Origin of the sequence: Curtobacterium sp. YR515, from assembly GCF_900113095.1 — a bacterium.
GTDB lineage: Bacteria > Actinomycetota > Actinomycetes > Actinomycetales > Microbacteriaceae > Curtobacterium.
On sequence record NZ_FOOD01000004.1, the window covers coordinates 115,344 to 170,462 of the forward strand.

Annotated in this window: 56 protein-coding genes (1 of these 56 cut by a window edge); 27 read left to right on the forward strand and 29 right to left on the reverse strand. The window is 72.2% G+C overall.

Annotated features, from left to right (window positions below; translation table 11 throughout):
• The 5 genes from BM028_RS11895 to aroA all read right to left on the reverse strand — a co-directional run.
• A protein-coding gene (locus BM028_RS11895; RefSeq protein ID WP_071296174.1) for a helix-turn-helix transcriptional regulator crosses the window boundary here: on the reverse strand, positions 1-2,595 show its 5' portion. It extends 102 nt beyond the left edge of the window; the window shows 2,595 of its 2,697 coding nt (coding positions 1-2,595); its start codon is at positions 2,593-2,595; its stop codon lies off the left edge, out of view.
• Positions 2,596-3,259: 664 nt separating this feature from the next.
• Entirely contained in the window at positions 3,260-4,042 is a 783-nt protein-coding gene (locus BM028_RS11900; protein WP_092386787.1) for an inositol monophosphatase family protein, read from the reverse strand.
• 20 nt (positions 4,043-4,062) lie between these two features.
• Positions 4,063-5,175: an ABC-2 transporter permease gene (locus BM028_RS11905; protein WP_092386789.1), complete on the reverse strand. Its 1,113-nt coding sequence runs from the start codon at positions 5,173-5,175 to the stop codon at positions 4,063-4,065.
• A 293-nt stretch (positions 5,176-5,468) separates the two neighbouring features.
• Positions 5,469-6,515, reverse strand: a complete 1,047-nt coding sequence (rsgA, locus tag BM028_RS11910) for a ribosome small subunit-dependent GTPase A (RefSeq protein WP_092386791.1) — start codon at positions 6,513-6,515, stop codon at positions 5,469-5,471.
• Positions 6,516-6,519: 4 nt separating this feature from the next.
• Positions 6,520-7,881: a 3-phosphoshikimate 1-carboxyvinyltransferase gene (gene aroA / locus BM028_RS11915; protein ID WP_092386793.1), complete on the reverse strand. Its 1,362-nt coding sequence runs from the start codon at positions 7,879-7,881 to the stop codon at positions 6,520-6,522.
• Between the two features lie 126 nt (positions 7,882-8,007).
• Between aroA and BM028_RS11920 the strand changes: the two genes are divergently transcribed.
• The 3 genes from BM028_RS11920 (at position 8,008) to BM028_RS11930 (ending at position 9,575) form a co-directional block, all read left to right on the forward strand.
• Positions 8,008-8,829: a sigma-70 family RNA polymerase sigma factor gene (locus BM028_RS11920; protein ID WP_092387280.1), complete on the forward strand. Its 822-nt coding sequence runs from the start codon at positions 8,008-8,010 to the stop codon at positions 8,827-8,829.
• Positions 8,826-9,068 (forward strand): zf-HC2 domain-containing protein, encoded by a 243-nt coding sequence (locus tag BM028_RS11925; RefSeq protein ID WP_070416370.1) that lies wholly within the window; start codon positions 8,826-8,828, stop codon positions 9,066-9,068. The genes BM028_RS11920 and BM028_RS11925 overlap by 4 nt, the downstream gene beginning before the upstream one ends.
• A 66-nt stretch (positions 9,069-9,134) precedes the next feature.
• Positions 9,135-9,575, forward strand: a complete 441-nt coding sequence (locus BM028_RS11930; RefSeq protein WP_070416369.1) for a GNAT family N-acetyltransferase — start codon at positions 9,135-9,137, stop codon at positions 9,573-9,575.
• A 33-nt stretch (positions 9,576-9,608) separates the two neighbouring features.
• Here BM028_RS11930 and BM028_RS11935 read toward each other — a convergent pair whose 3' ends face one another.
• The gene (locus BM028_RS11935) at positions 9,609-13,358 is read right to left on the reverse strand and encodes a multifunctional oxoglutarate decarboxylase/oxoglutarate dehydrogenase thiamine pyrophosphate-binding subunit/dihydrolipoyllysine-residue succinyltransferase subunit (protein WP_175496065.1); all 3,750 of its coding nucleotides are present in this window, start codon (positions 13,356-13,358) and stop codon (positions 9,609-9,611) included.
• A gap of 212 nt (positions 13,359-13,570) precedes the next feature.
• Here BM028_RS11935 and BM028_RS11940 point away from each other — a divergent pair, with 212 nt between their 5' ends.
• The gene (locus BM028_RS11940) at positions 13,571-15,010 is read left to right on the forward strand and encodes a GMP reductase (protein WP_070416368.1); all 1,440 of its coding nucleotides are present in this window, start codon (positions 13,571-13,573) and stop codon (positions 15,008-15,010) included.
• 81 nt (positions 15,011-15,091) lie between these two features.
• On the opposite strand, the gene BM028_RS11945 is transcribed toward BM028_RS11940, so the two are convergent.
• From BM028_RS11945 to BM028_RS11960, 4 genes are all read right to left on the reverse strand, one after another.
• On the reverse strand, positions 15,092-16,129 hold the full coding sequence (locus BM028_RS11945; protein ID WP_070416367.1) for a hemolysin family protein: 1,038 nt from the start codon (positions 16,127-16,129) through the stop codon (positions 15,092-15,094).
• Entirely contained in the window at positions 16,126-17,490 is a 1,365-nt protein-coding gene (locus tag BM028_RS11950; RefSeq protein WP_092386795.1) for a hemolysin family protein, read from the reverse strand. Before BM028_RS11950 ends, BM028_RS11945 begins: the two co-directional genes overlap by 4 nt.
• Before the next feature lie 146 nt (positions 17,491-17,636).
• Positions 17,637-18,719, reverse strand: coding sequence for an NADH:flavin oxidoreductase/NADH oxidase (locus BM028_RS11955; protein ID WP_092386797.1), 1,083 nt, complete (start codon positions 18,717-18,719; stop codon positions 17,637-17,639).
• Entirely contained in the window at positions 18,716-19,357 is a 642-nt protein-coding gene (locus BM028_RS11960; RefSeq protein ID WP_139219816.1) for an HAD family hydrolase, read from the reverse strand. The genes BM028_RS11955 and BM028_RS11960 overlap by 4 nt, the downstream gene beginning before the upstream one ends.
• On the opposite strand from BM028_RS11960, the gene BM028_RS11965 reads away from it, so the two are divergent.
• Positions 19,356-20,243 carry an ADP-dependent NAD(P)H-hydrate dehydratase gene (locus tag BM028_RS11965; protein WP_092386800.1) on the forward strand — a complete coding sequence of 296 codons (888 nt, stop codon included), beginning with the start codon at positions 19,356-19,358 and terminating at the stop codon, positions 20,241-20,243. The two genes, BM028_RS11960 and BM028_RS11965, sit on opposite strands and share 2 nt — an antisense overlap.
• Before the next feature lie 97 nt (positions 20,244-20,340).
• On the opposite strand, the gene BM028_RS11970 is transcribed toward BM028_RS11965, so the two are convergent.
• Complete coding sequence (locus BM028_RS11970) at positions 20,341-21,051, reverse strand: YceI family protein (RefSeq protein ID WP_092386801.1); 711 nt, start codon at positions 21,049-21,051, stop codon at positions 20,341-20,343.
• A gap of 64 nt (positions 21,052-21,115) precedes the next feature.
• Here BM028_RS11970 and BM028_RS11975 point away from each other — a divergent pair, with 64 nt between their 5' ends.
• From BM028_RS11975 to BM028_RS11990, 4 genes are all read left to right on the forward strand, one after another.
• On the forward strand, positions 21,116-22,393 hold the full coding sequence (locus BM028_RS11975; protein WP_139219817.1) for a glycosyltransferase 87 family protein: 1,278 nt from the start codon (positions 21,116-21,118) through the stop codon (positions 22,391-22,393).
• Positions 22,390-22,698 (forward strand): thiamine-binding protein, encoded by a 309-nt coding sequence (locus tag BM028_RS11980; protein WP_070416362.1) that lies wholly within the window; start codon positions 22,390-22,392, stop codon positions 22,696-22,698. The genes BM028_RS11975 and BM028_RS11980 overlap by 4 nt, the downstream gene beginning before the upstream one ends.
• A 94-nt stretch (positions 22,699-22,792) precedes the next feature.
• Complete coding sequence (locus tag BM028_RS11985; RefSeq protein ID WP_139219818.1) at positions 22,793-22,972, forward strand: hypothetical protein; 180 nt, start codon at positions 22,793-22,795, stop codon at positions 22,970-22,972.
• Positions 22,973-23,235: 263 nt separating this feature from the next.
• On the forward strand, positions 23,236-24,501 hold the full coding sequence (locus BM028_RS11990) for an MFS transporter (protein WP_070416360.1): 1,266 nt from the start codon (positions 23,236-23,238) through the stop codon (positions 24,499-24,501).
• 183 nt (positions 24,502-24,684) lie between these two features.
• Here BM028_RS11990 and BM028_RS11995 read toward each other — a convergent pair whose 3' ends face one another.
• From BM028_RS11995 to BM028_RS12020, 6 genes are all read right to left on the reverse strand, one after another.
• Positions 24,685-25,356, reverse strand: a complete 672-nt coding sequence (locus BM028_RS11995; RefSeq protein WP_070416359.1) for a response regulator — start codon at positions 25,354-25,356, stop codon at positions 24,685-24,687.
• A 114-nt stretch (positions 25,357-25,470) separates the two neighbouring features.
• A complete protein-coding gene (locus tag BM028_RS12000) occupies positions 25,471-26,793 on the reverse strand; it encodes a hypothetical protein (protein ID WP_083294960.1) in 1,323 nt (440 codons plus the stop codon).
• Positions 26,790-27,947: a sensor histidine kinase gene (locus BM028_RS12005; RefSeq protein WP_071296181.1), complete on the reverse strand. Its 1,158-nt coding sequence runs from the start codon at positions 27,945-27,947 to the stop codon at positions 26,790-26,792. Before BM028_RS12005 ends, BM028_RS12000 begins: the two co-directional genes overlap by 4 nt.
• Positions 27,948-28,095: 148 nt before the next feature.
• Entirely contained in the window at positions 28,096-29,298 is a 1,203-nt protein-coding gene (gene metX, locus BM028_RS12010; RefSeq protein WP_092386807.1) for a homoserine O-acetyltransferase MetX, read from the reverse strand.
• A 345-nt stretch (positions 29,299-29,643) separates the two neighbouring features.
• Positions 29,644-30,975, reverse strand: coding sequence for a bifunctional o-acetylhomoserine/o-acetylserine sulfhydrylase (locus tag BM028_RS12015; RefSeq protein ID WP_071302567.1), 1,332 nt, complete (start codon positions 30,973-30,975; stop codon positions 29,644-29,646).
• A gap of 268 nt (positions 30,976-31,243) precedes the next feature.
• Complete coding sequence (locus BM028_RS12020; RefSeq protein WP_092386809.1) at positions 31,244-32,332, reverse strand: acyltransferase family protein; 1,089 nt, start codon at positions 32,330-32,332, stop codon at positions 31,244-31,246.
• A 99-nt stretch (positions 32,333-32,431) separates the two neighbouring features.
• On the opposite strand from BM028_RS12020, the gene BM028_RS12025 reads away from it, so the two are divergent.
• The 5 genes from BM028_RS12025 to BM028_RS12045 all read left to right on the forward strand — a co-directional run bounded on the left by BM028_RS12025 (position 32,432) and on the right by BM028_RS12045 (position 35,881).
• Complete coding sequence (locus BM028_RS12025) at positions 32,432-33,208, forward strand: SDR family oxidoreductase (RefSeq protein ID WP_092386811.1); 777 nt, start codon at positions 32,432-32,434, stop codon at positions 33,206-33,208.
• Between the two features lie 122 nt (positions 33,209-33,330).
• Positions 33,331-33,864 (forward strand): phosphoribosyltransferase, encoded by a 534-nt coding sequence (locus tag BM028_RS12030; RefSeq protein WP_175473674.1) that lies wholly within the window; start codon positions 33,331-33,333, stop codon positions 33,862-33,864.
• Positions 33,861-34,580: a Type 1 glutamine amidotransferase-like domain-containing protein gene (locus tag BM028_RS12035; protein WP_092386816.1), complete on the forward strand. Its 720-nt coding sequence runs from the start codon at positions 33,861-33,863 to the stop codon at positions 34,578-34,580. Before BM028_RS12030 ends, BM028_RS12035 begins: the two co-directional genes overlap by 4 nt.
• A 4-nt stretch (positions 34,581-34,584) precedes the next feature.
• Positions 34,585-35,268, forward strand: a complete 684-nt coding sequence (locus BM028_RS12040; protein ID WP_092386818.1) for a uracil-DNA glycosylase — start codon at positions 34,585-34,587, stop codon at positions 35,266-35,268.
• 10 nt (positions 35,269-35,278) lie between these two features.
• A complete protein-coding gene (locus BM028_RS12045; RefSeq protein ID WP_070416352.1) occupies positions 35,279-35,881 on the forward strand; it encodes a GNAT family N-acetyltransferase in 603 nt (200 codons plus the stop codon).
• A 301-nt stretch (positions 35,882-36,182) separates the two neighbouring features.
• On the opposite strand, the gene BM028_RS12050 is transcribed toward BM028_RS12045, so the two are convergent.
• Positions 36,183-36,881, reverse strand: coding sequence for a FadR/GntR family transcriptional regulator (locus BM028_RS12050; RefSeq protein WP_092386820.1), 699 nt, complete (start codon positions 36,879-36,881; stop codon positions 36,183-36,185).
• 206 nt (positions 36,882-37,087) lie between these two features.
• Here BM028_RS12050 and BM028_RS12055 point away from each other — a divergent pair, with 206 nt between their 5' ends.
• Together BM028_RS12055 and BM028_RS12060 are read left to right on the forward strand one after the other, a co-directional pair.
• The gene (locus tag BM028_RS12055; RefSeq protein ID WP_254789556.1) at positions 37,088-38,650 is read left to right on the forward strand and encodes a GntP family permease; all 1,563 of its coding nucleotides are present in this window, start codon (positions 37,088-37,090) and stop codon (positions 38,648-38,650) included.
• 38 nt (positions 38,651-38,688) lie between these two features.
• Positions 38,689-39,168, forward strand: a complete 480-nt coding sequence (locus BM028_RS12060) for a gluconokinase (protein ID WP_083413889.1) — start codon at positions 38,689-38,691, stop codon at positions 39,166-39,168.
• Here BM028_RS12060 and BM028_RS12065 read toward each other — a convergent pair.
• The 3 genes from BM028_RS12065 to BM028_RS12075 all read right to left on the reverse strand — a co-directional run bounded on the left by BM028_RS12065 (position 39,140) and on the right by BM028_RS12075 (position 41,944).
• Positions 39,140-39,871 carry a 3-keto-5-aminohexanoate cleavage protein gene (locus BM028_RS12065; RefSeq protein WP_092386822.1) on the reverse strand — a complete coding sequence of 244 codons (732 nt, stop codon included), beginning with the start codon at positions 39,869-39,871 and terminating at the stop codon, positions 39,140-39,142. The two genes, BM028_RS12060 and BM028_RS12065, sit on opposite strands and share 29 nt — an antisense overlap.
• 37 nt (positions 39,872-39,908) lie before the next feature.
• Entirely contained in the window at positions 39,909-41,573 is a 1,665-nt protein-coding gene (locus tag BM028_RS12070; RefSeq protein ID WP_092386824.1) for an ABC-F family ATP-binding cassette domain-containing protein, read from the reverse strand.
• A 65-nt stretch (positions 41,574-41,638) separates the two neighbouring features.
• Positions 41,639-41,944, reverse strand: a complete 306-nt coding sequence (locus tag BM028_RS12075) for a putative quinol monooxygenase (protein WP_092386825.1) — start codon at positions 41,942-41,944, stop codon at positions 41,639-41,641.
• 119 nt (positions 41,945-42,063) lie between these two features.
• Here BM028_RS12075 and BM028_RS12080 point away from each other — a divergent pair, with 119 nt between their 5' ends.
• Positions 42,064-42,624 (forward strand): RNA polymerase sigma factor, encoded by a 561-nt coding sequence (locus BM028_RS12080; protein ID WP_071296193.1) that lies wholly within the window; start codon positions 42,064-42,066, stop codon positions 42,622-42,624.
• Positions 42,621-43,481: a hypothetical protein gene (locus BM028_RS12085; RefSeq protein WP_092386826.1), complete on the forward strand. Its 861-nt coding sequence runs from the start codon at positions 42,621-42,623 to the stop codon at positions 43,479-43,481. Before BM028_RS12080 ends, BM028_RS12085 begins: the two co-directional genes overlap by 4 nt.
• Position 43,482: 1 nt before the next feature.
• On the opposite strand, the gene BM028_RS12090 is transcribed toward BM028_RS12085, so the two are convergent.
• Genes BM028_RS12090 through BM028_RS12110 form a run of 5 tightly spaced genes read right to left on the reverse strand, consistent with a single transcriptional unit; the run spans position 43,483 to position 47,269 of the window.
• Entirely contained in the window at positions 43,483-44,367 is an 885-nt protein-coding gene (locus BM028_RS12090) for a 5-oxoprolinase subunit C family protein (RefSeq protein WP_092386827.1), read from the reverse strand.
• Positions 44,364-45,017, reverse strand: a complete 654-nt coding sequence (locus BM028_RS12095) for a 5-oxoprolinase subunit B family protein (RefSeq protein ID WP_092386828.1) — start codon at positions 45,015-45,017, stop codon at positions 44,364-44,366. Before BM028_RS12095 ends, BM028_RS12090 begins: the two co-directional genes overlap by 4 nt.
• Positions 45,014-45,781, reverse strand: coding sequence for a LamB/YcsF family protein (locus BM028_RS12100; protein ID WP_092386829.1), 768 nt, complete (start codon positions 45,779-45,781; stop codon positions 45,014-45,016). Before BM028_RS12100 ends, BM028_RS12095 begins: the two co-directional genes overlap by 4 nt.
• A 25-nt stretch (positions 45,782-45,806) precedes the next feature.
• Entirely contained in the window at positions 45,807-46,697 is an 891-nt protein-coding gene (locus BM028_RS12105) for a universal stress protein (protein WP_092386830.1), read from the reverse strand.
• The gene (locus tag BM028_RS12110; protein ID WP_139219819.1) at positions 46,694-47,269 is read right to left on the reverse strand and encodes a DUF308 domain-containing protein; all 576 of its coding nucleotides are present in this window, start codon (positions 47,267-47,269) and stop codon (positions 46,694-46,696) included. The genes BM028_RS12105 and BM028_RS12110 overlap by 4 nt, the downstream gene beginning before the upstream one ends.
• Positions 47,270-47,383: 114 nt before the next feature.
• On the opposite strand from BM028_RS12110, the gene BM028_RS12115 reads away from it, so the two are divergent.
• The 4 genes from BM028_RS12115 to BM028_RS12130 all read left to right on the forward strand — a co-directional run bounded on the left by BM028_RS12115 (position 47,384) and on the right by BM028_RS12130 (position 49,879).
• The gene (locus tag BM028_RS12115) at positions 47,384-47,740 is read left to right on the forward strand and encodes an HIT family protein (protein ID WP_139219820.1); all 357 of its coding nucleotides are present in this window, start codon (positions 47,384-47,386) and stop codon (positions 47,738-47,740) included.
• Positions 47,741-47,771: 31 nt separating this feature from the next.
• A complete protein-coding gene (locus BM028_RS12120; protein WP_229085629.1) occupies positions 47,772-48,071 on the forward strand; it encodes a hypothetical protein in 300 nt (99 codons plus the stop codon).
• Between the two features lie 2 nt (positions 48,072-48,073).
• A complete protein-coding gene (locus BM028_RS12125) occupies positions 48,074-49,096 on the forward strand; it encodes a S66 family peptidase (RefSeq protein ID WP_092386842.1) in 1,023 nt (340 codons plus the stop codon).
• A gap of 252 nt (positions 49,097-49,348) precedes the next feature.
• Positions 49,349-49,879, forward strand: a complete 531-nt coding sequence (locus BM028_RS12130) for a glyoxalase superfamily protein (protein WP_092386844.1) — start codon at positions 49,349-49,351, stop codon at positions 49,877-49,879.
• Positions 49,880-50,002: 123 nt separating this feature from the next.
• Here BM028_RS12130 and BM028_RS12135 read toward each other — a convergent pair whose 3' ends face one another.
• A complete protein-coding gene (locus BM028_RS12135; protein ID WP_092386846.1) occupies positions 50,003-50,590 on the reverse strand; it encodes a hypothetical protein in 588 nt (195 codons plus the stop codon).
• A gap of 100 nt (positions 50,591-50,690) precedes the next feature.
• Here BM028_RS12135 and BM028_RS12140 point away from each other — a divergent pair, with 100 nt between their 5' ends.
• Together BM028_RS12140 and BM028_RS12145 are read left to right on the forward strand one after the other, a co-directional pair.
• A complete protein-coding gene (locus tag BM028_RS12140; RefSeq protein ID WP_092386848.1) occupies positions 50,691-51,095 on the forward strand; it encodes a GNAT family N-acetyltransferase in 405 nt (134 codons plus the stop codon).
• An 86-nt stretch (positions 51,096-51,181) separates the two neighbouring features.
• A complete protein-coding gene (locus BM028_RS12145; protein WP_092386857.1) occupies positions 51,182-51,400 on the forward strand; it encodes a hypothetical protein in 219 nt (72 codons plus the stop codon).
• 53 nt (positions 51,401-51,453) lie between these two features.
• Here the strand turns inward: BM028_RS12145 and BM028_RS12150 are convergent, their stop codons facing one another.
• Positions 51,454-51,675, reverse strand: a complete 222-nt coding sequence (locus tag BM028_RS12150; RefSeq protein WP_092386858.1) for a hypothetical protein — start codon at positions 51,673-51,675, stop codon at positions 51,454-51,456.
• A 465-nt stretch (positions 51,676-52,140) separates the two neighbouring features.
• On the opposite strand from BM028_RS12150, the gene BM028_RS12155 reads away from it, so the two are divergent.
• Complete coding sequence (locus BM028_RS12155) at positions 52,141-52,365, forward strand: cold-shock protein (RefSeq protein WP_092387288.1); 225 nt, start codon at positions 52,141-52,143, stop codon at positions 52,363-52,365.
• 119 nt (positions 52,366-52,484) lie between these two features.
• Positions 52,485-53,567, forward strand: coding sequence for a hypothetical protein (locus tag BM028_RS12160; RefSeq protein ID WP_139219821.1), 1,083 nt, complete (start codon positions 52,485-52,487; stop codon positions 53,565-53,567).
• 59 nt (positions 53,568-53,626) lie between these two features.
• On the opposite strand, the gene BM028_RS12165 is transcribed toward BM028_RS12160, so the two are convergent.
• Entirely contained in the window at positions 53,627-54,055 is a 429-nt protein-coding gene (locus BM028_RS12165; protein WP_175473673.1) for a hypothetical protein, read from the reverse strand.
• A gap of 145 nt (positions 54,056-54,200) precedes the next feature.
• Here BM028_RS12165 and BM028_RS12170 point away from each other — a divergent pair, with 145 nt between their 5' ends.
• Entirely contained in the window at positions 54,201-55,112 is a 912-nt protein-coding gene (locus tag BM028_RS12170; RefSeq protein ID WP_175496066.1) for a phosphotransferase, read from the forward strand.
• The last annotated feature ends 7 nt before the right edge of the window (positions 55,113-55,119 follow it).

Consider the following 55,119-nt stretch of genomic DNA (forward strand, 5'->3'; position numbering starts at 1 on the left):
CGAGGCGATCTCGCGGTTGCGGTACCCCTCCGTCACCTTCTGCACGACGGCGCGCTCCTCCGCGGTGAGCGAGGTGAGCACCGCCGAGGCGTCCGGCGCGCTGCGCGGCGTCCCGGGCATCTGCGCGGACAGCACCGGCGCGGACCGGAGCGACGTCGGCGCGCCGAAGACCGGCATCGCGACCGTCGCGGCCGGGGTGGCCAGCGGACGCCGGAGTCCCGCCGCCTCGTACGCCGCCGCAGCGGCCGCACCGAGGCGCGGACGCTCCGTCGGGGTCCCCACGGCAGCGAGCGCCGCGAAGGTCCGAGCACGTTCGAACTGCGAGTCGTGCGGCTGGAACAGCTCCAGTGCACGGCGACGCGCGGTGTCACGGGTGGTGTCGTCCGCGACCAGCGCGAGGCTCCGCGCCAGGACGAGGGCGCCCCAGCGTGACGGGCGGGCGTGGTGGTCCGCCGCGAGTCGCGCGGCGATCGCTCGGGCGTCGTCGATCCGGTCGAGGCGCGAGTACGCCTCCACCAGGTCGCCGAGGTGCCGGAGCACCGCCGGGTTCCGCAGCGAGCGACCGATGGCGTCCGCCGCCTCGAGCGAGGCCGCGGCCTCGTCGAGCCGACCGTCGAGCAGCAGGACCCGACCGCGCAGGGCGTGCAGCTTGGCGGTCGCACCCCACAGACGGTTCGTGGACCGCTGCGCGAGGCACCGGTCGAGGACCTCGAGTGCCTCGGGGGAGCGCCCCTCGGCGAAGTGCCGCCAGGCGAGCGCGATGGCACGGGACGGCTCACGGAGCCGCTCGACCACCGACGACCCGGCTTCCCACACGTCGATCGCGCGGAGCGCCTGCCGGAAGTTCCCGGAGCGCACCTCGTTCTCGGCGGACAGGTAGCGGGCGGCCTCGGTCCAGACCGGCATGGCCTCCTGTCCTCGGGCGAGGACGAGGGCGAACACGCGGCGGGCGCTGCGGTACCGCTCGGCGATGCTCAACGCGTGGGCGAGGAGCAGCAGCGCCGGGTCGGACATGCCCACCAGCGTCGTGGTGGAGAGCCCGTCGTGCAGCGCCGTGTCGGCCGGGAGGGTCCCGTCGACCGCGGCGATGAGCTCGTGCGCGGTCTCCGTGATCTCCAGGGTGTGCTGCGACGCGGACCGCTTGAGCGGCTCCGCCCGGGCGAGGAGGTCCCTGGCGTGGTCGAGCTCCCAGGCCTCGGCCCGGAAGCACGCGACCATCGCGAGGAGCCCACCGAGCGCGTCCGCCTCGGCGGCGTTCTCGGGGTCGACCGGCACGAGGAGCTCGTCCGCGTGCACGGCGTCGCCGCTGAGGTACTGCACCGAGTACGACAGACGGAGCCGACGGGTCTCGTCCGCCGTGGAGCGGAACGGCCGGATCGCGGCGAGGTACCGCGCGGCGAAGCCGAGCAGCCGGTTCGCCAGCAGGGCCTCGGCGACACCGAGGAGCGCAGCGTGCTCGTCCTCGTGCCCCGAACCGATGTGCAGGGCGCGCTCGGTGAGCACGACCGCGGCCTGGGCGTTGCCGTCCACCACGTACGAGCGGGCTGCACGGAGCAGCGCGACCACGTCCGGGACGTCGTCGACGAAGCTGCGGTGCCACGCGGCCGCACGCGGGTCGGACTCGGCGCTCGCCGCGGCGAGTTCCGTGTGCGCGGCCCGACGGTCCCGTGCCGGCATCCGCCAGTACAGCGCGGAACGGACCAGGGGATCGCGGACCGAGACGGTCTGCCCCTTGACGGTCGTGAGTCCGGCGTGTGCCAGGTCGTCGAGCTCGTCGCGGTCCCAACCGGTGGTCTTCGCCACGGGGACGAGGGCCAACCGCGCCAGGACGTCCAGATCGCGTCCTGCTGCGGAACCGAGCACCAGGGCCGCGATGGCCTCGGTGGTCGGGGTCGGTCGGAGCGGCAGCACGAGCGGCTCGGAGCCGTTCAGCTGCTCGCGACTGAGCACGGCGAGCTGCTCGCGCAGTGCGCCGGGGTTGCCACCGGTCTCCTCGGCGAGGACGGCGAGGACACCCTCGTTCGCCTCTTCCGGAGCCATGTCACGGGCGAGCACGAGTGCTTCGTCCGAGGGCAGCGGTTCGATCCGGAGCGTCGGCAGGGCCGCGAGCGGTCCGGCCGGCGGCACGGTACGGACCGTGGCGACGACGCGCAGTGCGGTGCCGGCGAGCCGCGACGCGAGGAACGCGATGAGCTCCTGGCTCTCCACGTCCATGCGGTCGAGGTCGTCGATCAGCACGAGCGTCGGCGGCAGGGTGAGGGCGTGCACGGCGTCGAGGAAGTCGTGCGCCGCCGCCAGCCCCGGCGTCTGCCGGTCGACGGGTGCGCTCCCCTGGAGGAGGTGCGCGATGTGGGCCGTCGCACGGGGATCGTCGAGTGCGGTGAAGAGCGAGGTCACGCCGGCCAGGGGCCAGTGGGACTCACTCCCGTTCACTCCGACGCGTACGACGGGGAGGGAGACGCGGTTGGACACCGCGTCGAGGACGCTGCTGCGTCCGGAACCAGGGTCGCCGACGACGACCATCGCGGACTCACGAGGGAGTACAGCGAGGGTCGCGATCCGGTCGACCTCGAGACGGCGACCGGTGAGTGCCATGACTCACCGGCCTCCGGGCCCGGAAGCGGATGCAACGGAGGAGAGGGACCGGTCGGAGGCACGGCGGGTGACCGCGCGCAGAGCCGGACGTGGGGCACGCAGGGAAGAACGCGTGCCGGAGCAGTCGGAAACGGAATGCGGATGACGAGTGAGGGTGCACTCGGTTCCGCTCGGGAACGATGAAGTCATCGTCTGTATCACCCCTCGGGTTAGGGTCTTCGGACGAAGCACGACCGGTCTGGCATCCCGTTCGGAGCTAGGGACTCCGAAGCGGCACCTGACCTGTCGCCTGAAAGCAAGATAACTCAGGTTCTGGCTCGGATGGCCGGTCTCCGCAATCCGATGTCCACCCGCGGTGTCCCCAGTCCGGGGGGCCACGTGCCCCCCTCGGGGGGCGTTCCGGGATCGGCTGCCGCGATCCGCGGTACAGAATCGGGGTACAGCCGGTGTCCGCCGCAGGGCCGACCCGCGGGGTGGGTTGTCGGTCGAGTGTTCGTGCCGACTCGGAACGACAACGCCGATGTCGGACGACGTCGATGGTGTCGCTTCCGCGCGGCCGCAACGGTTGCGCGCGCGGGACTGCGACGAGGCCGCTGTCGTACGACGTCGACGATGTCGCACCGCGGCGCGTGCAACAGTTGCACGCGCCGGGCGTTCGGGGCCGTCAGCGGCGGATGACCTCGACCACGGCGTCGTGCACGAGTCCGTTCGTCGCGAGCGCGCTGCCGTGCCAGGGGCCGGGATCGCCGTCGAGCGAGGTGAACCGGCCGCCGGCCTCCTCGACGATCGGCACGAGCGCCGCCATGTCCCACGGCTTGAGGTCGGGCTCGCCGGCGACGTCGAGGACGCCCTCGGCCACGAGCATGTACGACCACATGTCGCCGTAGGCCCGGGTACGCCAGACCCGACGGGAGAGCGTCACGAGGGAGTCCAGGCGGTCGTCGTCGTCCCACTGCTGGATGCTGTTGTAGCTCAGGCTGGCGTCGGCGAGCGAGTCGACGCCGGAGACGTGCAGGGGACCGTCGAAGGAGTGCGCGCCGAGCCCCTCGGCCGCCCACCAGCGCTTGCCGAGGGCGGGTGCGCTCACGACGCCGAGGACCGGGCGCCCGTCCACCGCGAGCGCGATGAGGGTGGCCCAGACCGGGGCGCCGCGGAGGTAGTTCGCGGTGCCGTCGATGGGGTCGACCACCCACTGGCGGTGGCCCTCGCTGACGGCCTCGGCGCCGGTGTCGGCGGTGGTCTCCTCGCCGAGGAAGGCGTCGTCGGGACGCTCGGCGCCCAGCCGCTCGCGGAGCGCTCGTTCGACCGCCTGGTCGGCATCGGTGACGTGCGTGCTGTCGGCCTTCTTCGACACGTGCAGGTCGGCGGCGCGGAACCGCTCGAGGCTGATCGCGTCGGCGGTGTCGGCGAGGGAGCGGGCGAAGTCCAGGTCGGCGCTGAGGTCCACGGTCGCCAGCGTAGCGGGGGCTACGCCGCCACGACCTCTTCCTCCTCGAGGGCGGTGACCTCGCGCTCGCGGGCGATGCGGGCCCGGCGGGCGACGAGACCGTGCACGACGACGCAGAGCAGCACGGCCGCGGCGAGCCACAGCGCCAGCACGAGCGACGACCGACCGAGCGAGGCGCCCGGGAAGTACTGCAGGTCCTGCGCTGCCTGCAGCCAGGCGGCGCCGCTCCAGAACGTGTTGAGACCAGCGAAGAACCCCGGCTGGAACGCCGGCTGGAAGATGCCACCGGACGACGTGAAGTTGAGCATCACGAACAGCATCGTGAGGATCGGCGTCGTCCACCGGCCGAGCAGCGGGTGGAGGCCGACCCCGAGCGCGACGATGATCGCGTCGTACATCCAGGCGAACAGGAAGATCTCCCATCGGTTCGTCGTGATGATGCCGTACAGCGGACCGGCGATGAGGATGCCGATCCCCGCGACCACTCCGGCCGTCGCGAGGCCGGTGACGGCGGTCCAGAGCGGTCGCAGCCGGGTGGCGAAGGCGGCCACCGCGATCGCGGACGCGTAGCCGCCGACGCTCAGGGCGACGAGCAGGAAGAACAGGCCCTGTCCGGTGGTGTCCTCGTCGCCGGAGGGCACGACGTCCTGCACCGTGAAGGGCAGGTGCGACCGGTAGGCGATCGGCATGAAGATCTTCTGCGCCGCGCTCGCGGTGGTCTCCGACGCCGCGGTCGAGACGTAGAGCGTCGCACCGGTCGCGGTCGGTGCGTAGACGGCGGCGAGGTCGCGGTCACGGACCTGGCGCTCCGCCTCGGCGGTGGAGGACACGACGTGGGTGACGAGGGCGCCGTCCGACTCGTCCGTGACGGTCTGCGCGAACACCTGGGTCGCCGCACCCTGTCCGACGATGCCGACCGGGAGGTCGTGCGGCGTCGGGGCGTGGAAGGCGCCGAGGTAGGCGAGACCCATGCCGATCGCGAGGAAGAGGGGCACGAGGATGTGCGAGCCGAAGCTCAGCAGGGTGCGACCGAGGCCCTGCGGACGGAGCGTCGACGGGCCGTTCGGCTGACGCGGGGCCCTGGAGGCACGGGGAGCGGCGTGCGAGTGGGTGTGGGGGGAGGTGGTGTGCACGTGCGACGTCGTTGTCGTCATGGGGGAGGACGGGGCGTCGACGGCGGGGGTCGGCGCAAAGTTGTACTTTGCAACTTCAGACACGAAGGGCAACTGTACAACGTCGGTGCACACCTGTCGACCCAGGTACCGCAGCGCACGGTGCGGGGCCGGCGCCGGAGTGTGCGAGCCTCCGCACACCGTGGGAGGGCGCCGGCGTCCCACCGAGCGCGGATCCTCGCACACTGCGCGAGGCGCGAGGCGCGAGGCGCGAGGCACGAGGCGCGAGGCGCGAGGCACGTCGGCGCGGCGCGCTACTCCGTGCCCGGGTCCTCGGCACCCATGCCGGTCAGCAGCGCCCGGAACGAGTCGAGCCGCTCGACCCCGGTCGACCCGAGCTCGCCGGCCTGCACCCGGTCGACGATCTCCCAGTCGTGCGCCTGGGAGAGGGGGATCCCGTCCGCCGGCTCGCGGACGGGCACGGCGTGCGAGGCGAAGGCACGGAACACGTTCACGGGGTCGACGTGTCCGAGCCCGAACGACCGGACACCCGGGGTGTCGATGATCCACCCGCCGTCCCGCACCTGCAGCGCGATCGACGACGACGAGGTGTGCCGTCCCCGACCGGTCACCGAGTTGACGACCCCGGTGGCCCGGGAGGACCCGGTCAGCGCGTTCACGAGCGTCGACTTGCCGACGCCCGAGTGCCCGACGGTCACGGTCACCTTGTCGTCGAGGACCTCGTGCAGGGCGTCGAACGGCACGTCGTCGGAGCGGCTCGTCACGATGCGCAGGTCGAGGCAGGCGAAGTGCGCGAGGAACTCGGTGGGATCGGCGAGGTCGGTCTTCGTGATGCAGAGGATCGGGTCGAGGCCGGCGTCGAACGCCGCCACGAGGTACCGGTCGATCAGTCGGGTGCGCGGCTCGGGGTCGGCGGCGGCCACGACGATGAGCATCTGGTCGGCGTTCGCCACGATGACGCGCTCGACCTCGTCGGTGTCGTCGGCGCTCCGGCGCAGCAGCGTGGTGCGCTCGGCGACCTTCACGATGCGCGCGAGGGACCCCGGTTCGCCCGAGACGTCGCCGGCGAGGTGGACCGTGTCGCCGGTGACGACGGACTTCTTCCCCAGCTCGCGGGCCTTCGTGGCCGTGATGACCCGGTCCCCGACGAGCACGCCGAAGCGCCCGCGGTCGACGTTCGTCACCCACCCCGTGGGGGCGTCCTCGTACGTCGGACGGACCTTCGTGCGGGGGCGGTTGCCCTTCGGGTTGGGTCGGACCCGGACGCTCGACTCGTCGTACTGCCCGTACGGCTCGTCCGCGTCGGAGTCGTCACCGTCGACGTCGTCCCACCAGCTCATCGCGTCAGACCCCCGCGTCCCCGGTCGCGACCAGGGCCGCCCACAGCTCGGGGAACTGTGGCAGCGTCTTCGCGGTCGAGCCGATGTCGTCGACGGCGACGCCGTCGACGACGAGGCCCACGACCGCGCCGGCCGTCGCCATGCGGTGGTCGTCGTACGCGGCCCAGTCGCCGCCGTGGAGCGCGGCAGGCTCGATGCGCAGGCCGTCGTCGAGTTCGTGCACCGCGCCTCCCGAACGGTTGACGTCCGACGCGAGCGCGGCGAGACGGTCCGTCTCGTGCCCACGCAGGTGGCCGATCCCGGTGATCTCGGACGGGCCGTCGGCCAGGGCCGCCAACGCGACCAGGGCCGGCGCGAGCTCGCCGCCGCGGCTGAGGTCGAGTTCGAGACCCGGGAGGGAGGCGCCACCCCGGACCCCGACGCCGCCGTCGAAGACGAGGTCGTCGCCGTCCCGCGTGACGGTCGCGCCCCACAGGGGGAGGAGCCGCTCGAGGTCGGCGCCGACTTGGGTCGTCGCCGTCGGCCAGGTGCGGATGCGGACGGTGCCGCCGGCGACGAGCGCCGCCACGGCGAACGGCGCGGCGTTCGACAGGTCGGGTTCGATGGTGACGTCGCGGGCGGCGATCGGCCCGGGGTGCACGACCCACTCGCCGACCGCGGGCTCGTCGACCCGGACACCGCGGGCACGGAGGGCGGCGACGGTCATCTCGATGTGCGGCATGCTCGGCAGGCGCTCGCCGACGTGCGTGAGGTGCAGGCCCTCGTCGAAGCGCGGGGCGGAGAGCAGGAGCCCGGAGACGAACTGCGACGAGGCCGAGGCGTCGATCGAGAGCGATCCGCCGCGGACCGAGCCGGTACCGGTGAACGAGAACGGCATCGCGCCGCCGCCGTCGTCGGTGACGTCCACGCCGAGGTCGACGAGCGCCTGGATGATGGCGTGCATCGGCCGCTTGCGCGCGTACGGGTCGCCGTCGATCGTGACCGGCCCGACCGCGAGGGCGGCGAGGGGCGGCAGGAAGCGCATCACGGTGCCGGCGAGTCCGCAGTCCACCCGGACGTCGCCGTGCATCGGCGCCGGTGTGATGCGGAGGTCGGGGCCGTAGGGGTTCGGGGTCGCACCGGGCGCCGGCGCGACCTCGTCGATCCCGACGCCGAGCTGCCGGAGCGCCTCGACCATGAGCGCCGAGTCGCGCGAGTGCAGCGGCAGCCGGATGGTCGACGGACCGTCGGCGAGGGCGGCGAGCACGAGTTCGCGGTTGGTGAGCGACTTCGACCCGGGCAGCGACACGTCGCCGTGCAGCGGACCCCGCGCGAGCGGGGCGATCCAGGGCTCGGTCCGGGACTGGGAATGCGTCGTGACTGCCATCGGTTCACAAGGGTACTGAACGCACCGGGAGGATCAGTGGCGACAGCGACACTCGCACGACCGCGGACGACTCTGCCCGCCGTGCCGACGACGCTCGGGAGCACCGTCGGCCTAGACTCGACGGCGATGACGACCGACGAACCGCACGCAGCACCGCACGACCTGGTCGAGGAGGCCGAGGCGCAGCTCGACGCGGTGTCCGAAGAAGCAGCACTGCGCGAGGACGAGGCCAGCGACCGCGAGGACGAGGCCAGCGACGACGAGGCCACCGCGGTCGATGTCGTCGACGCGAAGACCGTCTCCGAGGCCGAGCTCCGTTCCCTCTTCGAGGACCAGGCGCTGCCCTTCATGGACCAGCTCTACGGCGCGGCGATGCGGATGACCCGCAACCCGGCCGACGCGTCCGACCTCGTGCAGGAGACCTTCGTCAAGGCCTTCGCCGCGTTCCGCCAGTTCAAGCAGGGCACGAACCTCAAGGCCTGGCTGTACCGCATCCTCACGAACACGTTCATCAACACGTACCGCAAGAACCAGCGCAACCCGTACCAGGGCACGATCGACGAGCTCGAGGACTGGCAGCTCGGCGGCGCGGAGAGCGTGACGCAGTCGATCTCGGCGCGCTCCGCCGAGGCCGACGCCATCGACCACCTGCCGTCCTCCGCCGTGAAGGACGCGCTGCAGGCCATCCCGGAGGACTTCCGGATGGCCGTCTACTTCGCCGATGTCGAGGGGTTCTCCTACCAGGAGATCGCCGACATCATGAAGACCCCCGTGGGGACGGTCATGAGCCGTCTCCACCGTGGCCGCCGGCTCCTCCGCGGGCTCCTGGCCGACCACGCACGTGAGACCGGCATCGTCCCGGACGCAGCGTCGACGGCGACGATGCGCGGACGAGGCCGGAAGGTTGCCGCGGCGTCGAGCCGCGTCGAAGGGAAGGAAGCGCGATGAGCGGCTGCGACTGCTCGAAGGCGAAGGCCGAGCTCGAGGAGTTCCTGCACGGGGAGCTCTGCCGCGAGGACGCGGCGGACATCCGTGAGCACATGGACGACTGCGAGGACTGCACGACGGAGCACCGCGTCGGCGTCGTCCTCATCGAGACGGTCCGTCGTGCGTGCAAGGAGACGGCACCCGAGGAACTCCGTACCGAGATCCTCGCCCGCATCCGCCTGGAGCAGGCCACCCACTGAACGTCCCGGCGTGAACGTCCTGGCAGCCGTCGTCACACGCACGGCGCTGTCGGTAGTGTCGCGGGCATGACCCTCTCCGTCGAGTCGATCACCACCTGGTCCGACACGGACGTCGCCGACGTCGCCGCCCTCGTCCGACTGCTCGGCCACGAGGTCGACGACGCCGCCATGCGCGCCCGCCTCGAACGGCTCACGCCCGAGGCCGGACACCGCACCTGGGTGGTGCGGGACGACGACGGTCGTGCGATCGCGGTCGCCGGCGCGCAGGTCACCTGGGCGTACGCGAGCGACGAGCCGACGGCGCAGCTGCTGCTGATGGTGGTCGACGAGTCGGCCAGGAGGCTCGGCACCGGTTCGGCGCTCATCGGCACGTTCGAAGCATGGGCGGTCGAGCAGGGCGCACGTCGCCTCAGCGCCGTCAGCGCTGCGGCCACGGACAGCGCGCACCGGTTCTACCAGAAGCGCGGGTACCACGACGCCGGGGTGCGCTACACGAAGATCGCGTAGCGCACCCCGGCGTCAGGGGTCCGGCGTCGGGCGTCAGCCCAGCGCTCGCGTGATGACGTCGGTGGCTTCCTGTGCGGAGCGCTTCGACGACCCCGTGGCCGGCGCGGCACTCGCCGGACGGGCGGCGACCGACAGCGGCCGACCGTCGAGGTGCGGCGACAGGTTCATGCACACGAACGGCCAGGCGCCCTGGTTCTCCGGCTCTTCCTGCGCCCACACGACGTCGGCGCCCGGGTAGCCCGCGAGCACCTGGAGGATCTGCTCGAGGGGGAGCGGGGCGAGCTGCTCGAGCCGGACGAGGGCGACGTCGGTGGCGCCGCGCTTGTCGAGCTCGGCGCGCAGGTCGTGGTGCACCTTGCCGGAGTGCAGGACCACCCGGCGCACCGCCGACTTGTCGGTCACGCGGTCGTCGTCGAGGACCTCGGAGAAGGTGCCGCTCGTGAACGCGTCCACCGGGCTCGTCGCCTGGCGGAGACGCAGCATCGCCTTCGGGGAGAACACGATGAGCGGCTTCTGCGGCCGCTCCCACGCCTGGCGTCGCAGCAGGTGGAAGTACGACGCCGGGGTCGACGGCCGGGCCACCACCATGTTGTCCTCGGCGCAGAGCTGCAGGTACCGCTCGATGCGCGCCGACGAGTGGTCCGGTCCCTGGCCCTCGTAGCCGTGGGGGAGCAGGAGCACGAGGCCCGAGCGCTGTCCCCACTTCTGCTCGGCGGAGGAGATGAACTCGTCGATGACGGTCTGGGCGCCGTTCGCGAAGTCGCCGAACTGCGCCTCCCACAGGACGAGGGCTTCGGGTCGCTCGACCGAGTACCCGTACTCGAACGCCATCGCCGCGTACTCGCTGAGCAGCGAGTCGTAGATGTACAGGCGGGCCTGGTCCTCGGTGAGGTTCGCGAGCGGCAGCCACTCCTGGCCGTTCACCCGGTCGTGGAAGACGGCCTGGCGCTGCACGAAGGTGCCACGGCGGGCGTCCTGCCCGGCGAGGCGGACCGGCTTGCCCTCGACGAGGATCGACCCGATGGCCATGAGCTCCGCCATCGCCCAGTCGACGCCGCCGTTGCGGGTCATGTCGGTGCGCTTGGACAGGAGCTGCTGGAGCTTCGGGTGCACCTGGAAGCCCGCGGGCGGGTTGCTGTGCGCGTCGCCGATGGCCCGGACGAGTTCCTCGGACACGGCGGTCTCGTGCACCTCGACCTCGGAGTCGTCGCGCTGCGCTGCCGGTCGCTCGAGACCCTGCACGGCGCCGTCGTCGTCGACCGTGATGACCGGGATCGTGCCGGTCTGCGCCTCGTGCGTCTCGGCGAAGGCGCGTTCCAGGCGGTCCTGGAAGTCGCGGTGCGCCTCGTCGTACTCCTCTTGCGTGATGTCGCCGCGGCCGACGAGGGCCTCGGTGTAGAGGGTGCGGACGGACCGCTTCGCCTCGATGAGGTTGTACATGAGCGGCTGCGTCATCGACGGGTCGTCGCCCTCGTTGTGTCCGCGGCGGCGGTAGCAGATGAGGTCGATGACGACGTCGCGGTGGAACTCCTCGCGGTAGGCGAAGGCGAGCTCGGCGACGCGGGCGACGGCCTCGGGGTCGTCCCCGTTCACGTGGAAGATCGGCGCCTGGATCGTCTTCGCGACGTCGGTGGAGTACACCGAGCTGCGGGCCGACTCCGGCGGGGTGGTGAACCCGACCTGGTTGTTGATCACGAGGTGCACGGTGCCGCCGGTGCGGTAGCCGCGCAGCTGCGACATCTGCAGGGTCTCGACCACGACGCCCTGACCGGCCATCGCGGCGTCGCCGTGGACCAGCACGGGCAGGACGCCGAACGTGCCGGGGGCCTGCCGGTCCTGCTTCGCGCGGACGATGCCCTCGAGCACGCCGTCGACGGCCTCGAGGTGGGACGGGTTCGCGGCGATCGTCACCGGGATGGCGGTGCCGTCGCTGGCGCGGAACACGCCCTCGGTGCCGACGTGGTACTTCACGTCACCCGAACCCTGGCCCGAGACGGCGCCGGGGAGCGACGACCCCTCGAACTCGCGGAAGATCTGGCCGTAGGTCTTGCCGGCGATGTTCGTCAGCACGTTGAGCCGGCCGCGGTGGGCCATGCCGATCGCGACCTCGTCGAGGCCGGCGGTCGCCGCGCGCTGGATGAGCGAGTCGAGGAACGCGATGGTGGACTCGCCGCCCTCGAGCGAGAAGCGCTTCTGGCCGACGTACTTCGTCTGCAGGAAGGTCTCGAACGCCTCGGCCTCGTTGAGCTTGCCGAGGACCCGGAGCTGGTCGTCCTTCGATGGCTTCGAGTACGGGACCTCGATGTGGGCCTGCACCCAGCGACGCTGTTCCGGGTCCTGGATGTGCATGTACTCGATGCCGACCGTGCGGCAGTAGGCGTCGCGGAGGATCCCGAGCACGTCGCGCAGCGGGGCGTTCGTCGTGCCGGCGAGCCCGCCGGTGACGAACTCGCGGTCGAGGTCCCAGAAGGTCAGCCCGTGGCTCTCGATCTCGAGGTCGGGGTGGGTGCGCTGCCGGTACTCGAGCGGGTCGATGTCCGCCATGAGGTGCCCGCGGACACGGAAGCTGTTGATGAGCTCCTGCACACGCGCCGTCTTGTTCACCCGGTGCGCGAGGTCGACGTTGATGTCGTTCGCCCACTGGATCGGCTTGTACGGGATCCGGAGCGCCGCGAAGATGCCCTCGTAGAAGCCGTGCTCGCCGATGAGCCGCTCGTGCACCTTCTTGAGGTACTCGCCCGACCCGGCGCCCTGGATGACGCGGTGGTCGTAGGTGCTCGTCAGCGTGATGGTCTTGCCGATGCCGAGCTCGACGAGGGTCTTCGCCGCCGAGCCCTGGAACTGCGCCGGGTACTCGAGGGCACCGGCGCCGATGATGGCACCCTGCCCCTTCGTCAGGCGCGGCACCGAGTGGACCGTGCCGATGCCGCCCGGGTTCGTCAGCGAGATCGTCGTGCCCTGGAAGTCGGCCGGCGTGAGCTTGTTGTCACGGGCACGTTTGACGAGGTCCTCGTAGGCGGAGAGGAACTGGCCGAAGGTCAGGGTCTCGGCGCGCTTGATGCTCGGGACGAGCAGGGAGCGCGAGCCGTCCTTCTTCGGGACGTCGATCGCGATGCCGAGGTTGACGTGCGCGGGGGCCACCACGAAGGGCTTGCCGTCGCGCTCCTCGTAGAAGACGTTCTGACTCGGGAAGTCCTTGAGCGCCTGCACCATCGCCCACCCGATGAGGTGCGTGAACGAGATCTTGCCGCCGCGGGCTCGACGCAGGTGGTTGTTCACGACGATGCGGTTGTCGATCATCAGCTTCGCCGGGATCGTCCGCACGCTCGTCGCGGTCGGCACCGTGAGCGAGGCGTCCATGTTCGAGGCGAGCGTCTTCGCCATGCCCCGGAGCGGGGTCGCCACGTCCTCGTGGGTCTCCTCGTGGTCGTCGGCTTCGTCGTTGGCCTCGGCCGGGATCGGCTGCGGCGTGGGCTGGCGCGACGTGGTCTTCGCCTGGATCGGCCCGGACTTCGCCTCGCCGGGGGCGTCACCGGTCGCGGGCTGCTGGGTCGTGGACTGCTGCTGCTCGGAGGCGGCCGGAGCGGCGGGGGCGGAGGGGGACGGAGCCGGTGCGGACGCGTCGCCACCCTGCGTGCGGTGGTAGCTCTCGAGGACCGGCCACCAGGACTTGTCGACGGACTCCTTGTCGGCGACGAACTGCTCGTAGAGCTCGTCGACGAGCCACTCGTTCGCCCCGAATTCGCCCGCGGTCTCGTCCGTTCCGGTCAGATGGCTCGACACAGCCGATCGCCCACTCTCCGTCGATAGATGCTCGTGTGTGTCGTGCGTGGCAACCCTGCCTCGCACAGGTCCCAAGCCTAGCCGCTCGCAGATGACCGTTCGGTGTCAGGCGGAGGCGGGTCGCGCCTCCCGACCGGGTGTCGCGCGTGTCGCGCCGGAGGCGTGCCGAGCCGCCCAGACCGGCCACCCTGCGGAGCCGTACAGTGGGGCCCATGAGGTTCTACGAGACGCGGCCGACACACGACCTGACCTACTCCGACGTCTTCCTCGTCCCCAGCCGGTCGGCGGTGACGAGCCGGTTCGACGTGGACCTCTCGGCGAACGACGGGTCCGGTGCGACCATCCCGATCGTCAGCGCCAACATGAACTCGGTCACCGGGCCGCGCCTCGCCGCGACGCTCGCCCGACGCGGCGGCCTGGGCGTCCTGCCGCAGGACATGCACCTGCAGGACCTCGACGCCGCGATCCGCTGGGTCAAGGACCAGCCGGTCGACTTCGACACCGCCTACGACATGGGCGCGCACACCACGGTCGCCGAGGCCCTCGAGCAGCTCCTGCCCGTCGCCGGACGGGGCGTGGTCGTCCGCGACGCCGCCGGCGAGTACCTCGGCTGCGTCCCCGCGGGGCGCCTCGGCGACGCGGGTCCCGACGCCACGCTCGGCGACCTGCTGCACGGCGCCTCCACCGCGATCGACGCCGAGGACGCCGGCACGCCCCGGCACGTGTACGACGTGCTGACCGCGGCCGAGGTCGACTTCGCGCCGGTCATGCGGCACGGCAAGGTCGTCGGCACGGTCAGCCAGACCAGCGCGATCCGCTCGGACATCTACCGGCCCGCCGTCGACGCGTCCGGACGCCTGCGGGTCGCCGCTGCGATCGGCATCAACGGCGACGTCGCCGCGAAGGCGCAGGCGCTCGCGGCCGCCGGCGTCGACGTGCTCGTCCTCGACACCGCGCACGGCCACCAGGAGGGCATGCTCCGCGCCCTCCGCACCGTCGCCGCCCTCGGCCTCGACATCCCGCTCGTCGCGGGCAACGTCGTCACCGCTGACGCGGTCGCCCACCTCGTCGAGGCCGGCGCGACCATCATCAAGGTCGGCGTCGGACCCGGCGCCATGTGCACCACGCGCATGATGACCGCCGTCGGTCGCCCGCAGTTCTCCGCAGTGCTCGAGACCGCCGCCGCGGCCCGGTCGCTCGGCGCGCACGTGTGGGCCGACGGCGGCGTCCGGTACCCGCGCGACGTGGCGCTCGCCCTCGCCGCCGGCGCGTCCGCCGTGATGATCGGCTCGTGGTTCGCGGGCACGCTCGAGGCGCCCGGAGTCCTCCGTCGCGACGCCGCGGGCAAGGCGTACAAGGAGAGCTGGGGCATGGCCAGTGCCAAGGCCGTCCGGGAGCGCTTCGAGCGCCTCGACCCCTACGAGCGGGCCCGGAAAGCGCTCTTTGCCGAGGGGATCTCGTCGTCGACGATCTACCTCGACCCGGAGCGGCCGAGCGTCGAGGACCTGCTCGACATGATCACCACCGGTGTCCGCAGCTCGGCGACGTACGCGGGGGCGTCGTCCCTTGCTGAGTTCTCCGAGCGGGCGCTCGTCGGCATCCAGTCGGCCGCCGGCTACGAGGAGGGCAAGCCGCTCCCCGTCAGCTGGTAGCCGATGGGGTGGTCGCGACCACAGCGAGACGGGAGGCGCGGTGCAGGCTGGCACCGCGCCTCCCGTCCGTCAATCGCGCGTCTACCGCCGGCGGGTCGCGTCCTCGACGGTGCCGACGAGCTCCTCGAGGATGTCCTCGAGGAAGAGCACACCGAGCGTCCGGCCCTCGGCGTCGAACGCCCGCGCCACGTGACGACCGGCGGCGCGCATGGTCGCGAGGGCGTCCTCGAGGTCCATCTCCGTGTACAGCGAGATGAGCTGCCGGATCCGCTTCGGCGGCACCGGGTCGTCGTACTCGTCCGGTCGGAGGTCGATGACGTCCTTCACGTGCACGTAGCCCGTGGGGGAGCCGTCCTCGGCCACGAGCACGTACCGCGAGAACCCGCGCTGGGCCACGGCCCGCTCGACGTCACCGGGGGTGGCGTCCTCGGGGAGGGTGACGAGCTCGGCCATCGGCACGGCGACGTCCTTGACCTTCTTCTCGGTGAACTCGAACGCCAGGGCGAGCTTGCCGTCGTCGGTGAGGGTGCCCTCGCGGCGGGACTGCTCGACGATGGTCTGGACCTCCTCGACGGTGAACGCGCTCACGGCCTCGTCCTTCGGCTCGACCCGGAAGAGCCGGAGCACGGCGTTCGCGACCTCGTTCAGGCCGACGACGACCCAGTGCAGGCCGTGGCCGATGTACCAGAGCGTCGGCACGAGGAGGAGCGCCGCACGGTCGGGCATCGAGAACGAGATGTTCTTGGGGACCATCTCGCCGAACACCACGTGCAGGAACGACACGAGCAGCAGCGTGAACACGAACGCCACGACGCCGATGACCTCGACGCTCCAGCCCGTGAGGTGCAGCGGGACCTCGAGCAGGTGGTGGATCGCCGGCTCGGAGACGTTGAGGATGAGCAGCGAGCACACCGTGATGCCGAGCTGGGTGGTGGCGAGCATGCGGGTGGCGTGCTCCATCGCCCAGAGCGTCATCTGTGCGGCGCGCGAGCCCTCTTCCGCCCGCGGCTCGATCTGGGAGCGGCGGGCGGAGATGACGGCGAACTCGGCCGCGACGAAGTAGGCGTTGCCCATCAGGAGGACGACGAGCCAGAAGATGCCCCACCAGTCGGAGCTCATCGGGTGCCGCCCTTCGCAGAGGCCTTCGTGGCCGGGATGATGATGCCGGTCGCCGGGGTCTCCGGCGGTGTGGGCGTCCAGCGGATCCGGTCGATGCGGCGCCCGTCGAGGCGCTCGACGCGGAACACGCCGTCCTCGAGCGGTACCTCGTCACCGACGGCCGGGAGCCGCCCGAGGGTCGACATGATGAACCCGCCGACGGTCTCGTACGGGCCGTCCTCGGGGACCTTCACACCGGCGCGGTCCTCGAGCTCGTCCGGGCGGAGGAGCCCCGGGAACGTCAGCCAGTTGCGCGACCGGACGACGTCGATCCGTGCACGGTCGTGCTCGTCGGACACCTCGCCGACGATCTCCTCGATGAGGTCCTCGAGCGTCACGACCCCCGCGGTGCCGCCGTACTCGTCGACGACGATCACCATCTGGTAGCCGCGACCGCGGACCTCGGCGAGCAGCGTGTCGCCGGGCATGGTCTCGGGGACGCGCTCGGCGTCGGTCATGAGGGCGCCGACGGGGACCTCGGGGCGCTTCTCGCGGGGCACGGCGACGGCCTGCTTCACGTGCACGATGCCGACGACGTCGTCCGCGTCCTCCTCGATGACGGGGAAGCGACTGAACCCGGTCTTCCGGGCGAGCGCGATGACGTCGTCGGCGGACTCGGACACGCGGATCGTGGAGAGCCGGGGGCGCGGGGTCATCACGTCGCTGGCGCTCAGCTCGGAGAACGAGATCGTCCGTTCCAGCAGCGTCGCGGTGTCCTGCTCGAGGGAGCCCTCGGACGCGGACCGACGCAGCAGCGAGGTGAGCTCCTCGGCGCTGCGCGCACCGGACAGTTCCTCTTGCGGCTCGATGCCCATCGCCCGGAGCACGGCGTTGGCGGTGCCGTTCAGCACCGCGACGGCCGGCTTGAACACCGTGGTGAACGCGATCTGCAGCGGCACGACGAGCTTCGCGGTCTGCAGGGGGAGCGCGAGCGCGAAGTTCTTCGGCACGAGCTCACCGAGGATCATCGACAGCAGGGTCGCGATGACGAGCGCCACGATCGAGCCGACGGTCTCGACGATCGCCTCGGGCAGCCGCATCGCGAGGAACGGCGCTTCGAGCAGCTTGGCGATCGACGGCTCGAGCAGGTAGCCGGTGAGCAGGGTCGTCAGCGTGATGCCGAGCTGCGCGCTGGAGAGGTGCGTCGAGGTGACCTTCAACGCACCGATGACGGGTGCGAGGCCGGTCTCACCGCGGTCTCGTCGGGCCTCGACGTCGGCGCGGTCGAGGTTGACCAGCGCGAACTCGGACGCGACGAAGACACCGGTGCCGAGTGTCAGCAGGATGCCGCCGATCAGCATGACGATGTCGATCGGACTCATGATTCACCTCCCGCAGGGCGCGAGGCAGTGCAGCTCACCGAGTGAGCGGCGGATGAGTGAGGCGAAGAACTGTTCGGGGGATCGTCCACAGTGAGGCAATCGTACTGCCTGGCGCGCTGCCGAGCCGAGAGAACGTACAGAACGGCCTACGCCGTGACACGTGCGCGGTGGTACTGCTGCGGCTCGTAGTCCACGGAGACGCCGAGCTCGACGGCGGCACGGAGCGGGAAACCCGGGTCGCGCAGGAACTCGCGGCCCACCATGACGACGTCCGCCTGGCCGGTCGCCACGATCTGCTCGGCCTGGAACGCCTCCGAGATCATGCCGACCGCGATCGTGCGGATGCCGGCGTCGCGCTTGATCGCGTCGGCGAAGGGAACCTGGTAACCCGGGCCGACCGGGATCGGGGCGCTCGCGGCGTTGCCACCGGTCGAGACGTCCGCGAGGTCGGCACCGTGCTCGGCGGCCCAGCGCGCGACCTGCGTGGTCTCCTCGAGCGTCAGCCCGCCCGGGGTCCAGTCGGTCGCCGAGAAGCGGACGACGACCGGGAAGCCCTCGCCGACCTCGGCACGGACGGCGTCCAGCACCTCGAGCAGGGCGCGGGCGCGGTTCTCGAGCGAGCCGCCGTACGAGTCGGTCCGGTGGTTGCTCAACGGCGACAGGAACTGGTGCAGCAGGTAGCCGTGCGCGGCGTGGATCTCGACGAGGTCGAAGCCGGCCTCGACCGAGCGTCGAGCGGCAGCGGCGAACGCCAGGGCCACCACGCGGATGTCCTCGGTGGCGAGCTCGCGCGGCTCGGCGTACCCGTCGAATGCGACCGCGGACGGTGCCACGGTGTTCCAGCCGCCCTGGTCCGCCGGGACCGAGCCGTGCGTCGACTCCCACGGGCGGAACGTCGACGCCTTGCGGCCGGCGTGCGCGAGCTGGACGCCCGCGGCGGCGCCCTGCGAGTGGATGAAGTCGACGATCGGGCGGAACGCGTCGCGCTGCTCGTCGTTCCACAGCCCGAGGTCCTGCGGGCTGATCCGCCCCTCCGGCACGACGCCCGTGGCCTCGACCACGACCGCGCCGGCACCGCCCTTGGCGAAGCCGCCGAGGTGCACGAGGTGCCACGGCGTCGGCACGCCGTCCTGCGCCTCGACCGAGTACTGGCACATCGGGGAGACCCAGATGCGGTTGCGGACGGTCAGGTCGCGGATGGTGATCGGTTCGAACAGGGCGTGCGTCACGCGGGCTCCTTCTCGGCGGTCGCCCCGGTCGCGAGTTCCTGCAGGAACGCGCGGAGTCCGGCGGGCGACGTGTAGTGGTGGCCGACCGCCCCGATCGCTTCCGCGCCGGCGGCGTTCTCGGCCCTGTTGTCGACGAACACCATCTGCGCGGCGTCGATTCCCAGGCGCGCGCACGTGTCCAGGTAGATCGAGGCATCCGGCTTCAGGACGTGCTCCTCGGCGCTCACCACGACGGTCTCGAACAGGGACCCCATCGGGGACCGGCGGTACGGGTCACCGAAGTCGAACCCGGCGTTCGACAGCAGGGCGACCCGGGTGCCGGCGTCGTGCAGCTCCTCGACGATCGCGAGGGTCTCCGGCTCGACCTCGAACCAGCCGGTGAAGTCGATCGCCCAGAACCGGTGGATGTCGGTGATGCTCCACGTCCGGCCGGTGCGCTCGGCGATCGCCCGCCAGTAGTCCACGACGGAGAGGTCGCCGCGGTCCAGGTCGTGCCGGAGCTCCTGGTAGACGGGGAAGAGCTCGTCCGCCGGCACCCCGGTCGCCGCGACGAGGGCGTCCCGCGAGGCGTGCGGCGTCCGGCTGATCACCTCGCCGTAGTCGAAGACCACCACACGACCGGGCAGGAACAGGCTCATGCGCTCCACCGTAACGTGGCGTCTCGTGAACGACTTCGTCCCCTTCGCCCCGACCGACGCCGCCGCCTGGACCACCGCCCCGCACGGCGACTCCACCAAGTACCGGCGGGGTGTCCTCGGCGTCGCGACCGGCTCCGACCAGTACCCGGGTGCCGCCGTGCTCGGCGTCGACGCCGCCGTGCACACCGGCGTCGGGATGGTCCGGTACGTCGGACCGTCCCGCGCGTCGGACCACGTGCTCGCGCGGCGTCCCGAGGTCGTCGCCGGGGTCGGACGGGTGCAGGCGTGGCTCGTCGGCTCCGGGATCTCGGCGGGCTCGCTCGACGACCTGGACGACGTGACGGCGGAGGGGTTCCGGCACGCCTCGGACGACGGGGTCCCCGTGGTCGTCGACGCCGGGGCGATCCCGCTCGTCGAGCTCGGCCCCCTGGCGGTGCTGACGCCGCACGCGGGGGAACTCGCCGGCGTCCTGCACGAGTCGCGGGAGGCCGTCGAGCAGGACCCGGCCGCGGCCGCGCTCCGGGCAGCCGCACAGACCGGGAGCGTCGTGCTCCTGAAGGGGTCCGCCACGCACGTCGCGACACCCGACGGGTCGGTGCGGCTCGTGGCCTCGTCGGCGACACCGTGGCTCGCGGCCGCCGGCGCCGGCGACGTCCTCGGCGGGGTGCTGGGGGCGCTCGTGGCGGCTCGGCAGGGAGCGGCGGAGGCGGCCGGGTCGTCGCTGTCGCCGTCCGACCTGGCGCACCTGGCCGCCTCGGCTGCGGTGGTGCACGGGATCGCGGCGCGACGGGCGTCCGGGGGTGGGCCGTTCACGATGGCGGCGCTGGTCGAGCGGCTGCCGGGCGTGGTGCGCGACCTCGTCGTCGAGGGCGACGCGCGGGGGTAGCCGCGAGCGGCGACGGACGGGAGGCGCGGTGCGGGCCCGCACCGCGCCTCCTGGCCGTCAGGTGGTCACGTCCGGGGCGTGACGCGCGTCGTGCGCGTCAGCTCGCGGGGGTGGCGTGCACGAGGAACTCGACCGCACCCGCGTCGTCGACCTGCACGAAGCCGAGGCTCGGGGCCTGCACGCCGAAGTCCGAGAAGGTGATCGGGATCGAGCCGGAGACGTCGACGCCGTCGCCGTTCAGCCCGACCTCGAGCGTCGCGACGACCGACTTCGTGACGCCGTGCAGGGTGAGGTCCCCGGTGGCCTCGACCTTCGTCGTGCCCGAGCCGGACGGGACCGCGTCCGCGATCGGCTCGGTGAGCGTGAAGGTCGCGGTGGGGAACGCCGACGTGTCGAGCGCCGAGTCGCGGAAGTACGAGTCGCGCTGGGCCGAGTCCGTGGCGATGTCGGCGACCTGCACGGTGATGGTCGCCTTCGTGATGGCGGTGCCGTCGACGGTCGCGCTGCCGGTGACGCTGTCGGTGCGCCCGGTGACGGTGACGTCCGAGCCGTTCAGGACCTCGTGGACGCGGTACCCGGCCTCGGAGTCCCCGCCGACCGTCCACGCGCCGGACAGGTCCGCGGCGTCGAGCGTCGACGGGGCGCGGCTCGCGGCGACGCTCGGCGCGGCGGAGGCCTTGGCGTTCTCGCTGCTCGTGTAGAGGTTCGTGCCGACGATCGCGGCGACGACGCCGATGACGACGACCGCGGCGACGACCGCGATCCAGATGACGGCTCTGCGGCGCGTGCGCGGGGTGTCGGAGGTCACGAGGGGAACGGTGACACGTCATGCTCGGGGGAACCTGTGACGGGCGTGCCGCTACGCTCGTCCGGTGCAGAGGACGGTGTGGCGTTCGCGGTGGCGTTCGCAGTGGCCCGAGGTCGCGGCGTTCGTCGTGGCGTTCGCCGCCGTGCACGCGGTCCTCTGGTGGCTGACCTCCGTGTCGGCGAACCTGCCGCTCGGCGACGTCACGATCACCTACCGGCGGTGGATCGAGACCGGGCACGCGTCCGGGTTCTGGGTCGGGATCGACGAGGACTGGGTGTACCCGATCCTCGCGATCGTCCCGATGGCCGCTGCCGCCGTCGGGGGCGTGACGTCGATCGGCACCGGGTGGCTCGTGCTCATGGTCGTGCTCGACGCCGTCGCGTGCGCGTTCCTGTGGCGCTTCCGTGGGCTCGGCGTGCGCGTCGTGTGGTGGTGGCTCGCCTTCCTGCTCGCCCTCGGGCCGATCGGCCTCGGACGCATCGACACCGTCGCGACCGTTCTCGCCCTGGTCGGGGTGGCCTTCGTCGCGTCGCGGCCGGCCGTCGCCTCGGCGCTGTTCACCGCCGGCGCGTGGACGAAGGTCTGGCCCGCGGCGCTCGTGGGCGTGCTCCTGCTGCTCCGCCGTGGACACCGCCGCGGGGTGCTCGTCGGTGCGCTCGTGCTGACGGCGCTCATCGTCCTCGTCGACGTCCTGTACGGGGGAGCGGCCCACCTGTTCTCGTTCGTGGGGCAGCAGAGCGGCCGTGCGCTGCAGATCGAGGCGCCCCTCGCGACCCCCTTCATGTGGGCGGCGGCGTTCGGCGTCCCCGGTGCCGCGGTCTACTACGACCAGCAGATCCTGACGTTCGAGGTGTCCGGCGCGGGGACGCACGCGGCAGCCGCGGTGTCGACGCCGCTCATGGCCGTGGTCGTCGTCGGCGGGGTGCTGCTCGCGCTCTGGGCCGTGCACCGCGGCGCGCACCGGGCCGAGGCCGCGCCGCTGCTGGCACTGCTCCTGGTGGCCGCGCTGGTCGCCGCGAACAAGGTCGGGTCGCCGCAGTACATCGGGTGGTTCGCCGTGCCGATCGTGTGGGGGCTCGTCGCCGGTCGTCCGAGCGCCAGGCGCTTCCTGCCCGTCGCCGTCGCCGCGATCCCGATGGCGCTGCTGACGCAGGTGATCTACCCCGGGTTCTACGACCAGGTGCTCACCGTGCAGCCCTGGGTGCTCGTGGTCCTCACGGTCCGGAACGCGCTCGAGGTCGGGGTGCTGGTCTGGAGCGTCGTCGCGATCGTCCGGCTCGGCGTGCGGGCCCGTGCCACCGCTGTGCCGGCCGTCCCGGCAGGGGGCAGGATGGACGCATGATCGTCGCGTTCTCCGTCGCCCCGTCCGGTGGTCCCTCCGCGAGCTCGGACGGGTCCGTGCACGACGCCGTCGCGGCTGCCGTGCGGATCGTCCGCGAGAGCGGCTTGCCGAACCGCACCTCGTCGATGTTCACCGAGGTCGAGGGGGAGTGGGACGAGGTCATGGACGTCGTCAAGCGCGCCACCGAGGCCGTCGGGGCGTACGGCACGCGGGTGTCCCTCGTGCTCAAGGCCGACATCCGCCCGGGGCACACCGGCGAGATCGACGGCAAGCTCGAGCGGCTCGAGGCTGCGCTCGACGACTGAGCGACACGCCGAGCGCCTCCCACGGATGTCGGTGGTCGGGTGTGTCCTGTCGGTGTCGGACGGAACGCGTCCGCACGACGACGAGGAGCACGTGATGATGCACGACGGCTGGTGCCCCGACTGCGACCTGCGGACGGTCGTCATCGACTCGGACGAACACGGCGACACCGCCTGGGCGAGCTGCACCGAGTGCGGCGCCGGGTGGGTCCACCGTGACGAACTCCCGGGGCTCGTCGTCACGGCCCACGCGGAGCCGGAGCGTCGCGCCGCCTGACGCGGGTCGAATCGATTCGGCCGGGCGACTTCCGTTCGGCCTTTGGAGCGGTCTACACTGCTGAGACCGGTCGCTCTCGGCGGCCGGTCGTCCACGTTCGCCGCTGAACCAGGACCACCCTCCGCCCGTCCCCGGTCGCACCGTCAGCGACGTCGACGCGACGGAGGCACGGTGCGGCGACCACGCGCACCGACGGTCCCAGCCGACTCACGCGAGTCGACGTCCGGAACCCGTCCCGCTCCTCCCGTCCCGAAACAGGCACCATGTCCCAGCTCACGCCTGCGCGTCGCGCACTCGCGCTCATCGCCCTCGCCCTCGGCGGGTTCGCCATCGGTTCGACCGAGTTCGTCGCGATGGGGCTCCTGCCGAACATCGCCGAGGCACTCCTGCCGCGCCAGTACGGCCTCGACCCGGACGCCGGGATCGCGCACGCCGGCTGGCTCGTGAGCGCGTACGCCCTCGGTGTCGTCGTCGGTGCCCCCACGATCGCGGCGATGTCGGCGAAGTTCCCGCGCAAGGGCCTGATCCTCGTGCTGCTCGTCGGGTTCGTCCTGGCGACGGTCGCGAGCGCGATCCTGCCGTCGTTCGGCCTCGTGCTCGTGGCGCGGTTCGTCGCGGGACTCCCGCACGGTGCGTACTTCGGCATCGCGTCGATCGTGGCGGGCGACATCATGGGTCCGGGCAAGCGCGGCAAGGGCATCGCGATGGTGCTGCTCGGCCTGTCGGTCGCGAACGTCGTGGGCGTCCCGGCGATCACCTGGGTCGGGCAGGTCGCCAGCTGGCGCATCGCGTACGGCGTCGTCGCCGTCCTGTTCGCCCTGACGTTCCTCGCGGTGTGGGCCTTCGTGCCGCGCAGTGCCCGTGACGAGCACGCGACGATCGGCCGCGAGCTCCGGGCGTTCCGCGTGCCGCAGGTCTGGATGGTCATGGGCCTCGGAGCCGTCGGCTTCGGCGGCTTCTTCGCGGTCTACTCGTACATCTCGCCGCTCGTGCAGAACGTCACCGGGCTGTCGGAGTCGTTCGTGCCGCTCGTCCTCGTGGTCGTCGGCATCGGCATGGTCATCGGCGGCGTGCTCGGCGGGCACCTGGCCGACCACAGCGTCAAGCGCACGATCTACGTCGGCATGTTCGCGCTGATCGGCGCCCTGCTCGTCACCGTCCTCACCGCGCAGTGGGTGTGGGGGGTCTTCCTCGGGGCGTTCCTGCTCGGTGCGACCTCGTCCGCGATCCCGCCGGCCGTGCAGTCCCGCCTGATGGACGTCGCCGGAGACGCACGGACCATCGCGGCGGCGCTCAACCACTCGGCGTTCAACATCGGCAACTCGATCGGTGCGGCCCTGGGCGGCGCGGTCATCGCTGCCGGGTTCGGCTTCAAGGCGCCGGGGTGGCTCGGCATCGTGCTGGCGCTGCTCGGTGTCCTCATGACGATGGTGAGCTACGGCGCCGAGCGCCGCAGCACCCGCCGTGCGTCGCTCCGGTCGTCGTCGCCGTCCACCGGCCCGATCACCGCGCCCGTCCCGCTGGGCTGACGCGGGTCCCACCGGCCAGGAGGCGCGGGGCGGCCCCGCACCGCGCCTCCAGTCCGTCGACGGTGCGGCAGACCGCCGATCGTGAGCAGAAGAGGTCGGGTCCTGTGACGGGACCCGACCTCTTCTGCTCACGAAGCGCACGTGGCGCGTGGCGCGCGGGGCGCGTGCGACGCGCGCGGCGCGCTACAGGCCCAGCGGGCTGCCGTCCTGGACGATGATGCCGTCGGTGATCGCGCGCTTCCGCAGCGCCACCTTCGTGCCGACGTCGAAGCCCGCGACGCGGTACTTCTCGCGGATGCGCTTGAGGTAGCTCTTCGCGGTCTCCTCGGAGATGCCGAGCTGGTACGCGACGCTCTTCACCGGCTCGCCGCCGCCGTACAGCGCCATGACGCGACGCTCCTGGGCGCTGAGCTTCGGCACCCCACCGACGTCACCGCTGTTGATCGCCAGGTCGAGCTCGGCGGAGACGTACTGCTCGCCGCGCTGGGCGGAGCGGATGGCCTCGACGATCATCTCGGCGTCCTCGCTCTTCACGAGGTAGCCGAGGGCGCCGGAGGCGAGGGCCTCGCGGACGACGTTCGGCTCCGAGTAGGTGCTCATGACGACGGTCTTCACACCGGCGGTCTTGAGCGTCGAGATCTTCAGCGAGACCGGGATCGAGTCCTTGAGGTCGAGGTCGAGCAGCACGACGTCGACCGGGAACGCCGGGCTCGTGAGGAGCTCGGGCCAGGTGGTGACGGCGGCGACGAGCGTGATGTCGTCGGCTGCGTTCCGGATCCACTCGGTGAGCGCGCCGAGGAGCATCCTGTGGTCGTCGACGAGTGCGAGTCGGATCGGTTCCTCTGGAGTCGCCATGGTGGCGTCCTTTCTCGGGGGCGGTCGTGGGCCGATCCTAGGGGGACGGACCACGGGGCACGGGCAGGCTGGTCAGGGTGTCCGGCAGTCGGGCCAGCCGGTTCCGTGCGACGACTACATCGACGGATGTCGGTCGACGACGCAGTGCGCGACGACGTGCAGCACGCCGTCGCGGACGGAGTCCTGGTACGGGCCGATCCGCTGCAGGGCGCTCCACGCGGTCGGGCCGAGTCGACGCCGGGGGACACCGCGCGACTCGAAGACGACCGGGACGTCCATCGTCTCGTCGGTGACGGGGTGCCCGTCCGAGCCGACGGGGCCGAGCGTCACGGAGACGACCGGTGATCCGGCCTGGGTCTGCTTGCCGTCGCCGACCATCTGCCAGAGCGTCTGCAGCAGGCCGTCGCGCTGCGCGGGGGAGAGGTGGCCCGCGAGCGACTGCGGATCCGCGACGCTGACCGAGCGGCCGAGGTTGTCGGACTCCGTGATCGCGTGGTACAGCCAGGTCTCGCGGCGGCCCTCGATGAGGTGCAGGCGCAGCTCGGTGGCGAGCGAGGCGGCGACCGAGGCGGACGCGTCCGAGAGCGGGAGGGGGTCGCTGCCGTTGGCGACGGCGTCGAGGAGCTTCTCGGCGGCGAGGTCGAGCCGGGCGAGTTCGTCGGAGGCGAGCATGCCCACGGCGAACTGCGGTGCCTGCACGTTGCTCTGCACGAGGACCCGGTCGAGTTCACGCTGCACGAGCTGGCGGAACCGGTGCACCACGAAGAGCGCGATCGACGGCGGGACGGTCACGAGCGCCACGGTGGACACGATCGCGGGCAGGGTGTCGCTCGTGATCGGCGTCGAGGCGACCGCCATCCCGACGAACGCGAGGCCGAGGACGGCGATGGCGGCGGCGACCTCGCGGGCCGGGCGCAGGGTCGCGACGGGCAGGAGCGCGAACCCGGCGGCGACGGACGCGGACGCCGAGTGGGCGATGTCGTGCTCGGGCCAGATGCCGATGAAGTCGAGCGTCACGACGCAGCCGAGGACGACGCAGATCAACGCGAAGGCGAGCCCGGTCAGTCGTTCGCCGTAGGTGAGCAGGCTGAGCCCGACCCCGACGGCGGCGACGAGGTAGAGCGCCCAGGCCGCTGCGGGCAGCCACGGGTCGGTGAACTCCGTCCAGCGGATGAGGAAGAAGACGATCCCCGCGACGGCTTCGATGCCGGTGAGGACCGCGGCGCCGAGTCCGAGGTAGCCGGCGCCGAGCGAGGCGCCGGGCTTGGCGGCCTGCCGCAGCGAGCGCGCGCCGGTCGATGTGGAGGGGAGGCCGCGCGCCTGCCGACGTTCGCTGCCCCGGTACCGCTCCCGCGCCTCCCGTCGGGTCCGCGGAGCGGGCTGCACGGTCTCGCCGGGGAGGCCGCGGCTGATGGTGTCCTCGGGGACGCGGCTCATCTGGGTGCCTCCAGGACGACGGTCGTGCCGGATCCCGGCGCGGAGAAGAGCTTCGCGTCGCCGCCGACCTCGCGGAGGCGGTTCACCACGCTCTCCTTGAAGCCGAGCCGTTCGGCACTGACGTGGGTGAGGTCGAAGCCGACGCCGGAGTCGGTGACCATCGCGCGGACCATCTCGTTGTCGTGCACGATCGTGACGTGCGCCTCGCCGACGCCGGCGTGCCGACGGACGTTCTCGAGGCACTCGCCGAGCGCGAGCAGGAAGGCGTCGAGCACGTTCGACGGCAGCAGGACCTGCCCGGTGCCGTGCCAGCTCACCTCGAGGCCCATGCGGCCGAAGCGCTGCTTGACCGACTCGAGGGTCTGGCCGAGCGGGGACTCTTCCTCGCGGGTGAGCGAGTAGTCGCCGGACTGCTGCGGCTGCGGCGTCGCACCGAGACGGAGGTGGCGGAGGAGTCGGGCGTCCTCGGCGGCCTGCTCACGCATCGCCTGCTCGGAGACGCCCACGCCGGAGTGCGCGAGGAGGGTCAGCGTGGCGAGCACGGTGTCGTGCAGGAGCCGGGCACCCTGTCGTCGCTGCGCCTCGGTCTCGCTCGCCTGGCGTTCGGCGCGGTGCGCGGTGCCGATGCTGTAGATCCGGCGGGCGACGCGGGGGATGCTCCGGGAGATCCAGATCGTCACGACGGCGATGAGCACCCACCCGAGCAGCGCGCCGGTGACCGGGGCGGCGAGGACGCTGCCGCTCGCCCAGACGATCGCGACGACGACGGCCGCCCCGGCGACGATGGTCAGCCCGAGTCCCACGGGCTTCCCGCGCTGGGACATGAGCGGTGCCGAGATGCTGCCGGCGGCGAGGGGCACCACCGCGGAGGCGATGATCGGACGCGCTGTCTCGTCGACGCCGAGCAGCAGGAGTGCGAGCGCGCCGAGGCCCGAGGCGAGGATGAGCGCCGTCCACCACACCGAGCCGTTCCACCCGAAGACCAGGAAGCCGGCGATCATGATCGCGATGCAGGCGAGCCCGCCGAGCAGCGGGACGACCGGGACCGCGAGGGCGCAGATCACCGCGACGACCGACACCAGGGCGCAGACGATGCCGACGACACGGGTCGTCGACCGGAGCAAGCGGTCGCGTTCCTGTGCGATGAAGTCCATCGGTGTCCTGGTCGTGGCGGTGTGGCTGAGGGAAAACCGAGCCTGGTTCAGGCTGGGCACCACGCCATCATTCCACGCGCGACACCCGTTGGGGGGTGTTCGGCGCGCCAGCCCGTGTCGGATGGTGCCGCGATCGTCATTGCAAGCGTTATGCGTCCAAGAGCCGCCGGAGGTGCGCCCCCACGGCCTCGTGCTCGATCAGGAACCCGTCGTGCCCGAACTCGCTCTCGATCACGGCCGCGCGGTCACCGTCGAGGGTGTCCGGCACGCCGGCCGCGATGCGGTGCTGGTCCTCGATCGGGAACAACCGATCGCTCGACACCCCGACCACGAGCGTGCGGGCCGTGACCTGCGCCAGCGCCGCCGCGATCCCGCCCCGACCGGCTCCGACGTCGTGCGAGTCCATCGCGTGGGTGAGCGTCACGTAGGAGCTCGCGTCGAACCGACGGGTGAACTTGTTGCCGTGGAAGTCGAGGTAGCTCTCGACCGAGAAGCGGCCGTCGTCGCCGAGCGGAGAGACGTCGCTCTGCCACGAGCGGGCGAAGCGGCCGTTCAGCTCGTCGGACGCCCGGTAGGTCATCAACGCCATCCGCCGAGCCAGCGCCAGCCCGCGGTGGGGGCCCTCGCCGGCGTCGGCCTCGTAGTAGTCGCCGCCCGCGAACGCCGGGTCCATCTGGATGGCAGCGCGCTGCAGCGAGTTCGCGGCGATCTGGTCGGCGGTGGTCTGCGCCGTGCTCGCCAGCACCGCGAGCCGGGACACCCGTGCAGGGTGGGTGACGGCGAACTCGAGCGCGTGCATGCCGCCCATCGACCCGCCGACGACGGCCGCGAAGACGTCGATGCCGAGCCGGTCGGCCAGCTGCGCCTGCACCGCCACCTGGTCGCGCACGGTGACGAACGGGAAGCGGGATCCCCACTCGAGGCCGTCCGGCGACACCGACGACGGCCCGGTCGTGCCCTGGCAGCCGCCGAGCATGTTCGGTGCGACGACGAACCACCGGTCGGTGTCGATCGCCCGGCCGGGGCCGACGACGTCGCCCCACCAGCCCGCGGTTCGGTGTCCGGGCCCGGGTGCTCCGGCGACGTGCGAGTCGCCGGTCAGCGCGTGGAACACCAGGACCGCGTTGTCGCGGTCGGCGTTGAGCGTGCCCCAGGTCTCGTACGCCACGCGCACGGCGGGGATGCGTCCACCCCGCACCCACTGCTCACCGAGGGACGCGAAGTGCCGGGAGCCGGGGTGGTCGCCCGGGCGCCAGGCGCCGGTCACCGGGGGCTTGCCGAGCGTGCCGAGTTCGGTTCCGGGCACGAGGGTGGACGGCACGGAGTCCTCGGGGGTCGTCTGCCAGTCCATCGGGTCCAGTCTGCCGGGAGGCGCGGCGCGGGCCGCCAGTGTTACGTCACGTCCGGCGCGTCGCGGGTCCACTGCGGCGGGTCGCGGGCGGTCGCGGGTGCGTGCGTGCGTGCGGGTGCGGCGGCGTGCGTGCGGGTGCGGCTGCGTGCGCGCGCATGTTCCGACATCGCACTCGTCGTTCGACGCGTGGATCGTCGCACCATGCACACGCACCGGATGTGTGCGCAACGAACGACGTCCCACGAGTCGATCGACTCGTGGGACGTCGCATGGTGCACACGCATCGAGCGCGAGGGTCCGCGACAGCCCCCGCGCCCCCCGCGACAGTCCCCCCGCCCGGGGCCGCTACGCGCGCTGGCCCTCCTGCGCGACCGCACGGGCGGCGGCGAGCCCGGCCTCGAGATCGGCCTTGAGGTCCTCGACGTTCTCGATCCCCACCGACAGCCGCACCAGCCCCGGCGTCACACCGGTCGTGAGCTGCTGCTCGGGCGTCAGCTGCGAGTGCGTGGTCGACGCCGGGTGGATGACGAGGGAGCGCACGTCGCCGATGTTCGCGAGGTGCGAGAACAGCTGCAGGTTGTCGACGAACGCCTTGCCGGCGGGCACGCCACCCTTGAGCTCGAACGACAGCACGGCCCCGACGCCCTTCGGTGCGTAGCGGTTCGCCGCGGCGTACCAGGGGGAGGTCGGCAGCCCGGCGTAGGCGACGGTCGCGACGTCCGGGTGCCGGTCGAGCCACTCGGCGATCTCCTGCGCGTTCGACACGTGCCGCTCGATGCGGAGCGACAGCGTCTCGATGCCCTGCAGCAGCGCGAACGCGGTGTCCGCCGAGTTCGACGCACCGAGGTCGCGGAGCAGCTGCACCCGGGCCTTGACGATGTAGGCGAGCTCGTTGCCGACGGCCTCGGCGAAGACCGCGCCGTGGTACGAGGGGTCTGGCGTGTTGAACTCGGGGAACTTGTCCGGGTGCTGCGACCACGCGAACTTCCCGGAGTCGACGATGATCCCGCCGATGACGGTGCCGTGCCCGCCGAGGAACTTCGTCGCCGAGTGCACGACGATGTCGGCACCGTGTTCGAACGGACGGATGAGGTACGGCGTCGCGATCGTGTTGTCGACGATGAGCGGCACGCCGGACTCGTGGGCGACCTCGCTGACACCGGTGATGTCGAGCACGTTGATCCTCGGGTTGCCGATCGTCTCGGCGAAGAACAGCTTCGTGTTCGGTCGGACCGCGCGGCGCCACTCGTCGAGGTCGTCCTGGTCCTCGACGAACGTGGTCTCGATGCCGAGCTTCGCGAGCGTGTACTTGAACAGGTTGTACGTGCCGCCGTAGATCGACGACGAGGACACGATGTGGTCTCCGGCGCCCGCGATGTTGAGCACCGCGTAGGTCTCCGCCGCCTGGCCGCTCGACACCAGGAGCGCCCCGGAGCCGCCCTCGAGCGCCGCGATCCGCTGCTCCACGACGTCGTTCGTCGGGTTCATGATGCGCGAGTAGATGTTGCCCGGCTTGGCCAGGGCGAAGAGGTCACGGGCCTCGTCGGAGTTCGCGAAGACGTACGAGGTCGTCTTGTAGATCGGTGTCGCGCGGGCCCCCGTGGTCGGGTCGGGCTGTGCGCCGGCGTGGATCTGCGTGGTCTCGAACCGCCACTGGGCGGCGTCGTTCTGGGTCATCTCGTGCTCCTGTCCGGTGGCGGTCGTCGGGTCGTCGGGTCGCCCAGCGCTCGGCCCAGGAGGCGCGGCGCGGCTGTGCGTCGCCCGTCACGGTACGCAGATGGTCGCGCCGGCACCAGCGCGCCCGCCTCGGGACGTAACGACCGAGGCGGGGCGAGCCGCGCCTCCTGGCACGCGCCGCACTGTGCGAGGTTCCGCGCGCCGTGGGACGCTCGTTCCCTCGCACCGTGGGCGGAGGCTCGCACAGTACGGACGCGCGGGCGCAGTCTCACTCTTCGCGGCGGAAGAGCCAGCGCACGTTCGGTTCGAGGAGCCAGCGCATCCCCCGGCGGACGAACGGCTGGGCGAGGAACAGACTCACCGCGCAGGCGATCGCCACCATGAGCAGCACGTACGGCCACGCCGAGTGCTGCCCGGCGAGCACCCCGGACTCGCGGATCGGGTAGAGCACGAACGTGTGCAGCAGGTACACGTACATCGTCGCCGCGCCGAACTGCGTGATCCAGACGTTCCGACGGGGCACGAGCAGCAGGAACGACGCGGTGAGGAGGGTCGCCAGCAGCATCAGCCCTAAGCGGACCGCACCGGCCCACCAGGCGTCCTCGCCGAGGCCCGAGTACGAGTCGTCGTAGAAGAACCAGTGGTGCAGGTCGAACTGCTTGAACTGCGGGATCCAGATCGCACACGCCACCGCCCACGCCACGAACACGGCACCGGCCGCGATTCGCACCCGGACCACGACCCGCCGCGGAGCCTCGTACCAGCGGTCGAAGACGCCCCACTGCTTCACCTGCCAGCCGAGCAGGAAGAACGGCAGGAGGCTGATCGCCCGCGACAGCGAGAGCGTGGAGTCGACGTTGTCGAAGTAGCCGACGCCGATGCTGAACACGACGGCCCAGAACAGCGGCCACCGGAGCTGCGCGAGGTACGGGAGGATCAGCTTGAAGATCCCGAGTGCGAGCAGGAACCAGAGGGTCCAGGTCGGCTGCGTCGGGTTGAACTTCTTCCCGCCCTCGACCAGGGCCTGCACGACGGTCCAGATCGTCTGCATGATGATGTACGGCACGACGATGTCCGTGATCGTCCGGCGCATGCGCTTCGCGGTCGGGGTGTCGGCGGAGGAGAAGTACCCGCTGATGACACCGAACGCCGGCATGTGGAACGCGTAGATGAAGGTGTACAGCGCGAGGGCGTGCTCGCTCGCCGCCGTCTGGCGCTGGATCGCATGGCCGATCACCACGAGCGTGACCGCCAGGAACCGCGCCGTGTCCCACATCGGGATACGGCGCTTCGCACGTCCGGGCTCGAGCTGCGAGGCGGGCGCCGAGGGCGCGGGAGGGGCGGCGTCCGTCGTCATCGCCCGTCACGTTACCCGATCGTGACCTTGCCGGATCGGTACGGTTGTCGGGACATCCCACACGTCCCCGACGTCCCACCCCGTCCCTGGAGGAAGCACATGGCATCTCGTCGCGCAGTCGTCACCGGAGCGAGCTCGGGCATCGGAGCGGCGACCGTCCGACTGTTCCGCGCGCACGGGTGGGACGTGCTCGCCGTCGCCCGCCGTGCCTCGAAGCTGGAGGCGCTCGCCGGGTCGACCGGAGCCGACGTCCTCGTGGCGGACATCACGAGCGCCTCCGACGTCGAGGCGCTGGCCGCCCGTGTCGACGAACTCGGGGGAGCGGACGTGCTCGTGAACAACGCCGGCGGCGCCTTCGGGTCCGCGTCGGTCGAGGAGTCGGACGTCGAGGACTGGCGCGCCATGTTCGAGGTGAACGTGATCGGCACGAAGCGGGTCGTCGCGGCGTTGCTCCCGCACCTCCGGCAGCGTGCGGCGGCTGCCGGGAACGCCGACATCGTCACGGTGACGAGCACGGCCGGGCACGTCGCGTACGAGAACGGCGGCGGGTACAACGCCGCGAAGTTCGCCGAGCACGCCCTCGTGGCCGCACTCCGGCTCGAGCTGAACGGCGAGCCGATCCGGGTCGTCGAGATCGCGCCGGGCCTCGTGAAGACCGACGAGTTCGCCCTGACCCGGTTCCGTGGCGACGCGGAGAAGGCCGCGGCGGTCTACGACGACGTGCCGGAGCCCCTCGTGGCCGAGGACGTCGCCGAGGCGATCGTGCACGCGGTCGAGCTGCCGGCGCACGTGAACCTCGACCTCGTGACGATCCGCCCGGTGGCGCAGTCGGCCCAGCACAAGCTCGCGCGGGGGAAGCTGACCCCGCGGGTGTGATCCCCGCGGGTGCCGCGCACCCGGCCCGCACCCGGCCCGCACCCGTCCCGCACCCGTCCCGCACGCGCCCGGGCCGCACGTGCGGGTCGCGGGCGCGGGGTCCGTGCCGGTACCGTTGTCGGATGCCGATCAGCAGCGAATCCGGGTCACCCGCCCAGGCTCCCTCGACCGTGACCGTGACGAGCGGGCCCGAGGTGCTCGGATGGCTCGAGTTCGGTGACGCAGCACGCCTGCTCGCCAAGGACGTCCTGTCCTCCGGCTTCGAACCTGAGGTCGTCGTCGCCGTGGCCCGCGGTGGGCTCATCATCGCTGGTGCGGTCGCCTACGCCCTCGGCACCAAGGAGTGCGGCTCGATCAACGTCGAGTTCTACACCGACGTCGAGCAGCGCCTCGAGGAGCCGGTCATCCTGTCGCCGGCGCTCGACGCCCCGAGCCTCGCCGGCAAGCGCGTCCTCGTCGTCGACGACGTGTCGGACTCCGGCCGGACCCTGCGCCTGGTGGTCGACATCATCCGGAACGCCGGCGCCGACGTCCGCAGCGCCTGCCTCTACTCCAAGCCCGGCACCGTGCTCGAGCCGGACCACGTCTGGCGTCGCGTCGACGGGTGGATCACCTTCCCGTGGAGCGCCCTCGCGCCGGTGACGGCCGAGTCGTGAGCATCCACCTCGTCGGCGGCGGACCCTTCGCCGCCTCGGACGCCGCCGCGCCCTTCGTCGCCGAGGCCACGGTCCGCTCCGCAGCCGTCGGCCGCACGGTCCCGCGCATCGCCCTGCTCTCCGTCGCCGGCGGGTCCGGTGCGAGCCCGTCCAGCACGGCCGACATCGCCGAGGTGCTGGCCGGTCCGCGCACGGCCGAGGTCCTCGTCACCGAGATCGCTGCCGGCCAGGTGTTCGACACCACGGTCCTGAGCGACGTCGACGCCCTCGTGGTCGGCGGCGGGGCCACGCCGGACTACCTCGACGCCGTCGCCCCCCTCGTCGACCAGATCCGCCTGCTCGTCTCCGACGGCCTGCCCTACCTCGGCTACTCGGCCGGCGCGATGATCGCCGCCGATCGTGCCCTCGTCGGCGGCTGGCGCATCGGCGGCGTCGAGATCTGCCCCGAGGAAGCCTCCGAGGGCCTCGACGAGGTCGAACTCCGCGAGGGGCTCGGCCTGGTGGACCTGACGATCGACGTGCACGCCGTCCAGGCCGGCACGCTCGCCCGGCTCATCGCGAGCGCCGAGGCCGAGTTCGTGACCGCGGGCCTGGCGATCGACGAGGACACCACGCTGGTCGTGGGCGAGGGCGCGCTCGAGGTCCGCGGCACCGGCAGCGTCTGGCGCGTCGTCGCCGGCGAGGACTCGGTCGCCGTCGCCACGATGGGCGCCTAGCCCCGTGCAGGCCCGACCGCTCGCCGACCTCGTCGACCCCGGCTGGGCCGAGGCACTCGCCCCGGTCGAGGACGACGTCCACCGGATGGGCGACTGGCTCCGTGCCGAGACCGGTGCCGGTCGGCAGTACCTCCCGGCCGGGGAGTACGTCCTCCGCGCCTTCGCCGAGGCGTTCGACGACGTCCGGGTCCTCGTCGTCGGACAGGACCCGTACCCGACGCCCGGGCACCCGATCGGCCTGTCGTTCGCGGTCGACCCGCACGTGCGACCCGTCCCGCGCAGTCTGGCGAACATCTACCGCGAGCTCGAGGCTGACCTCGGCGTGACGCCGCCGGCGCACGGGGACCTGCGGGTGTGGTCGGCCCAGGGTGTCCTGCTGCTCAACCGCGTCCTGACCGTCGAGGCCGGAGCCGCCGGCAGCCACCGCGGGAAGGGCTGGGAGGCCGTCACCGACCAGGCCGTCCGTGCCCTCGTCGCCCGCGGGAAGCCCCTCGTCGCCGTGCTCTGGGGTGCGCAGGCAGCGTCGGTCCGGCCGCTCCTCGGGGACACCCCGGTCGTCGCGTCCGCCCACCCGAGCCCGCTCAGCGCCTCGCGCGGGTTCTTCGGCAGCCGCCCCTTCTCGCAGGTGAACGAGCTGCTCGTCGCGCAGGGCGCCGAACCGGTCGACTGGACCCTGCCCGCGGCATAGGCTCGGACCCGTGCTCGAGGAGGAATACCAGCGACGGCGGGTCCTGCCGCGACACCTGCGCGCCCCGGTCCCCGCCGAAGCCGCGTTCACCTACACGATCCGGGCTGCCGAGCCCAGCGACCTCCCCGACGTCCGCGAGATCCACACGCACTACGTGCGGAACTCCTCGGTGACCTTCGACCCGTCGGCGTTCACGTTCGCCGCGTGGAAGCGTCGGTACGACGAGATCCGGCGTCGGGGTCTGCCGTTCCTGGTCGCCGAGAACCCCTCGGGGCAGGTGCTCGGCTACGCGCTCGTCGACCCGTGGAACCCCCGCGACCGTTCGAACCGCGTCGTCGAGGACTCGATCTACCTCGGTGCCGCGTCCGGCGGGAAGGGGCTCGGGCGGGCCCTGATGGAGGCGCTGATCGATGAGTGCCGTTCGGCCGGCGTCCGCGAGGTCGTCGCCGTCATCGCCGACCGCCAGGCCGAGGCGTCGATCCGGCTCCACGAGCGGCTCGGCTTCGAGGAGGTCGGCCGCATGGGGAAGGTCGGCTACAAGTACGACCGGTGGCTCGGCACGGTGACGATGCGGCTGCGCCTGCGCGGTCCGCGCCTCTTCGCGCGCGGGTAGCGCGCGCGGCGCGGCGCGGCGCGGCGCGACCGGCCGCTTCCGGGGTGCGCGCGCGGCGTGTTGCGCGACCTCGGCGGAGAGCGTGCGGCGTGTCTTGCGACCCGGCCACGGTCGGACTGGAGGCGCGGGTCGGCCCCGCACCGCGCCTCCCGTCCGTCCGTCGGTCGCGTCCCGGGCACGCGAGGTCGCGCGATCGGCCGCTCCCGTCGCGCGCTTGCGGCGTGTCGTGCGCCCTCGGCGACCCGCACGCGGCGTGTCTCGCGCCCTCGGCGACCCCGGCGGCCCTCGCCGCGCCCTCGGGTCAGGACCTCGGCGCCTCCGCGATGAACTCGTCCCGCGTCACCCGCACCAGCTCGCGCGCCGCAGCCGACGCGGCCCCGCCGTCGCCCGCGACGAGCGCCAGCCCGACGGCCTCGTGCCGTGCCGCCGCATCGCGGGTCCAGCGTGTGATGGTGTCCCGCGACTCCGAGGTGCGGGTCCGCAGCAGCGCCTCGACGGTCCCGGCGAAGTGTGCGAAGACGGCGTTGCCGGAACCGGTCAGGAGCGCTCGGTGGAAGCGGACGTCGGCCTCGAGGTAGGCGCGGCTGTCCTCCCGACCGCAGGCGTCGATCATGTCGGTCGCGGCGGCGAGGACCGCTGCGGCGCCCGGTGTCCCCGCGGTGAGCGATGCGGCGACGGGCTCGACTCCGAGGCGCAGCTCGAGCAGTTCCCGCTGCTGGGCGAAGTACCAGGGCGAGGCGCCGCGCCACCGGATCACGGTCGGCGCGAGCAGCTCCCACGACACGATGTCGAGCACCAGCGTGCCGACGCGCTGGCGGGGTTCGACGAGCCCGAGCGACTGCAGGACGCGCAGCGCCTCGCGGACGACCGACCTCGACACGCCGAACTCCGCCGCGACGGCCTCGGGCCGCACGACGGTGCCCGGGGCGAGCACGCCGTCGACGATCCGCTGCCCGAGCGTCTCGAGCACCTGGGCGTGCAGTCCGCGGCCGGTCGCCATCGTTCCTCCGTGCAGTACGCGGCACGCACGGCGCGTGACACGGTGTCCATCGAATCGGCAGACTGCCCCGGAGGGCGGATGCCGCGCGGTGGATCGTCGTATAGTCTGATTAATCAGATTATTGACGGTCGACGCGCAGCACGCCAGACCGTCCTCGACACGAAGGCGACGGAGCCGCGCGGCAGCGGCTCCAGGAAGGGGCACCGATGCCTCACGCTCTCCCGGCCGATCCGGCCACGGTCCACGCGGCCGCGTCCCACGCGGTCACCGTCCTGGCGGCGGAACCAGCCGGTACCGAAGCCGTCGACCCGTCGGGGCCGGTCGCGCAGCTGATCATCGCGGCGATCATCGGCATCGTCGTGATCATCGCCCTCATCACCTGGCTGAAGGTGCACCCGTTCATCGCGCTCACGATCGGAGCGCTCGGCGTCGGGATCGGCGCGGGCCTCGCTCCGGACAAGGCGGTGACGAGCTTCGGCAACGGCTTCGGTGCGACGATGACGAGCGTCGGCATCCTCGTCGGCCTCGGCTCGATGTTCGGCAAGATGCTCGTCGACTCCGGTGCGGCCGACCGTGTGGTCGACACCCTCGTGCGGAGGTCGTCGAAGGCGGCGCTGCCGTGGACGATGGCCCTGATCGGCGCACTCATCGGCCTGCCGATGTTCTTCGAGGTCGGCCTCGTGCTGCTCATCCCGATCATCGTCCTGGTGGCGAAGCGCAGCTCCGTCCCGATCATGAAGATCGCCGTGCCCGCCCTGGTCGGCCTCTCCACGATGCACGCGTTCGTGCCGCCGCACCCGGGCCCGCTCGTCGCCATCTCGACGGTCGGTGCGAACCTCGGCACGACGCTCGCCTTCGGCATCGTGCTCGCGATCCCCGTCATCGTCCTCGCCGGTCCGGTCTTCGCCCGCTTCGCGGCGCGCTGGGTCGACATCCCCGCGCCCGACATGTTCGGGTCGCGCGGTTCCGACGCGGGTCCCGTCGGCGACGACCCGGCACACGCGGGTCGGGAGGCGCGGCGCGTCCCCGCCACGCAGGACACCGCATCCCTGCCCCACGGCAAGAGCGACTTCACCCGCGTCATCAGCGAACCGCGCAGCCCGTCCTTCACGGTCGCACTCGTCGGCATCCTGCTGCCCGTCGTCCTGATGCTCGCGCAGGCCATCCGCGAGGCCACCGTCCCGGACGCCTCGGGCTCGTGGGTCAGCCTGCTCGACTTCCTCGGGTCGCCGATGATCGCGATCGGCATCGCCGCGGTCTACGCGATGATCTTCTTCGCCATCGGCGGCGGCATGGACCGTTCCGCCGTGTCGAAGTCCCTCGAGAGCGCCCTGCCGCCGGTCGCGGGCGTCCTGCTGATCGTCGGCGCCGGCGGTGGCTTCAAGCAGGTGCTCATCGACACCGGGATCGGCGGGGTGATCGCCGACGCCGTGAAGGACTCCGGCATCTCGGTACTGCTCGTCGCATGGGTGGTGTCCGCCCTCGTGCGCGTCGCCACCGGGTCGGCCACGGTCGCCACCGTCACGGCCGCGGGCATCATGGCGCCGATCGCGCACGACCTGTCCTCGCCGATGACCTCGCTGCTCGTGCTCGCGATCGGCGCCGGGTCGGTCTTCCTGTCGCACGTGAACGACGCCGGGTTCTGGCTCGTGAAGGGGTACCTCAACACCACGGTGGGGCAGACCTTCAAGACGTGGACGATGCTCGAGTGCCTCATCTCGGTGTTCGGCCTCGCCGGGGTCATGCTCGCGGGGGTGTTCATCCATTGAGTGACGACACCGCACTCGACTCCCGCGTCCTCGTCGTGATGGGGGTTTCCGGATCGGGCAAGTCGACCGTCGCCGCGATGGTCGCCGAGCAGCTCGGGTGGGACTTCGCCGAGGGCGACGCCATGCACCCGCAGGCGAACGTCGACAAGATGCACGCCGGCACCCCGCTGACCGACGAGGACCGCTGGCCCTGGCTCGACGTGATCGCGGCGTGGATCCGGTCGCACCTCGACGGTGGCACCCCCGGCGTGGTGACCTGCTCGGCGCTGAAGCGCTCCTACCGCGACGTCCTGCGGGCACCCGGTGTGGTGTTCGTGCACGTCGCCGGCGACGGGTCCCTCATCGAGGACCGGATGTCGAAGCGCTCCGGGCACTTCATGCCGACCTCGCTCCTGCAGTCCCAGCTCGCCACCCTCGAGCCGCCGGAGGACGACGAGGCCCACATCACCGTCGCGGCGGACCGGACCCCGCAGGAGGAGAGCGCCGAGGTCATCGAGCGGCTGGCGCTCCGCCGCTGACCATCGCGGCCGCGGCGGCGGCGAGCTGACGGTTCGACGTCGCCGCGGTCCCGTCCTCGAGCACGGAGGTGTCCTCGAGGCCGGTGCGGATCGCGTGCCCGCGGGCGAGGGCACGTCGGCTGACCTGCCACGACGCAGCGCCGATGCCGTGGTGGAGCTGGGGGAGCGTGACACCGGCGGCGTCGAGCGTCGACTCCAGCTCGGCGTCGAGCGCGAGCGCGTCGTCGACGTCCTCCACGAGGGGCTCGACGACCACCCGGACGAACCGCTCGTGGCGACCGGCCCGGACGAACCGATCGGCGTCGGAGCCACTGAGCAGGCACGCCTCGATGCCGACGCCGCGCCGCGCGAGCACCTCGCTGACGTCGTCGATGCCCGCTTCGCCCTGGTTGGCCGCGACGAGGTCGGGCAGTTCGGTCCACGACGACACGAGGTCGAGGCGTTCCCGCGGGTCCGGCACGATCGCCGCGAACGTCGTGACGTTGACCGGGATGCCCGGACACGTCGCCCGCACCGCGCGCAGCATCCTGCCGACCGGACCGGCGGCGAGCGACTCGTCCCCGTCGTCGTCGAACGCGTGCAGGTGCAGCAGGGTGGCGCCGGCGGCGACGCAGGCCGCGGCGTCCCGGGCGATCTCGTCGGCGGTCCGGGGCATCGCCGGGTGGGTGGTGTCCCCGTTCAGCGCGAGTTGCAGGTCGACCATGGTCCGAGCCTACGGATCACGCGGGAGGCCGGGCGGGTCAGGCCTCGGTGACGCGGCCGGCCTCGACGCGCCACTGCCGGTCCAGGCGGACGGTCTCGAGCATGCGGCGGTCGTGCGTGACGAGGAGCAGGGTGCCGTCGTACGAGTCGAGGGCCTGTTCGAGCTGCTCGATCGCGGCGAGGTCGAGGTGGTTCGTGGGCTCGTCGAGCACGAGCACGTTCACCCCGCGGGCCTGCAGGAGCGCGAGGCCGGCGCGCGTCCGCTCACCGGGGGAGAGCGCGTTCGCCGGACGGCCGACGTGGTCCGCCTTCAGCCCGAACTTCGCGAGCAGGGTCCGGACGTCGGCCGTCGTGTACTCGGGCACGATCGCCTCGAACGCGTCGGCCAGCGGCTGGTCACCCGTGAAGGCCGCGCGTGCCTGGTCGATCTCGCCGACCGCGACGCTGGACCCGAGCGACGCCGTGCCCGTCGTCGGCGCCTGCTTGCCGAGCAGCGCCCGGAGGAGCGTGGACTTGCCGGCACCGTTCGGACCCGTGATGCCGATGCGGTCACCGCCGTCGACCTGCAGGGAGATCGGCCCGAGCGTGAAGTCGCCCTGGGTGAACGTCGCGTCGGACAGGGTCGCGACGACCGCCGAGGACCGGGGTGCGCTGCCGATCGTGAACTCGAGCTGCCACTCCTTGCGCGGCTCCTCGACCTCGTCCAGCCGGGCGATGCGGGACTCCATCTGCCGGACCTTCTGCGCCTGCTTCTCGCTCGACTCGGAGGCGGCACGACGACGGATCTTGTCGTTGTCGGGACTCTTCCGCATCGCGTTCCGGACGCCCTGGCTCGACCACTCGCGCTGGGTCCGGGCACGGGACACGAGGTCGGCCTTGGTGGACGCGTACTCCTCGTAGGCATCGCGCTTGTGCTGCCGTGCGATCTCGCGCTCCTCGAGGTAGGAGTCGTACCCGCCGCCGAAGAGCCGGTTGGTGGACTGCGCGAGGTCGAGCTCGAGGACGGCGGTCACCGAGCGCGCCAGGAACTCGCGGTCGTGGCTGACGAGCACGGCACCACCGCGGAGGCCCCGGACGAAGGCCTCCAGCCGGTCGAGGCCGTCCAGGTCGAGGTCGTTCGTCGGTTCGTCGAGCAGCACGATGTCGAACCGCGAGAGCAGCAGTGCGGCGAGCCCGACGCGGGCTGCCTGCCCGCCGGACAACGCGGTCATGAGCGACTCCGGCCCGACGCCGTCCTCCTCCGAACCGACGGCCAGGCCGAGGTCGGCGAGCACGACGGGGATGCGGTCGTCGAGGTCGGCCGCGCCTGCCGCGAGCCAGCGGTCGAGCGCCGCCGAGTAGGCGTCCGCCGCGGCGTCACCGGCGTCGGGGTCGCCGAGCGCAGCGGCTGCGGCGTCCATCGTCGCGGTGGCCTCGGCGCACCCGGTCCGCCGGGCGATGTACGCGGCGACGGTCTCACCCGCGAGGCGTTCGTGCTCCTGCGGCAGGAAGCCGACGAACGCGTCCGTCGGTGCGAGCGACACGGTGCCGGCCAGCGGCTCGTCCACCCCGGCGAGGAGTCGGAGCAGGGTGGACTTGCCGGCGCCGTTCACCCCCACGACGCCGATGACGTCCCCCGGAGCGACGGTGAGGTCGAGGGAGTCGAAGAGCGTGCGTGCGGCGTACCCGCCGGAGAGTCCCTTGGCGACGAGCGTGGCGGTCATGCCCCAATCGTCCCATCCCCGCGACGGACCATCGACCGGAGCGGGGACGGGTCAGCGGTGTCGGGTCAGTCGAGCGTGATCGTCCGACCGAACCGACGGGTGACCGGCGGGGCGGCGACGACGGCGGCGAGGGCGTTCGCCGCACCCTCCGGCGTGCCGCGCCAGGCGACGTAGGCGTCGTGGGCCGCAGGCGTCGTCCAGCGCTCGACGACGATCACCCGCGACGGGTCGCTGTCGTCGACGAGGACCTCGAGCGACTCGTTGCCGGCGAACGCGCCGGTCTGGGCGAGGGTCTCCCGGATCGCGCCCTCGACGGTCTCGGTGGGGAGGTCGCTCCGGAGCTGGACCTCGAGCAGGACGGTCATCGACATGGTGCACCTTTCGTCGTCGTTGCCGGATGCAACCGCACCCGGCAGCGGGGTGTTCCGGACTCGCCGTCGACCGGTGCGGCGGGGTGGAACCGATCCGGTCGTCCCGGACACTGCAGGGTATGGACAGCGGGGACTGGGCGATGGCGCTCGAGGGTGACGGCGAGGCGTTCGGGCGGGTGTTCGACCGGCACCGCCACCGGGTGCAGCGACACTGCATGCGGCTCGTGCCGGTCGACACGGACGCGGCCGACTCGGTCGCGATCGTGTTCCTCGAGGCCTGGCGGAACCGGGCTCGGGTCCGCCTGGTCGACGGGTCGCTCCTGCCGTGGCTGCTCGTCACGGCCACCAACGTCGCCCGCAACCAGACCCGCGCGGCCCGGCGGTACCGGGCTGCGCTCGACCGGTTGCCGCCACCCGAACACGTCCCCGACCACGCGGACCGGGACGATGACGGGGACGCCGTCCGGGCGCTCCGGCAGCTCGGGCACCGCGACCAGGAGATCATCACGCTGTCGGTCCTCGAGGGCTACAGCGAGCGGGAGATCGCCGCCGCACTCGGCATCGCGCCGGGAACGGTGAAGTCGCGCCTCTCCCGCGCACGGACCCGGCTCGCCGCGGCACTCACCGCGAGCAGGCCCACGACACAGCCGGCCGTCGAACGGAACGGAGCACGATCATGAGCACCTCCACGAACAGGGACACCGACGACCGCGACCGGGCACTGCGGGCATTGCTCGTCGACACGGTCGAGCACACACCTCGGCGGCGTCGACGGTGGCGGGCGGCGACGATCGCGGGAGCGGTGGTGTGCGTCCTCGGTGGCGCCGCCGCCGGTGGTGCGATCACCGCGGCGGCGAGTCCGGACCCGGCCGCCCTCGAGGCGCAGAGCCAGGCCGCGACGGTCGTCGGCGGGTCGGGCGCGACGTACCTGCGGGTCGTCGGCAGCCCGGTCGGGCGGGTCGGGTCGTCGGACGAGACGATCTCGGTCGGACGCGCTCCCGCCCGTGCCGACACGTTCACCTGGGTCGCCACGTGTCGCACCGGGAGCGGCGAGATCACCGAGCGCGGGTCCGGTGTCGATGACGGTAAAGCGTCGTGCGCCGCCGGGTCGCACGTCACGGGCTCGTACGCGGCGTCGGAGATCGCCGGGCACCGGATCCGGCTCAGCGTGGACGGGGACCTGGGGTGGACGCTGTCGTACGGCTGGCTGCGCACACCCCCGATGCCCGCGGCGAGCGCGGCGCAGGACCAGGCGACCGAGGACGGCGTCGTCACCCGGAGCGAGTACCTCGCGGCCTTCGACCGCCTGCAGGGGTGCATGACCGCACGGGGGGAGTCGCTCGGCCGCATCCCGAGGTCGTCGTTGTTCGTGGCGCCGACGGCCCACGACGCCTCCGTGCTCGACTGGTGCAGCGCATCGGAGTGGTCCGCGGTCGACACGCTCTGGCAGAACGAGCACCCCGCCCCGTCGTCGGACGACGACTCGTGGGGATGGCAGCCGTACGACCCCGCGTCCGATCCGCGCTACGCCGGCTGAGTCAGTCGAGCACGCGGAAGCGGACCGCGTCGCCCGGTCGGAGCTGGGCGGCGCGGTCGACCGACGTAGGGGTGAGGACCGCGACGACGGGGTAGCCGCCCGTGACGGGGTGGTCGGTGAGGAACAGGACGGGGTGGCCCGCCGGCGGGACCTGCAGCGACCCGGTCTCGACGCCCTCGCTCGGCAGCTCGCGGGTCACGACGCGGACGAGTGGCCGGGCAGCGGTGGTCCGCACGCCGACCCGGTCGCTGTCGGGGGTGACGTGGTGGACCTGGCCGGCCAGGACCGCCCGCCACTCCGGGCTGAACCAGTCGTCGCGGGGTCCGGCGGTGACGTCGAGCTCGACCGCCTCGCCCGGTGGTGACCAGCGCGGCGGGGCGACGGCGTCGACGAGCGGCCAGGCACCCGCGGCGTCCCCGATCGGCAGGACGTCCCCGACCGTGACGGGAGGCGGACCGAGGCGCGCGAGGGAGTCCCACGAGCGGCTGCCGAGCACGGGTTGGACGGCGAGGCCTCCGCGGACCGCGAGGTACGTGCGGAGCCCCGCGGTGGCCGTCCCGACCCGGAGCACGTCACCCGGTGCGAGCGTGACGACCTCGAAGCAGGCCCCGCCGCGGACCCGGCCGTCCGCGGCCTCGACCGTCACCGGGCAGGGTGCGCCGGTCAGGGACGCGACCACGTGCGCGTCCGAGCGGAGCGTGACGGAGCCGAGCAGCGCCTCCAGGACCGCCGCGTCGGGACGGTTGCCGACCAGCCGGTTGGCGAGTGCGGCTGCCCCGCGGTCGGCGGCACCCGCGGCGCCGAGGCCCGTGTCGCTGAACCCGGGCCGGCCGAGGTCCTGCGTCGACGTGCCGGGGCCGACCTGCAGGACGGTGAGGGTGCTCATGCGCGGCCGGCGTCGACGAACCGGATCCGGGTGCCGGCCGGCGCGAGCGCGGGCGGGTCGCGGTCGAGCGACCACATCGCCACGTCGGTGCGGCCGATGAGCTGCCAGCCGCCGGGCGACGCGCGCGGGTAGACGGCGCTGAACTCGCCGGCGAGGGCGACGCTGCCGGCGGGCACGGACGTGCGGGCGCTGGTGCGTCGGGGCAGGTCGAGCGACGGGACGGAGCCGGTGAGGTAGCTGAAGCCGGGTGCGAAGCCGCAGAACGCGCTCGTCCAGGTCTGGCCGGTGTGCCAGGCGACGAGCTGGGCGGCTGTGGTGCCGACCAGTGCGGCAACGGTGTCGAGGTCCTCGCCGTCGTAGGTGACGGGGATCGTGGTCACCTCGCCGACGTCGGCTCGGGTGGGCACGACGGGTTCGACGGTCTGGAGGCGCGGTGCGAGTCGCGTGGGATCGGTGCGTTCCGGGTCGAAGCGGACGAGCAGCGTGCGGGCTCCGGACACGAGTTCGGTCACGCCCGGCACGGGTTCGGCCTCGAGTCCGGCGCGGAACGCGGTGACCTCGGCGAGCGTCCCGAAGGTCACGAGCACCGCGCGGGTCCCCGCGCGACGTACGTCGAGGGCGGGGCCAGCGTGCTCGACCGGCGCGCTCACGGTGTGGGGGCGAACGGGGTGGTCGCGACCCCGTGCCGGTCGAGGAGCGCGCGGATCGCCCGGGCCACCGCGACGGCGTCGGGGGAGTCGCCGTGCACGCACACCGAATCCGCCCGGACCGGGACGACCGAGCCGTCCACCGCGGTCACGGTGCCGTCGGTGACCATGCGGAGGACCCGGTCGGCGACCGCTGTCGGGTCGTGCAGGACGGCGCCCGGACGGCTGCGCGGGACGAGGGACCCGTCGGGTTCGTACGCCCGGTCGGCGAAGACCTCGGACACGGCGCGGAGCCCGTGGGCGGTCGCTGCGCGGAGGAGCTCCGAGTCCGGCAGCGCGAGGACCGCGAGCGACGGGTCCACGTCGGCCGTGGCGCGGACGACGACCTCGGCCTGGACCGGGTCGGCGCGGGCGGTGTTGTACAGGGCGCCGTGGGGCTTCACGTACGTCACCGCGGTGCCGGCGACCCGGGCCGTGGCGAGCAGGGCGCCGAGCTGGTGGACGACGTCGGCGTAGAGCGCCTCGGGTGTGACCTCGACCGCGCGACGACCGAACCCGACGAGGTCGCGGTAGGCGACGTGCGCCCCGACCGCGACGCCCCGTTCGGCGGCGAGGCGGCAGGTGTCGAGCATGATCGCGGGGTCGCCGGCGTGGAATCCGCAGGCGACGTTCGCCGACGAGACCACGTCGAGCATCGCCCGGTCGTCGCCCATCGTCCAGGCGCCGAAGCCCTCGCCGAGGTCGCTGTTGAGGTCGATGGTCGTCACGCTGTCAACCTACCGGCGGGGTCCGTCACGAACGGTGGACCACCACCGGGCAGGACGCGTGCTGTGCGCACTCCTGGGTGACCGAGCCGACGAGCAGCCCGCGGAACCCACCGAGGCCACGACTGCCGAGCACGAGGAGTGCGGCGTCGCGGCTCGCGTCGAGCAGGACCTCGGCGGGGCGGCCCTCGACGAGGTCGGACGTGACGTCGACGTCGTCGTCGATGAGGTCCTCGGCGGCCTCGAGCGCGGGGGAGGCGGTCGCGAGGGCGTCCTGCTCGGGGGACCAGTGGTCGAACGGGGGTTCGTCGCGGTTGAGGGCCTCCGGCCACTGCCACGTCGTGATCGTCCGGACGGGGAGCCCGAGGCCGCGGGCCAGGGTGATCGCGAACCGCAGGGCGCGCCCGGACTCGGGGGAGCCGTCGACGCCCACCACGACGGCCCCGCCGGCACCGGGCGCACCGCCGTCGTCCGTCCCGGTCGCCGCTCGCCCCCGGTCCACGAGCACGGGGCACGTCGCGTGCTGGATGCAGGCAGCGCTCACCGAACCGAGCAGCAACCCCCGGAACCCCCCGCGTCCGCGGCTGCCGACGACGAGCAGCCCGGCGTCGGACGCGGCGTCGAGGAGCACCTCCGGCGTACCGCCCTCCGCCGAGCGGGTCGTGACCTCGACGGGGAGCGGGCCGTGTCGCTCGACGAGGTCGACGGCCTGCTGCCGGATCTCCTCGGCGTCGTGCAGCGGTGACCAGCTGTTCGCGACCGGCAGGGTGCTCCAGGTGATCGGCCACCGCCAGGACGTCACGACCTCGACCGGGCTGCCGAGTCGTGCGGCGAGGCCGAGGCTGCGCTCGAGCGCGGCGTCGGCCGGCTCCGATCCGTCGTACCCGACGACGATGCGTCCGATGGCTGCTGTGCTCATGTGCCCGTGCTCCCTGTGTTCCCGGTGTTCTCGGTGTTCCTCGTGCCGGGGATGTTCCCCCACGTGAAGGCGATGACGAGCTGGACGATGCCGGAGACGATGAGGACGCCGCCGACCACCGCGACGACGAACACCGCGCCGAGTGCCGGCAGCGTGATGAGGACGAGTCCGCTCACGAAGCTCAGTGCGGCCGCGACGACCGTGAGCGCTCGGTGGCCGGTGTCCGGCGCGTAGAGCAGGGTGATGCCCTCGAGCAGCCACGCGAACCCGATGGCGAAGGCCAGCCACCGAGCGCCGACGGGCGGGTGCACGATGGCGAAGACGCCCGCGACGACGATGAGCACGCCGACGACGACGAGTGCGATGCGTCGCCAGACCGGCGCCCCGCCCGGGACGGCGCGAACGAGGAGCGTGCCCCCGGCGACGACGAGGTAGATGCCGAACACCCAGACCACGGCGACGAGCGTCGCGTGCGGGAGCAGCAGGGCAGCGATCCCCGCTGCGAGCGCGACGGCGCCGAGGACCGCGACGGCCGTCCGCAACCGTCGGTGCGGAGCACGGTTTCCTGACATGGCGTCCACGGCGTCCACCGACCTTCCCTGCAAGGTGCTTCCTGGCCTACACCCCTCGACGGTGTGCCGGTCCGGGAACCGGCGACCACGATCCGTCCCGGTACGGTCGAGGACATGACCGACGACCACGACTGCGACTTCTGCGCCGCCCTCGCGGCCGACTCCTTCGAGGTCGTCGTCCGCGGCGACCTCGCCGCGCTCGACACCCGCGAGGTCACCGAGCTCGCCCTCGTCGCCCAGCGCGCCGACCGTGCACTGCGCCAGGTGCTCGGCGCGGCCGTCGAGGGGACGAACCTGGTGATGTCGAACGGCTCCGTGGCCGACCAGGGCGTCCCCCACGCACACCTGCACGTCACTCTGCGCGCCTCCGGGGACGGGTACGAGTTCCGCGAGGACACGAGCCGGTACCCGGTGGCGCCGCTCGACCCCGCCGACCGCGCGGCGATCGCGGCGCACATGCGCGACGGCTGAGTCGCACGCGGCGGCCCCGTATCCTGCGACGGTGGAAACGACACAGCCGTCCGGCACGACCAAGCGTCGCGTGGAACTCGAGATCACCCGCCCGATGCTCACCTGGTTCGCCCGACCGACCGTGACGATCGACGGCGTCGGGCACCCGGCGCAGTGGGGGACCGGCACGTGGGCGGTCCCGGACGACGGCGGCACGGAGATCGGCGTCTACCTCTACAACCGCGTGTGGCGCTTCGGCGCAGCCACCAGGACCGTGACCGCGACCGACGTGTCGCTCGTGTACCGCGCCGGACCGCTGCCGGTCGGCGCCGGTCGGATGGCCCCCGCCTGAGCATGGCGGGCATCACCTACCCGAGGCCCCTGGTCGCCGGCGGGCGCGTCGAGGTCCCCGCACCGTCGATGGGCGTCCCCGAGCACCTGCACGGCCGACTGCAGGACGGTGCGGACGCCCTGACGGCTCGCGGACTCAGCGTGCACGTGCGGCCGCACGCCACCACACCGGGGCTCGTCCCGGCCAGCGTCACCGAACGCGTCGCCGACCTGCACGACGCGTTCCGGAGCGCCGACGTCGTCCTCCCGCCGTGGGGTGGTGAGCTCGCGATCGAACTCGTCGGGTCGGTCGACTGGCACGCCCTCGCCGCCTCGCGCGCCTGGTTCGCCGGCTGGTCGGACATCTCGACCCTGCTCCTCCCGCTCACGACGATGACGGGCCTCGCGACCCTGCACGGTGCGAACCTGATGGACGAGCCGTACGAGCTCCCCACCGAGTTCGCCAGGTGGACCGAGGTCGCAGCGCTCCCAACCGGCGGCACGGTCGAGCAGCGCAGTGCCCCGCGTCGTCGCAGCCGCCCGTGGGGTGCGTGGGTCGACGAGGTCCTCGACCGCGACGGCGCCTACGACACCCCGACCCGCTGGCGCGCCCTCGACGGCGCGTCCCAGGTCGCGATCCGCGGACGCCTCATCGGCGGGTGCCTCGAGACCGTGTCACTGCTCGCCGGCACCCCCTACGGCGACGTCCCCGGCTTCGCCCGGCGGGACGCGCCGGAGGGCACGATCGTGTACCTCGAGGTCGCGGAGTCGAACGCGGTCACCGCGTTGCGGATGCTCACGTCGCTGCGGCTCGCCGGCTGGTTCGACGACGCGAACGGCGTCCTCATCGGGCGCACCGAGGGAGCGGCGGTGCCCCAGCTGGACCAGGACGAGGCCGTGCGGCACGCACTCGGCGACCTCGGCATCCCCGTGGTGCTCGACTTCGACACCGGCCACCAGCCGCCGCAGATGCCGCTGGTGAACGGCGCGCTCGCCGACGTCGTGCTCGACGGACCGGTCGGCAGCATCACCCAGCGGCTGGTCTGACGGACGGGAGGCGCGGTGCGGGCCCGACCCGCGCCTCCCGTCCGTCGGTGCGCACGCCGACCGGACGACCGGAGCGCCGTGCGCTCAGCGACCCTCGACCGGTAGCACGCCCGGAGGTAGGCTGACGTCGGCTCCGGTGGCCAGCCCCTGCATCCGGTGAACACCGACGAACGATCCTCTTCCGGTCGATCTCGATCCTTCCGCGATCCCTGGCAACGCAGGAACCAGGCCCCATCGCGCGATTGGAACATCGTGATCACGATCGAAGAAGCCAAGCGACTCGCCCGCGAGCTCAGCACCGGCACTGACATCCCGCACTCGAAGGTGCTCGAGGCAGCCGCCCACGCAGCAGGCCTCCGTGACTGGAACACCCTGGCCGCGTTGCACCACCGGCAAGACTCGGAGCAGCGCAGCGCGCCGAGGGTCATCCCGGTGTTGCGGGTGTTCGACCACGCGGTCGCCCGAGCCTTCTACTGCGACTACCTCGGGTTCGAGTGGGAATGGCAACACCGGTTCGAACCGGACCTCCCCGTGTACGCGCAGGTGTCGCTCGACGGCAAGGTGCTGCACCTGACCGAGCACCACGGTGACGCCACACCGGGAGGGGCCGTCATGCTCGTCGTCGACGACGTCGCCGCCTACCGGGACGTCCTGCTCGCGCAGCGGCACCCGCGGTCCCGGCCCGGCCTGGACTCCGACGATTGGGGACGGACGATGCTCGTCATCGACCCGTTCGGCAACCGGCTCCAGTTCTGGGAACCGAACGCGTCGTCGCGGAGCTGAGCTGCACCAGGACGAGGCCGTGCTCGACGGACCGGTCGGCAGCATCGCCCAGCGGCTGGTCTGACGGACGGGAGGCGCGGCGCGGGCCCGACCCGCGCCTCCCGTCCGACGGTGCGCACGTCCTCACCGAGGGCGCGGCTCGAGCGTCACCCACTCCTCGTCGCGGACGTAGCCGAGGGCGGCGTTCGCCGCTGTGATCGCGGTGTTCTCCGCGGAACCGCCGGTGCGGAACCGGGTGGTGCCCGCGTCCGCCAACGCGAGCACCGACGCAGCCTTGACCGTCTGTCCGAGCCCGCGGCCGCGCAGGCCGGGGTGCACGACCGTGAAGCGGGTCTCCGCGTGGGGCCCGTCCGTGTCGACGAACGTCATCGCGACGAGTTCGCCGGCCGGCGTGACCGTGCCGAACGCGGGCCTCGACGTCGTCGGGGTCGCTGCCCCGCGGTCGAGCGGCTCGTGCTGGGTCGCGACGCCGCTGGGGTAGTCGTGGGCCGTCAGCGCGTCGAGCCGCAGGACCGCGTCGACGTCGTCGGGACCGAGCGGCCGCGTCGTCCCGATGTCGGCGGTGCGGTCCACGAGCGCCTGCAGCCGCTGCCGGTCGATCCGGTCGGCGTCGAGCTGGGCGCCGAACGACCGGGCGGTGACGCTCCACCCCTGCGCTTCGAGTTCTGCGACCTCGGGCGCGTCCGCTGGCAACACTCTCGTTCCCCCCACGGCTCCGATCCTCGCACGGCCGCTCCGGGAGTGGTCGGTCGGACGCCGGTCCGTGCTGACGCCCCTGGTGCAGCCGACTCCCTCGTGGGAGCTTGGGACGATGCACCACCTGGACGTGACCCTGACCTGGCGCTCGATCATCGGCGACGAGGAGCTCGTGGACCTCACCGCGGCGCACGGAGGGACGCCCGAGCCCGGTTGGTGGGATCGGGTCCGCCCGCACTCGCTCGGCTGGGTCGCGGCCCGGGACACGCACGGGGCCCTGGTCGGATTCGTGAACGTCGCGTGGGACGGTGCCGACCACGCGTTCCTCATCGACACGAAGACGCATCCGTCTCGTCAGCACCAGGGCCTCGGGACCGCGGTCGTCCGCTTCGCGGTGGAAGCGGTCCGCGCTGCCGGCTGCGAGTGGTTGTTCGTCGACTACGGCGAGGACATGGTGCCGTTCTACGAGGGGGCCTGCGGCTTCCTCCCGACGCGCGCTGGACTCGTGCACCTGCGCTGATCCGGCGTCTCGGTCGTCGGTCGTCGAGGAGAACCCAGTTGCTCGCGTCGCGATCAGGACCAGGGCTCATCCGGCATGCTCGTCTTGTGGAGTTCTCGTGGTGGACGTGGTGGGGCATCATGGTCATAGCGCTGGCGGGGCTCGGGCTGATCGGGCGCGCGGCTGTGATCGCCATTCGCAGAGATGGGATCGGCCGAGCGAGAGCCGAGCGCGGGACCAGTTCTCCGTGGTTCTGGTCCGGTATCGGCGTGCTGATCGTCGCGGGCCTCCTGCTGATCCCGTGGGTCATCGCACTCGACAGCTGACTGCTCGGACGACCGACCTGGCTCGGTGGGAGCTCCTCCGAAGAGGCGCTCCTTCAACCACGAAGGATGTGCACGAGCAGCGACACTGCCACCACCACACCGCCGAGCACGAAACCGCACCCGATGAACCTCGACAACTCCGGGGTGAACTGACCTCCCCAGAACTCGCCTTGCACTTTCCGAGAGAACCGTGCGATCGGCTCGGGGAAGGTGAGCAGGACACTGCCCCAAGCAAGGCAGACCACGGCCGCCAGCCCGATCCACAGAGTGCTCACCAGGGGGACGCTACCCGCTCCGTCGTCGTGCAAGCGGATCGGTCGTCGAAAGTGCTGGAGTCAGCTGCTCGGCGGACCGCTACCGCTCGCCCGCGTGGCGAGCACGGAGCGCGACGACGGTCACGACGACCGCCGGTTCGCACAGATGCCCGCCGACAGGACCCAGAACGACTGCTCGCTGAGCGGCTGTAGGCTCCACGCGAGCCCGTCCAAGGCGCATCTACCCGGTACGGGTGCGTCCTGCCCGCAGCACGGCGAGGGTGGCTGCCCGTTCGAGCCGGGCCGGGTCCGTAGGCCTCACTTCGCTGCGGGCGATGTCGGAGGCCACCAACAGCGTGGTCGCCGACCCGCGCGCCAGTGGATGGGGCAGCGATTGGTCGCCGACAGGCGTGGACGGCCCCGACCGATGATCCCGCTGTGGTTGACCTTCACCAGCTGGTTGCCTCCACGCGGTACGTTGCGGTCGTGCAGGTCGTCGAAGGCGTTTGCGTTTGGTGGAGTGACGACGACGGCTGGGGTGCCTTTCGTTCGGAAGCGCTCGAGTCTGACGTCTTCGTGCACTTCTCCGTCCTGGATGGTCCCGGCTTCCTCTCGCTGCGGCCCGGCCAGGCCGTGCGGTTCGAGGTGGAGCCCTACCCCGCCGGACAGGACGGGTACTTCTTCCGAGCGCACAGCGTCACGGGCATCTGATCACTGACCGATGGTCGAAGGGACGGCCGTGCGCGGACCGAGCGGCCCCCGTTCACGGTGCTGTGCGGACGGTCGAGCGCCGCTAGTGTTCGGGGACATCGACGTGAGGGAGGGTGCGCATGGCGAGCACGGATGTGGTGACGGGCACGATCGACCCACGGTGGGCGAGAGTCCGTCCACTGGTGTTCCGGACGATCATCGGTGCCGTCGTCGCTGCTGGCCTGGTCGGCATCGTCGCGGTGCTCCTCGGGGACTTCGGCCGGGTCGCCGTGCAACTCCTGCTGACCGTCGTCGTGGTCGTCGTGTTCGCGCTCCTGTCCTGGTACGACGCCGACGTGTCGTCGCGGCGGTCCGGGAGGTTCGCGTTCGCGAGCATCGTCGTCTCGCTGTACTTGCTCGTGACCGGCTTGGCCAAGGTCTGGATCGTGCCGGTCGACCCGCTCGGTGGGGACGGGATCTGGCTCGTCGGCGAACGGTTCATGCAGTGGATCGGCATCGTGTTCGTCGCACGCTTCGCGCTGCTGCACGTGCACCTGCTCCTCGTCATCCACCGGCGGTACCCGACCCCGCTGCTGCAGCTCGTCGCGAAGGCGACCGTCGGGGTGATCGCGCTCCTCGCCCTGCTGCTGTCGGTGCCCCTCCTCGCTCCCGACCTCGACCTCGCCAGCGGGTTCTGGCGACTGGTGTGGGTCGTGGTCATCCTCGACCTGCTCGGAACCGTCGTCGTGCCGCTGAGCAACGCGCTGTTCCGACCGCGTGACCACGACCGCGGGGGCCAGGGTGGGTCCTCCGCGCCGTCCGCAGCCGTGTGGCCACGACCGTCCTCGACGCCGGACGGTGCGGCCTCCACCACGCCACCGGTGGTGGAGCCCACGGCGACGTCAGGCTCGGAGCGGCACGCTGCAGCCGTTCCGCCCGTCGGCGAGTGGACGAGCGTGCCCGGACCTGCCGTCCCTCCAGCGGCATCCGGGCGGCTCGTCGACCATGAGGTGCTTCCGGCTGAGGCAGCCCGGTCGGCCCGAGCGGACGACGCCCGGACGACCCAGGAAACGGCGCTGACGGTCACGGGCAGCGACGGTCTGCTCTACGAACGTCGACCGGACGGCGCCCGCGCGCTCGCGTGGCCGCGCTACGTCGACGGAACGCCGGTGCCGGCGGCGCCGGACGGCTCCCCGGACTTCAGCGGCGTCGCTCGCCCCTGATCCGCCGGCTCCACACCAGGCGGCGAGAGGCTCTCGGTGGAGCGCGAGCAGCCGACGGGTCAGACCTCTCCGAGCACCTTGCGCCAGACGGCCGTCAGCGTGGCGTACTCGTCGTCCGAGACGAGGTCGCGTACCCCGCTCGCGAGCACCGCGGATCGCACTGCTTCCTCGGCGCCCGCACGATCCCGGAGGTGCGCCTCCGAGTGTCGCACCGCGCGTCCAGCCTCCTGCGCGGCCTCGATCTCCTCGACGCGTCCCGCTGCGCCAGCGGCCTCGAGCGCGTGCTGCCAAGCGGCCACGAGGTCGGCGTTCGTGACCATCCGCCCGTCAGCGCCTCCCTGGATCGCGAGGGAGGCACTCGGTTCCGGCAGCAGGATCGCCTCGTCGGCTTTCCACGCGATGTCGAGCGACTCTGCCTCGTCGGCGGTGATCTGCCCGGCTCGGTCGATCATTGCCTGCAGTCCGGCATCGCTGATGTCGTTCGTCACGGTGTCCTCTCCGACCGCCGCGCTCGCGTGGTCCGATCCATCTTGCTGGCCGTCCCCGTCTCGCGCTCAGCCGCCACCCAGAGGAGTGCGGGCGGACGACCGGTCGGCCCGCAGCTGCGGGCTCCATCCGCATCACAATGGGAGGGTGGACACCACCATGGTCGACGACGCCTGGCTCAGCGCGGTGATGCGGAGCATCGGTGGAACGCCCACACGTCTCGAACCGCTCCCGGGCGGCACGGTCAACCACACGTTCCGCGTCGAACGCGCAGGAGGCAATCCCGTCGTTCTCCGGTACCCGGTGGATCCGCTCCGCGCCGATGAGTTCCCAGTCGAGGCCTGGGCGGCGGACGCTGCGGCCCGAACGGGCATCGCCACTGCGGAACCCCTCGCTCACGGAGTGGAGGCTGGGGTCGCCTTCTCGCTGTCGACCTACGTCGCACCTGACGACCGCGCGGTCCTGCGGCCGTGGTCGTGGCTCGGCGTCTACGCCCGCACGGTCGGCAGGGTGCCCCTGCACGACGCCCCGCTGTCCCTCTACTCCCGGTTCGGGAAGGACCTCCACACCGCGTGGGCCGCGCACCTCGACTACAACCGCACTTCCCTCGGGCCGGATGACGTGCTCCTCAAAGACGGCGCCTACGAGCAACGAGCAGTCGTCGATCGCATGTTCACCCACCTGGCCCGTGGGACCTACGAACACGGCCTGGCACACGGCGACCTCGCGCCCCGCAACCTCATCTCACGCGGCCCGGAGACACCGCCCGTCCTGATCGACTGGGGCGGCGCCGAGACCGGACCAACGCCTTGGACCGACGCTCGGCGGGTCTTCGAGTGGTGCTTCATCGACGAATCGGTCGATCGGCAGGACTACGACGACTTCGCCGAAGCCGCCGGCCTCGGCTCGGACCGGGCGCGGGATGAACTCGCGATGATGACCGCTCTGCACCTCGTCGACGTCACCCGCTGGGCGCTCGACAACCGTGCGGATCTGTACGCCGGGTACGTCCAGCGCTGCCGCGACGGCCTCGATGTGATCCAGGAGCTCATCCGGTAGCCGATCC

Excerpts from the sequence above, each read along its gene's own strand:
- BM028_RS12105 (WP_092386830.1), bottom strand. The coding sequence starts at position 46,697 with ATGAGCACAGCAGCCATCGGACGCATCGTCGTCGGGTACGACGGATCG.
- BM028_RS11930 (WP_070416369.1), top strand. The coding sequence starts at position 9,135 with ATGACCCTCTCCGTCGAGTCGATCACCACCTGGTCCGACACGGACGTC.
- BM028_RS11965 (WP_092386800.1), top strand. The coding sequence starts at position 19,356 with ATGCGCTCCACCGTAACGTGGCGTCTCGTGAACGACTTCGTCCCCTTC.
- BM028_RS12080 (WP_071296193.1), top strand. The coding sequence starts at position 42,064 with ATGGACAGCGGGGACTGGGCGATGGCGCTCGAGGGTGACGGCGAGGCG.
- BM028_RS12015 (WP_071302567.1), bottom strand. The coding sequence starts at position 30,975 with ATGACCCAGAACGACGCCGCCCAGTGGCGGTTCGAGACCACGCAGATC.
- BM028_RS12160 (WP_139219821.1), top strand. The coding sequence starts at position 52,485 with ATGGCGAGCACGGATGTGGTGACGGGCACGATCGACCCACGGTGGGCG.
- BM028_RS12025 (WP_092386811.1), top strand. The coding sequence starts at position 32,432 with ATGGCATCTCGTCGCGCAGTCGTCACCGGAGCGAGCTCGGGCATCGGA.
- BM028_RS12085 (WP_092386826.1), top strand. The coding sequence starts at position 42,621 with ATGAGCACCTCCACGAACAGGGACACCGACGACCGCGACCGGGCACTG.
- BM028_RS11980 (WP_070416362.1), top strand. The coding sequence starts at position 22,390 with ATGATCGTCGCGTTCTCCGTCGCCCCGTCCGGTGGTCCCTCCGCGAGC.
- BM028_RS11920 (WP_092387280.1), top strand. The coding sequence starts at position 8,008 with ATGACGACCGACGAACCGCACGCAGCACCGCACGACCTGGTCGAGGAG.
- BM028_RS12140 (WP_092386848.1), top strand. The coding sequence starts at position 50,691 with ATGCACCACCTGGACGTGACCCTGACCTGGCGCTCGATCATCGGCGAC.
- BM028_RS11990 (WP_070416360.1), top strand. The coding sequence starts at position 23,236 with ATGTCCCAGCTCACGCCTGCGCGTCGCGCACTCGCGCTCATCGCCCTC.
- BM028_RS12125 (WP_092386842.1), top strand. The coding sequence starts at position 48,074 with ATGGCGGGCATCACCTACCCGAGGCCCCTGGTCGCCGGCGGGCGCGTC.
- BM028_RS12075 (WP_092386825.1), bottom strand. The coding sequence starts at position 41,944 with ATGTCGATGACCGTCCTGCTCGAGGTCCAGCTCCGGAGCGACCTCCCC.
- BM028_RS12060 (WP_083413889.1), top strand. The coding sequence starts at position 38,689 with ATGGGGGTTTCCGGATCGGGCAAGTCGACCGTCGCCGCGATGGTCGCC.
- BM028_RS11950 (WP_092386795.1), bottom strand. The coding sequence starts at position 17,490 with ATGAGTCCGATCGACATCGTCATGCTGATCGGCGGCATCCTGCTGACA.
- BM028_RS12055 (WP_254789556.1), top strand. The coding sequence starts at position 37,088 with ATGCCTCACGCTCTCCCGGCCGATCCGGCCACGGTCCACGCGGCCGCG.
- BM028_RS12110 (WP_139219819.1), bottom strand. The coding sequence starts at position 47,269 with ATGTCAGGAAACCGTGCTCCGCACCGACGGTTGCGGACGGCCGTCGCG.
- BM028_RS11995 (WP_070416359.1), bottom strand. The coding sequence starts at position 25,356 with ATGGCGACTCCAGAGGAACCGATCCGACTCGCACTCGTCGACGACCAC.
- BM028_RS12020 (WP_092386809.1), bottom strand. The coding sequence starts at position 32,332 with ATGACGACGGACGCCGCCCCTCCCGCGCCCTCGGCGCCCGCCTCGCAG.
- BM028_RS11985 (WP_139219818.1), top strand. The coding sequence starts at position 22,793 with ATGATGCACGACGGCTGGTGCCCCGACTGCGACCTGCGGACGGTCGTC.
- metX (WP_092386807.1), bottom strand. The coding sequence starts at position 29,298 with ATGGACTGGCAGACGACCCCCGAGGACTCCGTGCCGTCCACCCTCGTG.
- BM028_RS12030 (WP_175473674.1), top strand. The coding sequence starts at position 33,331 with ATGCCGATCAGCAGCGAATCCGGGTCACCCGCCCAGGCTCCCTCGACC.
- rsgA (WP_092386791.1), bottom strand. The coding sequence starts at position 6,515 with ATGAGCTGGTGGGACGACGTCGACGGTGACGACTCCGACGCGGACGAG.
- aroA (WP_092386793.1), bottom strand. The coding sequence starts at position 7,881 with ATGGCAGTCACGACGCATTCCCAGTCCCGGACCGAGCCCTGGATCGCC.
- BM028_RS12090 (WP_092386827.1), bottom strand. The coding sequence starts at position 44,367 with ATGAGCACCCTCACCGTCCTGCAGGTCGGCCCCGGCACGTCGACGCAG.
- BM028_RS12000 (WP_083294960.1), bottom strand. The coding sequence starts at position 26,793 with ATGAGCCGCGTCCCCGAGGACACCATCAGCCGCGGCCTCCCCGGCGAG.
- BM028_RS12005 (WP_071296181.1), bottom strand. The coding sequence starts at position 27,947 with ATGGACTTCATCGCACAGGAACGCGACCGCTTGCTCCGGTCGACGACC.
- BM028_RS12065 (WP_092386822.1), bottom strand. The coding sequence starts at position 39,871 with ATGGTCGACCTGCAACTCGCGCTGAACGGGGACACCACCCACCCGGCG.
- BM028_RS11940 (WP_070416368.1), top strand. The coding sequence starts at position 13,571 with ATGAGGTTCTACGAGACGCGGCCGACACACGACCTGACCTACTCCGAC.
- BM028_RS12070 (WP_092386824.1), bottom strand. The coding sequence starts at position 41,573 with ATGACCGCCACGCTCGTCGCCAAGGGACTCTCCGGCGGGTACGCCGCA.
- BM028_RS11945 (WP_070416367.1), bottom strand. The coding sequence starts at position 16,129 with ATGAGCTCCGACTGGTGGGGCATCTTCTGGCTCGTCGTCCTCCTGATG.
- BM028_RS12050 (WP_092386820.1), bottom strand. The coding sequence starts at position 36,881 with ATGGCGACCGGCCGCGGACTGCACGCCCAGGTGCTCGAGACGCTCGGG.
- BM028_RS11925 (WP_070416370.1), top strand. The coding sequence starts at position 8,826 with ATGAGCGGCTGCGACTGCTCGAAGGCGAAGGCCGAGCTCGAGGAGTTC.
- BM028_RS12115 (WP_139219820.1), top strand. The coding sequence starts at position 47,384 with ATGACCGACGACCACGACTGCGACTTCTGCGCCGCCCTCGCGGCCGAC.
- BM028_RS11960 (WP_139219816.1), bottom strand. The coding sequence starts at position 19,357 with ATGAGCCTGTTCCTGCCCGGTCGTGTGGTGGTCTTCGACTACGGCGAG.